At 70.4% G+C, this 57671-nt stretch carries 42 protein-coding genes and 1 pseudogene (2 of these 43 cut by a window edge); 22 read left to right on the top strand and 21 right to left on the bottom strand.

Annotated features, from left to right (window positions below):
* From WMF11_RS31710 to WMF11_RS31685, 6 genes are all read left to right on the top strand, one after another.
* On the top strand, nt 1-455 hold the 3' end of the coding sequence (locus tag WMF11_RS31710) for an ATP-binding cassette domain-containing protein (protein ID WP_437902971.1). It extends 481 nt beyond the left edge of the window; the window shows 455 of its 936 coding nt (coding positions 482-936); its start codon lies off the left edge, out of view; its stop codon occupies nt 453-455.
* Complete coding sequence (locus tag WMF11_RS31705) at nt 455-1513, top strand: ABC transporter permease (protein WP_437973412.1); 1059 nt, start codon at nt 455-457, stop codon at nt 1511-1513. Before WMF11_RS31710 ends, WMF11_RS31705 begins: the two co-directional genes overlap by 1 nt.
* Nucleotides 1514-1735: 222 nt before the next feature.
* Nucleotides 1736-4603 carry a response regulator gene (locus WMF11_RS31700; protein ID WP_437973411.1) on the top strand — a complete coding sequence of 956 codons (2868 nt, stop codon included), beginning with the start codon at nt 1736-1738 and terminating at the stop codon, nt 4601-4603.
* A gap of 90 nt (nt 4604-4693) precedes the next feature.
* Nucleotides 4694-5761: a response regulator gene (locus WMF11_RS31695; RefSeq protein WP_437973410.1), complete on the top strand. Its 1068-nt coding sequence runs from the start codon at nt 4694-4696 to the stop codon at nt 5759-5761.
* A gap of 240 nt (nt 5762-6001) precedes the next feature.
* On the top strand, nt 6002-8755 hold the full coding sequence (locus WMF11_RS31690; RefSeq protein WP_437973409.1) for a beta-propeller fold lactonase family protein: 2754 nt from the start codon (nt 6002-6004) through the stop codon (nt 8753-8755).
* 336 nt (nt 8756-9091) lie between these two features.
* Nucleotides 9092-10450: an LLM class flavin-dependent oxidoreductase gene (locus WMF11_RS31685; RefSeq protein WP_437973408.1), complete on the top strand. Its 1359-nt coding sequence runs from the start codon at nt 9092-9094 to the stop codon at nt 10448-10450.
* A gap of 55 nt (nt 10451-10505) precedes the next feature.
* On the opposite strand, the gene WMF11_RS31680 is transcribed toward WMF11_RS31685, so the two are convergent.
* A complete protein-coding gene (locus WMF11_RS31680) occupies nt 10506-11165 on the bottom strand; it encodes a TetR family transcriptional regulator (RefSeq protein WP_437973407.1) in 660 nt (219 codons plus the stop codon).
* A 47-nt stretch (nt 11166-11212) separates the two neighbouring features.
* Between WMF11_RS31680 and WMF11_RS31675 the strand changes: the two genes are divergently transcribed.
* Both WMF11_RS31675 and WMF11_RS31670 read left to right on the top strand, forming a co-directional pair.
* Complete coding sequence (locus WMF11_RS31675; RefSeq protein WP_437902964.1) at nt 11213-12094, top strand: CPBP family intramembrane glutamic endopeptidase; 882 nt, start codon at nt 11213-11215, stop codon at nt 12092-12094.
* A gap of 139 nt (nt 12095-12233) precedes the next feature.
* Nucleotides 12234-12656, top strand: coding sequence for an AAA family ATPase (locus tag WMF11_RS31670; protein WP_437973406.1), 423 nt, complete (start codon nt 12234-12236; stop codon nt 12654-12656).
* On the opposite strand, the gene WMF11_RS31665 is transcribed toward WMF11_RS31670, so the two are convergent.
* The 5 genes from WMF11_RS31665 to WMF11_RS31645 form a co-directional block, all read right to left on the bottom strand.
* On the bottom strand, nt 12578-13414 hold the full coding sequence (locus tag WMF11_RS31665) for a hypothetical protein (RefSeq protein WP_437973405.1): 837 nt from the start codon (nt 13412-13414) through the stop codon (nt 12578-12580). The two genes, WMF11_RS31670 and WMF11_RS31665, sit on opposite strands and share 79 nt — an antisense overlap.
* Before the next feature lie 343 nt (nt 13415-13757).
* Nucleotides 13758-15065 carry a diaminopimelate decarboxylase gene (lysA, locus tag WMF11_RS31660; protein WP_437973404.1) on the bottom strand — a complete coding sequence of 436 codons (1308 nt, stop codon included), beginning with the start codon at nt 15063-15065 and terminating at the stop codon, nt 13758-13760.
* Between the two features lie 193 nt (nt 15066-15258).
* Nucleotides 15259-16815: a phospholipase D-like domain-containing protein gene (locus WMF11_RS31655; protein WP_437973403.1), complete on the bottom strand. Its 1557-nt coding sequence runs from the start codon at nt 16813-16815 to the stop codon at nt 15259-15261.
* A gap of 13 nt (nt 16816-16828) precedes the next feature.
* Entirely contained in the window at nt 16829-17050 is a 222-nt protein-coding gene (locus WMF11_RS31650; protein ID WP_437542464.1) for a hypothetical protein, read from the bottom strand.
* A gap of 272 nt (nt 17051-17322) precedes the next feature.
* Entirely contained in the window at nt 17323-17865 is a 543-nt protein-coding gene (locus WMF11_RS31645; RefSeq protein ID WP_437973402.1) for a hypothetical protein, read from the bottom strand.
* Here WMF11_RS31645 and WMF11_RS31640 point away from each other — a divergent pair.
* On the top strand, nt 17864-18343 hold the full coding sequence (locus WMF11_RS31640) for a hypothetical protein (protein WP_437973401.1): 480 nt from the start codon (nt 17864-17866) through the stop codon (nt 18341-18343). The genes WMF11_RS31645 and WMF11_RS31640 overlap by 2 nt on opposite strands.
* 328 nt (nt 18344-18671) lie before the next feature.
* On the opposite strand, the gene WMF11_RS31635 is transcribed toward WMF11_RS31640, so the two are convergent.
* The 3 genes from WMF11_RS31635 to WMF11_RS31625 all read right to left on the bottom strand — a co-directional run bounded on the left by WMF11_RS31635 (nt 18672) and on the right by WMF11_RS31625 (nt 23428).
* Nucleotides 18672-19463 carry a hypothetical protein gene (locus WMF11_RS31635; protein ID WP_437973400.1) on the bottom strand — a complete coding sequence of 264 codons (792 nt, stop codon included), beginning with the start codon at nt 19461-19463 and terminating at the stop codon, nt 18672-18674.
* A 524-nt stretch (nt 19464-19987) separates the two neighbouring features.
* Nucleotides 19988-21193 carry a glycoside hydrolase family 11 protein gene (locus WMF11_RS31630; RefSeq protein ID WP_437973399.1) on the bottom strand — a complete coding sequence of 402 codons (1206 nt, stop codon included), beginning with the start codon at nt 21191-21193 and terminating at the stop codon, nt 19988-19990.
* Between the two features lie 858 nt (nt 21194-22051).
* The gene (locus WMF11_RS31625; RefSeq protein ID WP_437973398.1) at nt 22052-23428 is read right to left on the bottom strand and encodes a sigma-54 interaction domain-containing protein; all 1377 of its coding nucleotides are present in this window, start codon (nt 23426-23428) and stop codon (nt 22052-22054) included.
* 187 nt (nt 23429-23615) lie between these two features.
* Here WMF11_RS31625 and WMF11_RS31620 point away from each other — a divergent pair, with 187 nt between their 5' ends.
* The 7 genes from WMF11_RS31620 to WMF11_RS31590 all read left to right on the top strand — a co-directional run bounded on the left by WMF11_RS31620 (nt 23616) and on the right by WMF11_RS31590 (nt 27491).
* Nucleotides 23616-23939, top strand: a complete 324-nt coding sequence (locus WMF11_RS31620) for a 4Fe-4S dicluster domain-containing protein (RefSeq protein WP_437973397.1) — start codon at nt 23616-23618, stop codon at nt 23937-23939.
* A gap of 109 nt (nt 23940-24048) precedes the next feature.
* Nucleotides 24049-24744, top strand: coding sequence for a hypothetical protein (locus tag WMF11_RS31615; protein ID WP_437973396.1), 696 nt, complete (start codon nt 24049-24051; stop codon nt 24742-24744).
* Nucleotides 24741-25283, top strand: a complete 543-nt coding sequence (locus tag WMF11_RS31610; protein WP_437973395.1) for a hypothetical protein — start codon at nt 24741-24743, stop codon at nt 25281-25283. Before WMF11_RS31615 ends, WMF11_RS31610 begins: the two co-directional genes overlap by 4 nt.
* Before the next feature lie 70 nt (nt 25284-25353).
* The gene (locus tag WMF11_RS31605; protein WP_437973394.1) at nt 25354-26031 is read left to right on the top strand and encodes a hypothetical protein; all 678 of its coding nucleotides are present in this window, start codon (nt 25354-25356) and stop codon (nt 26029-26031) included.
* Nucleotides 26032-26196: 165 nt separating this feature from the next.
* Complete coding sequence (locus WMF11_RS31600) at nt 26197-26853, top strand: FMN-binding negative transcriptional regulator (protein WP_437973393.1); 657 nt, start codon at nt 26197-26199, stop codon at nt 26851-26853.
* A 211-nt stretch (nt 26854-27064) separates the two neighbouring features.
* Nucleotides 27065-27274, top strand: coding sequence for a hypothetical protein (locus WMF11_RS31595; RefSeq protein ID WP_437973392.1), 210 nt, complete (start codon nt 27065-27067; stop codon nt 27272-27274).
* 49 nt (nt 27275-27323) lie between these two features.
* Nucleotides 27324-27491: a hypothetical protein gene (locus WMF11_RS31590; RefSeq protein ID WP_437973391.1), complete on the top strand. Its 168-nt coding sequence runs from the start codon at nt 27324-27326 to the stop codon at nt 27489-27491.
* Between the two features lie 205 nt (nt 27492-27696).
* Here WMF11_RS31590 and WMF11_RS31585 read toward each other — a convergent pair whose 3' ends face one another.
* The 5 genes and pseudogenes from WMF11_RS31585 to WMF11_RS31565 form a co-directional block, all read right to left on the bottom strand.
* Entirely contained in the window at nt 27697-28038 is a 342-nt protein-coding gene (locus WMF11_RS31585) for a hypothetical protein (protein ID WP_437973390.1), read from the bottom strand.
* 2 nt (nt 28039-28040) lie between these two features.
* On the bottom strand, nt 28041-28388 hold the full coding sequence (locus WMF11_RS31580) for a hypothetical protein (RefSeq protein WP_437973389.1): 348 nt from the start codon (nt 28386-28388) through the stop codon (nt 28041-28043).
* A 361-nt stretch (nt 28389-28749) separates the two neighbouring features.
* Nucleotides 28750-29407: pseudogene (locus WMF11_RS31575) on the bottom strand (TIGR03619 family F420-dependent LLM class oxidoreductase); the annotation flags it as partial.
* Nucleotides 29408-29509: 102 nt separating this feature from the next.
* Nucleotides 29510-30142 (bottom strand): glutathione S-transferase family protein, encoded by a 633-nt coding sequence (locus WMF11_RS31570; protein ID WP_437973388.1) that lies wholly within the window; start codon nt 30140-30142, stop codon nt 29510-29512.
* A gap of 1127 nt (nt 30143-31269) precedes the next feature.
* Nucleotides 31270-37338 carry an AAA family ATPase gene (locus WMF11_RS31565; RefSeq protein WP_437973387.1) on the bottom strand — a complete coding sequence of 2023 codons (6069 nt, stop codon included), beginning with the start codon at nt 37336-37338 and terminating at the stop codon, nt 31270-31272.
* A 769-nt stretch (nt 37339-38107) separates the two neighbouring features.
* Between WMF11_RS31565 and WMF11_RS31560 the strand changes: the two genes are divergently transcribed.
* Nucleotides 38108-39676 carry an FAD-dependent monooxygenase gene (locus WMF11_RS31560; protein ID WP_437973386.1) on the top strand — a complete coding sequence of 523 codons (1569 nt, stop codon included), beginning with the start codon at nt 38108-38110 and terminating at the stop codon, nt 39674-39676.
* Nucleotides 39677-40173: 497 nt separating this feature from the next.
* On the opposite strand, the gene WMF11_RS31555 is transcribed toward WMF11_RS31560, so the two are convergent.
* Nucleotides 40174-41187, bottom strand: a complete 1014-nt coding sequence (locus WMF11_RS31555) for an RCC1 domain-containing protein (RefSeq protein WP_437973385.1) — start codon at nt 41185-41187, stop codon at nt 40174-40176.
* On the opposite strand from WMF11_RS31555, the gene WMF11_RS31550 reads away from it, so the two are divergent.
* Entirely contained in the window at nt 41179-41571 is a 393-nt protein-coding gene (locus tag WMF11_RS31550; RefSeq protein WP_437973384.1) for a hypothetical protein, read from the top strand. The genes WMF11_RS31555 and WMF11_RS31550 overlap by 9 nt on opposite strands.
* 163 nt (nt 41572-41734) lie before the next feature.
* Here the strand turns inward: WMF11_RS31550 and WMF11_RS31545 are convergent, their stop codons facing one another.
* A complete protein-coding gene (locus WMF11_RS31545) occupies nt 41735-43228 on the bottom strand; it encodes a serine/threonine-protein kinase (protein WP_437973383.1) in 1494 nt (497 codons plus the stop codon).
* A 138-nt stretch (nt 43229-43366) separates the two neighbouring features.
* Between WMF11_RS31545 and WMF11_RS31540 the strand changes: the two genes are divergently transcribed.
* Both WMF11_RS31540 and WMF11_RS31535 read left to right on the top strand, forming a co-directional pair.
* On the top strand, nt 43367-47356 hold the full coding sequence (locus tag WMF11_RS31540; protein ID WP_437973382.1) for a protein kinase domain-containing protein: 3990 nt from the start codon (nt 43367-43369) through the stop codon (nt 47354-47356).
* A 260-nt stretch (nt 47357-47616) separates the two neighbouring features.
* Nucleotides 47617-48426 (top strand): hypothetical protein, encoded by an 810-nt coding sequence (locus WMF11_RS31535; RefSeq protein ID WP_437973381.1) that lies wholly within the window; start codon nt 47617-47619, stop codon nt 48424-48426.
* Nucleotides 48427-48506: 80 nt separating this feature from the next.
* Here the strand turns inward: WMF11_RS31535 and WMF11_RS31530 are convergent, their stop codons facing one another.
* Nucleotides 48507-49877 (bottom strand): TolB family protein, encoded by a 1371-nt coding sequence (locus WMF11_RS31530; RefSeq protein ID WP_437973380.1) that lies wholly within the window; start codon nt 49875-49877, stop codon nt 48507-48509.
* A gap of 119 nt (nt 49878-49996) precedes the next feature.
* Here WMF11_RS31530 and WMF11_RS31525 point away from each other — a divergent pair, with 119 nt between their 5' ends.
* Nucleotides 49997-50629 carry a hypothetical protein gene (locus WMF11_RS31525; RefSeq protein WP_437973379.1) on the top strand — a complete coding sequence of 211 codons (633 nt, stop codon included), beginning with the start codon at nt 49997-49999 and terminating at the stop codon, nt 50627-50629.
* A gap of 140 nt (nt 50630-50769) precedes the next feature.
* Entirely contained in the window at nt 50770-52356 is a 1587-nt protein-coding gene (locus WMF11_RS31520; RefSeq protein ID WP_437973378.1) for an SNF2-related protein, read from the top strand.
* Between the two features lie 412 nt (nt 52357-52768).
* Here the strand turns inward: WMF11_RS31520 and WMF11_RS31515 are convergent, their stop codons facing one another.
* From WMF11_RS31515 to WMF11_RS31500, 4 genes are all read right to left on the bottom strand, one after another.
* Nucleotides 52769-53779 (bottom strand): hypothetical protein, encoded by a 1011-nt coding sequence (locus WMF11_RS31515; RefSeq protein ID WP_437973377.1) that lies wholly within the window; start codon nt 53777-53779, stop codon nt 52769-52771.
* 19 nt (nt 53780-53798) lie between these two features.
* On the bottom strand, nt 53799-55208 hold the full coding sequence (locus WMF11_RS31510; protein ID WP_437973376.1) for a DUF4150 domain-containing protein: 1410 nt from the start codon (nt 55206-55208) through the stop codon (nt 53799-53801).
* A complete protein-coding gene (locus tag WMF11_RS31505; protein ID WP_437973375.1) occupies nt 55205-56278 on the bottom strand; it encodes a DUF2169 family type VI secretion system accessory protein in 1074 nt (357 codons plus the stop codon). The genes WMF11_RS31510 and WMF11_RS31505 overlap by 4 nt, the downstream gene beginning before the upstream one ends.
* Nucleotides 56279-56502: 224 nt before the next feature.
* Nucleotides 56503-57671, bottom strand: the 3' portion of a protein-coding gene (locus WMF11_RS31500) for a type VI secretion system Vgr family protein (protein ID WP_437973374.1). It continues 742 nt past the right edge of the window; only the last 1169 of its 1911 coding nucleotides appear in the window; the start codon falls outside the window, past its right edge — the gene reads right to left on this strand; its stop codon occupies nt 56503-56505.

The following is a 57671-nucleotide window of genomic DNA, read 5'->3' as shown; positions in this document are numbered from 1 at the left end:
CCGGCCTCGACCCCGCGTCGCGCCGTCAGATATGGGCCATCGTCGAGGATCTGAAGGCCCGCGGCCGCACGATCCTCCTGACCACGCACTACATGGAGGAGGCCGCGCGCCTCTGCGACCGCGTGGGGATCGTCGATCGCGGGCGGCTGCTCGCGCTCGGCACGCCGGCGGCGCTCGTCGCCTCGCTCGGCGCCGAGCACGTCGTGGAGGTCGAGGTGGACGCGGAGATCGCCGAGGAGGAGCTCACGGGGCTGCCGGGCGTGGAGGCCGTGCGCTCCGCGCAGGGGGCGCTCCGGCTGACGGTGCGCGACGTCGCGCGCGTGCTCCCGCCGCTGCTCGCGCTCTGCGCGGCGCGCGGGGCCGCGCCGAAGCGGCTCGCGACGCACCACGCGAGCCTGGAGGACGTGTTCATGGCGCTCGCCGGGCGGACGCTCGCGGACGACGAGGCCGCGTGATGGCGCGCTGGCTCCGCTCCCTGCGCGCCTCGTCGCTCGCGCTCCTCATCCGGGCGCGGGTCGCCGAGTTCCTGCGCGAGCCCGAGGCGATCTTCTGGATGTTCGTGTTCCCGATCCTGCTCTCGTCGGCGCTGGCCGTCGCGTTCAGGGATCAGCCCGCGGAGCCGGTGCGGGTGAGCGTCGAGGAGGGCGCCGGGGCCGAGCCGCGGCGCGCGGCGCTCGAGGCGTCGGGGCAGGTCGTCCCGCGGGTGGTCCCGCGGGCGCAGGCGCAGCAGGAGCTCCGGACGGGCAAGGTCGCGCTGGTCGTGCTCGCCACCGATCCGCCCACGTACTGGTTCGATCCGGCGCGGCCGGAGAGCCGCCTCGCCCGGCTCGAGGTGGACCAGGCGCTCCAGCGCGCCGCGGGGCGCGCCGACGCCTTCCGCCCGGCCGCGCTCGAGGTGACCGAGGCCGAGAGGGGCTCCCGCTACGTCGACTTCCTGGTGCCCGGGCTGCTCGGCATGAACGTGATGTTGACCGGGATCTGGGGGATCGGGTTTGCGATCGTGCAGCAGCGCATGGGCAAGCTCCTGAAGCTGTTCGTCGCGTCGCCCATGCCGCGGTGGCAGCTCCTCGCGTCCCACCTCGGCGCGCGGCTCGTGTTCCTGGCGCTCGAGGTCGTGGCCCTGCTCCTGTTCGCGGTCCTCGTGCTCGGCGTGCCGATCGCCGGTTCGCTCGCGGCGCTCGCGCTGGTCGCCGTGGTCGGCGCGCTGTCGTTCGTCGGGGTCGGCCTGCTCATCGCGGCGCGGCCGCGGACCCTCGAGGGCATCTCGGGCCTTGGCAACCTCGTCACGTTCCCGATGTGGATCTGCTCCGGCGTCTTCTTCTCGGCCGATCGCTTCCCCGACGCGATCCAGCCTTTCGTCCAGGCCTTGCCCCTCACCGCCCTGAACGACGCGCTCCGCGGCGTGATGCTCGAGGGGGCGCCGCTCGCCGCGATCGCGCCCGAGCTCGCGCTGCTCGCCGTCTGGGGCGTCGCGACCTTCGCGCTCGCCCTCAAGCTCTTCCGCTGGGAGTAGCCCCCGCGCCGCGGCCAGCGCCGGAGCGCCAAGGTGCATGAGCTCACCGGCGCACGCTGTGCGCCAATCGATCCCTCGCTCCGCGAGCATGTCAGTCATCCTGCGTCGAGGTGGCGGCGCAGTCCTCGTGAGGCACGCATGATCCTACCGTGTGTCCCTATTTCTGTTCGGGACATTGACCTTCCAAAGTGGCGCGGTCCTGTAGTCGTGTACGATGACCGCATGAATGAACGGGGGGAGCGGAGCGGTCAACGCTCTCGCACCGCGCCGAGTCTGTCCTTCTGGGTCGCGGGGCCGCTGGCCGTCGCGCTGCTCGTCTTCGTGGGTCCGGGGCTGTGGATCGCGGCGTGGGCCATCGAGGGCGCGATCCTGAAGAACGAGCTGGGCGTCCTCGCGCGGACCCATGACGAGTGGACCCGCCGCATGAACGACCGGCTGATCCAGGCGGAGGCGAGCGTCGCGCGGTACGGCCGCATGCTCACCTCGGCATTGCATGAGGTCGAGGGAGAGACCCCGCAGAAGTTCGACGCGCTCGTCGGGCCGTCGCGCGACGGCGGCATGGTGTCGCGCAACGCGGGCTTCGAGCCCAGGCGAGACGCCGTCGTCTGGCTGCCCGCGGGGTACCCGCTCGACGACCGGGAGAAGGTCTTTCTCCTGCAGCTGAAGCGCATGACCGAGCTGTACTCGGCGGGGGCGCCGGGGGAGCCCATCAACACCTGGCTCATCCCCAGGCGGAACGGGCTCGTGATGTACTGGCCCAGCTACACGAGCTACATCGACCAGGTCGACACGACCGTCGATTTCGTCAACTCGGAGTGGACGACGCTCGTGCTCCCGGCGAACAACCCGGAAGGAAAGCCGCGCTGGACGCCGACGAGCTACGACCCGGGGGCGCGCGAGTGGATGGTGAGCGTCGTTGTGCCGTTCTTCCGCGACGGGGTGTTCGAGGGGAGCGCCGGGCACGATGTCACGGTCAACGCGGTGATGGACAGCTTCCGGGAGCTCTCGCTGTATCCGGGGACGGAGCACGCCCTCGTGAGGGGCGATGGGACGGTGCTCGTCTCGAGCGTTCACCAGGACAAGATCCACGGGAGCAAAGGCGCGCTGACGGTCGAGTCCATCGGCGACGACGATCTCAAGCGCGCGTTCGAGGCGGCGAAGCGCGACGACGCCGCGGCGGCGCGCGTGGTCGGCCGCACGGATCAGCGCGTGATCGTGGCGGCGCGCATCGCGGCGCCGGACTGGTACCTGCTCACCGACGTCCCTCGCGCGGCGCTGCTCTCGTCGGTGAAGGGGCTGTACTGGGACTACTGGCTGATCGCGGCGTTCTCGATCCTGGCGCTCGTGGCGCTGCCCGTGCTCGTGATCATGCGCGTGACCTTGCCGTCCGTGCGGCAGCTCGTCACGGCGGCCGAGCGGATCCGGGGCGGTGATCTCGATCAGCGCTTCGAGGCGTCAGGCACCCGGGAGTTCGTGCACATCGGCGACGCGCTGAACGGCATGGCCCAGCAGCTCCGCGAGACGTTCGCCGCGCTGGCGAAGACGAACGAGGAGCTCGAGCAGCGCGTCGAGCAGCGCACCGCCGAGCTCAAGGAGGCCACGGTCGCCGCGGACGCGGCCAACAGGGCGAAGAGCGACTTCCTCGCCAACATGAGCCACGAGCTGCGGACACCGCTCAACGGCATCCTCGGGTACGCCCAGATCCTGAGGCGCTCGAGGAGCCTGGGCGCGCAGGAGCTGCGCGGCGTCGAGGTCATCGCCGAGTCCGGCTCTCATCTGTTGACCCTCATCAACGACGTCCTCGATCTGGCGAAGATCGAGTCGCGGACGATGGAGATTCACCCCAACGATTTCCATTTCCCGTCGTTCTTGAACGCGACGGCCGAGATCTGCCGGATCCGCGCGGAGCAGAAGGGGATCGCGTTCGTGTTCAAGCCCGGCCCCGCGCTGCCCGAGGGGGTGCGCGTCGACCAGCGGCGCCTGCGTCAGATCCTGCTCAATCTGCTCGGCAACGCCATCAAGTTCACCGAGAACGGCAGCGTCACCTTCACGGTCGTCGAGGTGCCCGGCGGGTCACAGGGCGCGCGCAAGGACCTCCCGGAGGACGGCGCGAGCCCCGCATCGCGGACCAAGACGCACAGGATACGCTTCGAGATCGAGGACACGGGGACTGGCATCGGCGCCGAACACCTGGACCAGATATTCCTGCCCTTCAAGCAGGTCGGAGACAAGAGTCGCCACCGCGAGGGCACCGGGCTCGGGCTGGCGATCAGCCAGCGCATCGTCACGCTGATGGGCAGCTCCATCCAGGTCAGGAGCGAGCTCGGGAAGGGAAGCGTCTTCTGGATGGACCTGACGCTCGCCGAGGCGCCCGACTGGACGGACACCGTGAGGCGCACGGAGCAGGGGCAGATCGTCGGCTACAAGGGCTCGCGGCGGAGGCTCCTCGTGGTGGACGACAAGCCGGAGAACCGCGCCGTGGTCATCAGCATGCTCGCGACCCTCGGGTTCGAGCTGGCGGAGGCGAACGACGGCCAGGAGGGCCTGGACAGGACGGCGAGCGAGAGGTTCGATCTGGTCATCACCGATCTCGCGATGCCCGTGCTCGACGGCTGGGAGATGATGCGCCGCATACGAAAGGCGCCGGAGCTCGCAGGGACGGTCATCATCGCGTCCTCCGCCAGCGCGTTCATCACCGACCAGGACAAGAGCCTGGAAGCGGGCGCGGACGATTTCCTGGCCAAGCCGCTGCAGATGGATGAGCTGCTCGCGAAGCTGCAGCGACACCTCAAGCTGGAGTGGATCTACGAGCGGCAGGACGGCGCCGGCGAGGAGGCGGAGCCGAGCCCCAGCTCGGGTGTGACCAGCATCCGCGATGTCGTCCTGCCGCCGGACGAGGACCTCAAGGCCTTGCGCGATCTCGCGCGCAAGGGGCTCGTCAATCACATCCAGAAATACGCGGACAAGCTCGAGCTGGGCGACCCTCGGCTCGCGCCTTTCGCCAGGCACCTGCGCGAGCTCTCCGAGGACTTCCGGCTGGAGTCGATAGAAGAGCTCGTCGGCGGGCGTATCGACGGCGGCGCCCGATGAGGGCGTCGGGTTGAGATCTGTTGTGAGCGCAGTCATCCTCATGCAGCGTCGCTCGCGCGACGAGTGAGGTCATCCGCTGGAGAGGGCAGTGTGACGAACGTGAGTGATACCGGAACGGTCCTGATCGTCGACGACGAGCCGCGAAACCTGAGGTTGCTCCGCGACAACCTCTCGGGCTGGGGGTTCGAGATCGCGGCCGCGACGAACGGCCTGCGAGCCATCCAGCTCGCGAAGGAAGTGGCGCCGGATCTCATCTTGCTGGACGTGAAGATGGAAGGGATCGACGGCTTCGAGACGTGCCGGCGGCTCAAGACGGATCCGGTCACGAGCGACATCCCTGTCATCTTCATGACGGCGAGCACGGAGATGAACGCGGACAAGGTGAAGGGGCTGAACCTCGGCGCCGTGGAGTTCCTCCTCAAGCCGTTCCAGAGCGAGGAGCTGCTCGCGCGCGTCCGGGTGCAAACGAAGCTCAGGCAGCTGATGAAGGGCCTCGCGGCGCAGGTCGAGGAGCGCGTCGCCGCCGAGGCGGCGCTGCAGGAGCTCACGCACGAGCTGGAGCGGCGCGTGGCGGCGCGGACGGCCGAGCTCGAGCGGGCCCTTTCGGAGCTCACGCAGGCTCAAGCCGCCCTCCGCGCGTCGAACGAGCAGCTGGAGACCGAGGTCGCGCGCCAGACCGAGGAGCTCCGCAGGACGAACGAGCGGCTGACGCTGGAGCTCACCGAGCGCGAGCGCGCGGAGCTGGCGCGCGCGGCGCTGCAGGAGGAGATCATCCGGGCGCAGAAGGAGCGGCTGGCGGAGCTCTCCACGCCGCTCATTCCGATCACCGAGCGGATCATGGTCATGCCGCTGATCGGGACGATCGACGCCAGCCGGGCGCAGCAGGCGCTCGAAGCGGCGCTGAGCTGCGTGCACACGAACCGGACGGACGTCGTGATCATCGACGTCACGGGCGTGAGGCTCATCGACTCCGCGGTCGCGACCACGCTGATGGGCACGGCGGCGGCGCTCCGGCTGCTCGGCGCGACGACGGTGATCACGGGCCTGCGCCCCGAGCTGGCGCAAACGCTCGTCTCGCTCGAGATCGATCTCAGCACCGTGGTCACCCGGGGGACGCTCCGGAGCGGCATCGACTACGCGCTGCGACAGGTCCGCTGACGCCGTAATGCCAGCGCGCCTGCGGGGCCGTGCGGGTCAGGCGGCACACGGAGAATCGAACTCATGACAGTCGCTCTGTGCGACCACGTGGCCCAGAACACCGCCACCCGGTCGGCCGTGACGACGCGGCCGCTCGTCCGCTTTTTTGTTGTTAATCGTATTTATTTTACATAGCTTGAAAGCATGCTGCCATCATGCTGTCTGCACCGTTTTCTGGCTGTCAGCGTAGGTGCTACGGCCATGTCCCTCGCCGCCGCTCTCCCCGCGGCGGCCGCCACGCCGTTCACGACATTCGAATCGGGCCAGGTCCGCCCCCTGGCCCTGTCGGCGAACGGCAAGCTGCTCTTCGCGGTGAACACGCCCGACAACCGGCTGGAGATCTTCCGCGTCGAAGCCCATCGTCTGCAGCTCAAGGCGTCTGTGCCCGTGGGGCTCGAGCCGGTCGCCGTGGCTGCCCGGGGCGACGATGAAGTCTGGGTGGTGAACCACCTGTCCGACAGCGTGAGCGTTGTCGACGTTCGGGACCCCCAAAGGGCGCGCGTCGTCCGCACGCTGCTCGTGGGCGATGAGCCGCGCGACATCGTATTCGCCGGGCCGCAGCGCTCGCGGGCCTTCATCACCACGGCCCACCGCGGGCAGAACGCCCCCTTCGATCCGCAGCTCTTGACGCCCGGCATAGGGCGCGCGGACGTCTGGGTGTTCGACGCGAGGCGGCCCGGGACGTCGCTCGGCGGGACGCCGCTCTCCATCGTGACGCTCTTCAGCGACACGCCGCGCGCGCTCGCGGTGACGCCGGACGGCAGCCGTGTCTACGCCGCCGCCTTCCACTCGGGCAACCGCACGACCGTCATCGACGAGAGCCTCGTGCCCAACGGCGGGGAGGCCGCGGGCGGACTGCCCGGGCCCGACACCAACTTCGAGGGAGTCCCCCGGCCGGAGGTCGGGCTCATTCTCAAATTCGACGGGTCCCACTGGGTCGACGAGCTGGGACGCCCCTGGGACGACGCGGTGCGCCTCTCGCTGCCCGACAAGGACGTCTTCGTCATCGACGCGCTCGCCAACCCGCCGCGCCAGGTGGACGGGCCAGGCGGCTTCTTCACGGGCGTGGGGACCGTCCTGTTCAACATGGTCGTGAACCCGGTGAACGGGAAGGTCTATGTGTCCAACACCGACGCCCGGAACGAGGAGCGCTTCGAGGGGCCGGGCATCTTCGCCGGCCACAGCGTGCGCGGCCACCTGCACGAGAGCAGGATCACCGTGCTCGGTCCGGGCGGCGTCGCCCCGAGGCACCTCAACAAGCACATCGATTACAGCAGCTGCTGCGCGCCGGTGCCGAACGACGAGAGCGAGAAGAGCCTGGCGCAACCGCTGCAGATGGCCGTGACGCGCAACGGCGCGACCCTGTATGTCGCGGCGCTCGGCTCGGACAAGATCGGCGTCTTCGACACAGCGAAGCTCGAGAACGACACGTTCGTGCCCAGCGCCGCGAACCAGATCCGCGTCCCTGGAGGCGGGCCGACCGGCCTCGTCCTCGATGAAGACAGGCATCGGCTCTACGTGCTCGCGCGCTTCGACAACGCGATCTCGGTCATCGACACCCGGACCCGCCGCGAGGTCGCGCACGTGCCGATGCACAACCCGGAGCCTCCGAGCGTCGTCCGGGGGCGCCGCGTCCTCTATGACGCGTCGCGGAGCTCGAGCCACGGCGACTCGTCCTGCGCGAGCTGCCATATCTTCGGCGACTTCGACAGCCTCTCGTGGGACCTCGGGAACCCGGACGGCACCGCGGTGGAGAACCCGGGACCGTTCTGCACCGATCTCTTCGGCCAGGATACGAGCTTGCACCCGATGAAGGGGCCGATGACGACCCAGAGCCTGCGGGGCATGGCGAACCACGGGCCGATGCACTGGCGCGGCGACCGTACGGGCGGCCATGACGCGCCCACGTCGCAGCCGGACAGCGGGGTGTTCGACGAGCGGGCGGCGTTCAAGAAATTCAGCGTGGCGTTCGTCGATCTGCTCGGGCGGGACGAGACGATCCCGGAGGAGGAGATGGACGATTTCACGGACTTCATCCTCCAGGTCACGTATCCACCCAACCCGATCCGCGCGCTCGACGACTCGCTCACGCCCGATCAGAGCGCGGGGCGCGACTTCTTCGGGGGGCCCGTGTCGAGCATCCTCGGCGCCTCGTGCATCGGGTGCCACACCGTCGATCCCGACGCCAACCCCGACGACTTCGCGCCGGGCTTCTTCGGCAGCGACGGCGGATCGGCCAACGCCAACGAGACCCAGCTCTTCAAGGTCCCGCACCTGCGCAATCAGTACCAGAAGGTCGGGATGTTCGGTATGGCGGAGTCGTTCGTGTTCCCGTTCGGCGGCTCCAACGAGCACATGGGCGACCAGGTCCGCGGCTTTGGCTTCCTCCACGACGGCGCCGTCGATACGCTCGTCCGCTTCAATGCGTTCTCCGATTTCGTCCAGACGCCGGAGAACCCCGGCGGCTTCCCCGTCGACGCCGAGGGGGAGCTCCTGAAGCGCCAGGTGGCGGAGTACATGCTGGCGCTGGAGTCGAACCTGAAGCCCATCGTGGGCCAGCAGATCACGCTCACGCCGTCGAACGCGGCGGTGGCCGGCCCGCGCGTCGATCTGCTCGTGGCGCGCGCCGACGCCGGCGACTGCGATCTCGTGGTCAAGGGCTGGTCCCATGGGGACGAGCTGGGCTTTGTGTACGTCGGTAATGGCCGTTTCGACGCCGACCGCGCGCGCGCGCAGTGGCGATCGGACGGCGAGCTCCGCTGGCTGGCCACGAGAGGCGGCAGTGAGCTGACGTATACCTGCGTGCCGCCCGGGTCGGGCGAGCGCATCGGCGTCGACCGCGACGGCGATGGCTTCCTCGACGGCGACGAGCGGGACGCCGGCAGCGACCCGGCCGACCCGGAGAGCGTTCCGCGGCGGGGACCGCACGGACCGTTCCCGTGGCCGCATCACTGAGCGGAACGATCGCGCCTGCGCGCTCATCCGTCCATGGACCGGTGAGCTGCCGCGGACGGGTGCTTCCCTGACAGCAAGGCTTCCGCAGCGCTGGTGATCCGTTGCTGCCCTCGCAGCACGTCGCGGGGGCAGGGCAGGGGCGGCGCTTCGATCTCCGCCGCTGCGCCCGTGGCTCCGGCGCCGGGCACGGCGCTTGCGCTCTGCGCGTGGCGAGCGCGTGGCGAGCGCGTGGCGAGCGCGTGGCGAGCGCGTGGTGAGCGCGTGGTGAGCGCGTGCGGCGGTCGCGCGGCGACCTGCCCGCGCGCGCACGTGAAGGACCGAGACCGAGGACACCCCATGAGCGACAATCAGCGGAAGATCCGTTTGGGCGCCTTTTTGCCCGGCGCAGGCCACCACGTGGCGGCCTGGCGGCACCCGCAGGCGCAGGCGGACGGAGGCATCAACTTCGCGCATTACAAGCGCATTGCGCAGGCGGCGGAGCGGGCCAAGTTCGACGCCGTGTTCCTGGCGGACGGGCTCGCCTTGCAGAACCGGCCCGGAGCGCAGGGCCGCACCGCTTATGGGGCCAGCTTCGAGCCGGTCACCTTGTTCTCCGCGCTCGCGGTCGTCACCGAGCGCATCGGCTTCATCGCCACCGCGTCCACCACGTACGAGGAGCCTTACCTGCTGGCCCGCAAGTTCGCCTCGCTCGACCATATCAGCCAGGGGCGGGCAGGCTGGAACGTGGTCACCACCGGCGGGGGCGAGGCGGCGGGGAACTTCGGGCTCGACGCCCACCCCGACCACGCGCAGCGCTACGTCCGGGCGCGCGAGTTCGTCGATGTGGTCACCGGCCTCTGGGACAGCTGGGAGGACGACGCCTTCCTCCGCGACAAGGCGTCCGGGGCTTACTACGATCCGGCGAAGCTGCACACGCTCGATCACAAGGGGAAGTTCTTCTCCGTTCGAGGGCCGCTCAACATCCCGCGCCCGCCCCAGGGACACCCGGTGATCGTGCAGGCGGGATCGTCGGAGGCGGGCAGGGAGCTCGCGGCCGAGACCGCCGAGGTGATCTTCACCGCGCAGCAGACGCTGGAAGACGCGCAGGCCTTCTACGCCGACGTCAAAGGCCGGATGGCCAAGTACGGGCGGCACCCTGACCAGCTGAAGATCATGCCGGGGGTGTTCCCCGTGGTCGCAAGGACGGAGTCGGAGGCCAGGGCGAAGTACCAGCAGCTGCAGGACCTCATCTTGCCGGAGGTCGGTCTATCGCTGCTCTCGGGCCTGTCGGGCGGGGTCGATCTGTCCGCGTATCCGGTGGACGGGCCGCTCCCCGAGCTGCCCGAGACCAACAACAACAAGAGCCGGCAAGCGCTGATGTTCGACATCGCGCGCAAGCGCAACCTGTCCATCCGGGAGCTGTACCTCTGGGTGGCTGGAGCGCGCGGGCACTGGACGATCGTGGGCTCGGTGGAGCAGATCGCGGATCAGCTGGAGGCGTGGTTCACGCAGGGCGGCGCCGACGGGTTCAACGTGATGCCGCCGTGGCTCCCGGGCGGGCTGGACAACTTTATCGAGATGGTGATCCCGGAGCTGCGGCGGCGGGGGTTGTTCCGAACGGAGTACGAGGGGCGCACGCTGCGGGAGAACCTCGGGCTGGAGCGGCCGGCGAACCGCCACGCGGCCAGCGCAAAGCCGCAGGCGTCGGCGGCCTGACGCCAGCGCTCCGGTGCGGGGGGCGCCTGGCCGCGCGCGACATCGCGCCGGCGCGTCACGCGCTCTCCCCTGGCCGGCCCGCCGGCTCGATGTACGGCGCGAGGTAGCGACAGACCGCTTTCTTCGCCTCCTCGACGTAGAGCGCGCCCTGCTGCTCGTCCTGCTGTGCGGCGAGGGCGAGCAGCGTCGAGGCCATATACAGCGCGCTCTGCGCGACGACGCGCCGCTCGGCGGGCGCGAGCGCCGGCGTCAGCGGCGCGAGGAGCGCCTCGACGCGCGCCGAGAACTCGTCTCCCCACGCCGCGGCCGTCGAGAGCAGCGCGCCGGACAGCTGCACGCCGAACCATAGCTCCCGGTAGCCGGGCTCCGTCCGGTAGAACGCCGCGAGCGCGTCGATCCAGCGCTCGGTGAGCTCTCGCCAAGAGCCCGGCGGCGCCTCCGCGAGCGCCGCCTCGGTCCGCGCCCGCAGCCGCTCCAGGTAACGCCCCGTCAGGGCGTGGAGCACGGCCTCCTTGTTCGGGAAGAACTCGTAGACCGAGCCGATGGACGTCCGCGCCCGCGCCGCGATGGCGTTCGTGGTGACCGCGTCGAGCCCGCGCGACGCGAGCAGCGCCGCCGTCGCGTCGAGGATCCGCTCCTTGCGCCGCTGGCTCCTCGCCTGCAGCGGCACCCGGCGGGGCGCGGTCGACGGCGGTTTCTTGCGCTTCGTGGCCATGCGCCGAGCGTACTTGACAACCTGAGCAAAAGCTCGACTATATCCGAGTGAAAGCTCAACTTTCGGAGCGGCTCGGTCAGATGGGGCAGATCGAGCCGTCTGGCGCGGCGCCGGCCGGCGCCACGCCAGTCGGCGAGGCCGCCGGGCGGGTGGGGGCGCTCCGCCTTGGCTGGCCGGGGCTCTGCGCTGTCTCTGCCGCGACGCTCGCCTACGCCGCGTACCCGTCTGCCGCGGAGGATCGCGCCCTCGGCCTCGCCTGCTTCGGCGTCGCGCTCGCCTCCCTGCTCGCCGTGGCGCGCGCGCCGGACCGGGCGGCGCTATACGCGCCTCTCCTGGCGGTGCTCACGCTCGCGCCCGCGGCGGTGGGGCTCGTCGCGCCCTGGCCGCTCTCCCTGGCCGCGCCGCTCGTCGTGCTCGCGCTGCTCGCGCGCGCCGTGCCGGCGCTGCGGTCGTCGATGCCGCCGCTACGGCGCGGGGCGTTCGGGCCCGCGGTCCTCGGCTGGATCGCGGCGGTCGTCCTCGTCTCCGCGCTCGCGCTCGTGCTCTGGGTCCGGCTGATGCGGCCCGATCTGTCCCAGATGCGGGCCCTGCTCCCGCCCGTCTCGCTGCCGCTGTTGCTCCTCGGCGGCCTGGGGTTCGCGCTCTTCAACGCGCTCCTCGAGGAGGCGGTGTTCCGCCTGGTGTTCCTCGGCTCGCTGGACGCCGTGACGACCTCCGGCTGGACCGCGGTGCTCGTCCAGGCGGCCGCCTTCGGGCTCCTCCACCTGAGCGGCTTCCCGAGCGGGGCCGTCGGCGTCGGCCTGGCGGCGATCTACGCGGTGATGCTCGGCGTGCTCCGGCGCCGCGCGGGCGGCCTGCTCGCGCCGTACGTGGCGCACGTCGCCGCCGATCTCACCATCTTCGCGCTGCTGCTGACCTGGACGCGGTGACCCGCGGCTCCGCCGCTTCGCCGGCGGGTTCGGCGGAGAAGCAGGACGCCGGGCTGCCTGCTCAGACCGTTCGGAGCCCTTGCCGCTGACGGGCGGCGGAGTAGCGTCCGTGAGGGCACGCCGCCCCGCCCGAGGCACCATGAGCATCCAGGTCCCCATCGGCATCGACGATTTCCGCCGGCTCGGCGAGCTGGGGCTCGAATATGTCGACAAGTCGCACCTGATCCAGGAGCTCGTCGACAGGCCGGGCACCGAGGTCGTCCTGCTCCCGCGCCCGCGGCGCTTCGGCAAGACGCTCAACCTCTCGAGCGGAATGACTACACGGCCGAGCTGCGGGCGGCGGGCGCGGCGCCGATCCACGCGCTGGCGGCGGCGTTCGACGGGAAGGTGGTGCGGGCGGCGCGAGGGGCATCGTCGCGTGCGCCGCCGAGGCGGCGCGCATGTTCTCTCTGCACAACCCGGTTCAGGAACACGCGGGAGCCTTCACTTCTTCCCCTCCCAGGTGTGGATACGGAACTTGACTCCCTTGTACTCGATCACCGCATCGGTCTCGCTGCCGTAGGTGGTCTGCGATTTGATCGTGTCGTCGCCCCGGTACTTCTCCAGCACCTGCCCGTACAGGTAGTGGACGATCACATGTTGGACCTGCCCAATCTCGAGGACCAGCTGTACGAAGCGTAGGATTCGCCTCTTGCACCCGTCGCACGGGCCATAGGGGCCCAGGAGGATGAGCTGGACGACCGGCGGCGGATCCTGCCGTAGGATGGCGAGCGCCGACGAGAGCACGCCCACCTCGCCGTCGTCCTGCGAGACCACGATCTCGGCGTCGTCCCCGATGAGCGAGAACTTGGAGGAGAGCTCCTTGTTCTCTCCGAGCTTGTTCCCGAGCTCGCCGACCGTGCCGGAGAGCCAGCCGAACACCCATTTCGGGTTCCCGCCCTGCGTCCCCACCTTCGCCAGCTTGAGGATGTCGTTGGACAGCTTCACCGCGTTCGAGCTCGAGTGGTTGATGACCGGTTCGTTCCTCCCCTCGTTGACCACCTTCTTCTCGTACTGGTAGGTCCGACTGCTCAAGATCGAGCTGTACTCCCTCCAGAACGCGCTCTCCCCGCCTTGCTTGTACGCCGAGACGAGGCGCGACTTTTCTCCACCGGAGAGATCGTCGTAGGTGAGCACCTCCCGGATCAGCTCGTGGAGCGGGCGCTCCCGCTGCTCCATCCGCTGGAGCGACCGCCCTCCGGCCGGACCGGGCTTCGTCGGCGCACGCTGGGCCGGGTGCGGCGGAAGCGTGGCCGTTCCGGCCGGCGCGGCTCGGGGCATCGCGATCGTTGCCGCGTGCGGGGGTCGTGGGGCGATCCCGGGCATGGGCCGCCTGGGCTGCGCGACGGTGGCCGCGTGTGGAGGCGGCCTGGGAATGCCGGAGGGACGAGCGTTCTTGGGGAGCATCGGAGCGGGACGACGGGCACCGTCCCGATCCATGTTCCGGCGCTCGATCGCCCGTGGGCCAGTTTTCGTCGATCTGCCGGCGCCGAGCGCGCGACGGCCATCGCGTCCTCGGCCACCTCGGCGGCGAGCCGCTCGAGCCCCTCGACGCCAGTCCCGGAAGCTCACCGCACGCGGGACGCGCCTTGCCCGCGTCCGTGCGGTCACCCGGCGTCGCGGCTCAGCCGCAGCCGCTCGCGCCCGCCGGCTCTCCCGCCCCCGCGCGCAGGCGCTCCTTGATGTCGTCGGACAGGCACATCCGCGAGACCATGTCCTCGAACGTGTCGCGCCGCCGGATCAGCCGGCTCTTCCCGCCGTCGATGAGCACCTCGGCCGGCCGCAGCCGGCCGTTGTAGTCGTAGCTCATCACGTGGCCATACGCGCCCGCGTCCATCAGGACGACAACGTCCCCCTCGGCGACGTCCGCGGGGAACTCGCGCTCCGCGATCCACATATCCGTGTTCTCACAGACCTGGCCCGTCATCGCCATCGGCGCCGTCTGGCCGCGGCGGCCGTTGATCCGCACCTCGTGGTAAGCGCCGTACATCACCGGGCGCGCCATCGTGTTCATCGAGATGTCCGTGCCGATGATCGTCTTGTATCCCTGCTTGATCGAGATCACCCGCCCGAGCACGTAGCCCGCGTCCCCGACGAAGTAGCGCCCCGGCTCCATGACGAGGCGCGGCTCCTTCAGGCCGTGCTCCGCGCACTTCTTCCGGACCATCGCGGCGATCCCGCGGGCGACGGCCTCCACGTCGAGCGGCGGCTGCTCCCGCCGGTAGGGGATGCCGAGCCCGCCGCCGATGTCCACGAAGGCGAGGTCGAAGCCGAGCTTCCGGGCCACCGGGCCGATCAGGTCGAGCAGCTTGCCCGTGACGTGCGCGAAGTTCTCCGGCTTGTTCGCCTGCGAGTGAGGCATCATGTGCACCCCGAGCCGCTCGACCCCGTTCTCGAGCGCGGTGCGATAGGCCTCCTCCACGAAGCGCGGGTGGATCCCGAACTTCGCGGACGGGCCCGCGAACGGCTTCAGATCGGGGGTCGCGATGTCCTCGCCGCTCGGGTTGATCCGGAACGACAGACAGCGCGGCTTCCCGAGCGCGAACAGGCGCTTCAGGATGCCGTGATCATCGACGTTGAAGTTCACGCCGGCCCGCAGCCCCGCGGCCAGGTCCTCGTCCGACAGGCTGTTGCCCGTGTAGATGATCCGCTCGCCCGACAGCCCGAGCGCCTGCGCCAGGCGGATCTCGTTCGGGCTCGCGGCGTCCACGCCCGAGCCCTCGTCGACCAGGAGCTTCGCTATCTCCAGGTTGTTGCACGCCTTGATGGCATAGAAGACGGACACCTCCGGGTAGTTGCCGCGCAGCGCCCGCGTGAGTCGACGGAAGTTCTCCCGGATGCGCTCGGCATCGTAGGCATAGAGCGGTGTTCCGTATTGCTCCGCGAGGTCGCGGACCGAAATGCCCCCGATCTTGATCTCTGCCTCTTGCATACTCCTCGTGGCGTCAACGCTTCAACTTTGAGAGACAACCTGAAGAAACCGTTCGCAATTCCGCGGCACAGCCTACCATGCGCCCCTGGCGGCCGGAAGGGGCGCGCCCTGCCTCGAGGTCCAGGGAGGCCGCCGGTACCCGCGCCCGCGCCGCGCCTCCCAGGCGCGCTCGCCCGGAGCGCCTCGCGCGCGGCTACTTCGCGGGGTCCCGGCTGGTGAACAGGTGCCGCCAGAGCGCGCCGAGCCCGCCCACGAAGAGCGAGCCCTGGCGCTGGTCGATGTCCTCGGCCGCGGCGGGGTCGAACGGCAGCTGCTGCGGGTCGATCACCGCGAGCAGGGCGCGCTCGTCCGCCGTGGGCGAGGGGTGGAGCCGGAGCCGGCACGAGCTCCCGGGCGTGCGCGGCCCGGTCGCCGGGCTCGCCAGCCCGTCGAGGCAGGCGACGAGGTCGTCCACCCGATCGAAGTCGGTGTCCCCCAGGTGCTCGCCGATGAGCGACGCGCGCACCGCGCGGATCGAGCGGCCCAGCGCGTCGTCGGGGTCGTCGGTCTCGACCGAGGCGTTGATCTCCGTGTCGATCGACAGGCTGCGGTTCGTCATGTTGGCGGAGCCCACGGTGAGGAAGCGGTCGTCGACGATCATCACCTTCGAGTGGATGTACGTGGCGCGCTCGGCGGTCTCGTCCTCGCCGCACGCCGGCAGCGTGTAGTAGACGCCGAGGCGATGGCCTGTCTCGGCCGCCACGTCGCGCAGCCCGCCGAGCACCTTGGCCTGGGAGAGGCCGACGGCGATCTGCTCCTTCATCGTCTCGGCCTCCATGTTGAGGAGGAGCACCACGTCGAGGAGCGGCCGGCCTTCGGCGCGCATCCGCCGCGCGAGCGCCTCGGCGATGACGTGAGAGCTGAAGTACTGGGTCTCGATGTAGATGAAGCGCTCCGCGGCGTCGATGGCGTCGAGGAAGAGGTCGCGTATCTCCGTGCTGTGGGGGGCGCCGGTGGGCGCGCCGTGCGGATCGGTGCGGCTCAGCGTGACGCGCGCCGCCGCGAGCGGGATGCCGCCCTCGGGCCGGTAGTCGGGGAACGTCGGATCGGCCTCGTCGAGGTCCGGCAGCGTCATGTCCACGCCGCCGGCGCGCCGCCAGCGATCCGTGAAGATCTCGGTCAGCGCCCGCGCGACCGAGCGGCTGCGCAGGTAGGCCTGCACGTCGTGAAACGGCTTGTGCGGCTCTCCTCGGCTGACGCGGAGCGGGTTCTTGTTCGCGTGGCTGCGGTCGTCCCAGCGGTGATCGCAGAGGTCGAGGCCGCCGAGGAACGAGAGCTCGCCGTCCACCACCACGAACTTCTGGTGGTGCGAGGCGCGCTCGACGTGGGTGGCGTCGAAGAGGAAGCGCAGGCGATGGTTCGTCCACTCGAAGACGAGCTGCTGGAGCCACTCGCGCTCGAGCGCGAACACGAGGTGGAAGTCCCACGCGAGGATGAAGATCTGGAGATCGGGGCTCCTCTCGCAGAGGTGGTTCAGGAACTTGAGCAGCGTGATCGGGCTCGACACCTGCTCCTCCCTCCCGCCCCGGAGCAGGGCGACGTCGCTGTCGAACTGCCATCCGGCGAGGAGCAGGTACCGCCGCGCGCTGGACGCGACCCGGTAGAACTCGGGGTAATACTCGTCGGCGTCGACAAGCAGGCCGATGTCGTCCACCGGGGTGTCGCACCACGTGTGGCGGCGAGGATCGATGATCGTCCGTGCGCTCCTCATCGCGATCGCGCGCCTACGGCTTCAGGTGCTCCTCGATGAGCCGCTTCAGGCCCGCGACGTCGGGCCGGGTCCCGCTCGCTTCGCCGATGGCCGCGAGCCGCTCCGCCTCGTCGCGCGAGAGATCGGGGCATATCCACTCCAGCAACGCTGCCCAGTCCGGCGCGCCGTCGCAGCTATAGCAGTCATCGGGGATGGGTGTATTGTCGGGGAAATTCCGGAAAACCAGGTACGGCATCGCATCTACCTTCATGCCGGGATCGCGGTCACATGTCATTGCATCGTCACCGCGGCTCGCGCTCGCGCGCGTCCGCCGAGCGCTCGCCACCTCGGCTATGGCGCCGGCGGAGCCAGGGGGCAAGCGTGCCCGGGGCCGCTCCGCCGGCGGGCCGTGTCCGGAGCGGGGTCGGGCGCGTGTTCAGGGGAGGCGCAGGAAGGAGGTCGCGCGGCGCGCGCGATGGCGGTCAGGTCATCGCGCTGGCACGACCCACGCGCCGGCGCCCGGTCGTGTCAGGGGGCGCAGCCGATCCGCTCCGGCGCGACCGCCACATCGTCATACCACATCGTCCGCGCCGGGCCGTGGAAGCCGAGGTAGCCGAAGCTGAACGTCTTGTAGTTGAGCGTCTTCACGCCGGTCTTGTCGATGATCTTGGTGCCGTTGGCGTAGACCTGGACGCCGCCCTTGGCGCCGTCGAAGTAGGCCTCCATGCAGTGCCACTGGTCCTTGGGGAGCTTCACACCGTTGCTCCCGCACCGGGTCTCGCCGCCCGTGGACAGGGTGACCTCGTCGTGCAGGTTCAGCACGAGCTGGCAGTACTGCTCGGCGATCTCCATGTTGTCGCCCAGGTTCGGCTCGCCGTCGCCCGTCATGGCCTGGAAGTAGGCGTTGTGGTCGGACTGGCCGAGATCGATGCTGCCGCGCACGTAGAGCCGGACCCAGAACGTCGAGCCAGGCGACGGGACGGAGAGCATCCTCCAGTCGTAGCCGCTGCCCCCCGGGTTCACGCGCAGCGCGCGCGAGCCGGCGTGGAAGATCGAGGAGTCGATCGCCATGTTCTTCAGCGCATCTGCCGCCTGGTACGAGGGACGGTACGTCGCGCCGTCGGGGAGCCCGTCGCCCTCGAAGTCGGCGCAGAACGTTGCGCTCGCCGGGCACCCGCCGGTCGGCGTCCCGCTGCCGGTGCTCGCCGTGGCGCTCGTCTCCGGTGTCCCGGTGCTCGTGGTGCTGGTGCTGGTGCTGGTGTCGCCGCCGCCGCCGCTGCTGCTGCTGGTGGTGCTGCCGTTGCTGGTGGTGCTGCCGTTGCTGGTGCTGCCGTTGCTGCTGCTCGCGGCGGGATTGCCCGTGCCCGAGCTCACGCTCGAGGCGCCGCCGGTCCCCGCGCCGCTGCCGCCCGCGCCCCCGGTTTCCGAGGCGTCAATTGCGCCGCCTGAGCAGCCCGCCGCCGCGGCGGACAGGGCCAGACAGGAGATCCCAACCCAAGTGAAGCGTGCGATTTCGCGATCGAAAGTCATGTTGATGCCCGAAGGGTGATAGGCCCGTTCGCCGGAGCTGCGCGCTGCCGCAGCGCGGCACGTCTGCCGGTGATCTTAAGAAACTGCCGCTGCGCCGAGGCGCGACCAGCGCTCGACGCGGCTCACAGCTCTAGCAGAATTCGCCGCGCATCGGGAGGCGTTCTTCCGGGTCCAGATGGGCCGTAAACTTCTCAGCGGAGCGGCGGGCGCCGACGGCGCGGCGCGGACCGCGGGATCCTGGGCGTGACCGAGCTGCTCGGCCGCCAGCACCGCGGCGAGCGTCTCGCCGGCGCAGCCCTCGCGCACGGCGCTCGCGGCGATGGCGGCGCTCACCGCGACCGCGCCCGTCACAGCCGGCGACAACCTGGATGCACGGAGCGCACAAACTCGTCGGCGTCGCCGGTGATCTGAACGACGGCGCTCCCCGTCGGGCATTTGACCCCGAAACCCGTGCTGTGCACGTTGCCGATGCCGGGGCCGACATTGATGTTGCCGTCGCCCGTCTTCCACGCCTCGACCGTCTGGCACAGCAGCTCGACCCGGTAAACGTACGTGTCGACCCAGATGTTGATCCCGACCAGGACCTGGCTCGCAGGGCAGATCACGCTGCCCGGCCCGCCGCCGTTGCCGCCGGCGGTCACGGTCTGGAAGGCGGTGCCCAGGGTGCCGTCGCTGGCGAGCGGCGCGCAGATCAGGCCGATTTGATCGATCGAGCCGCCGCTCCGGCCGTGGACGCCGACAGCCACGTTGCCGTTCCCACAGGCGATCTCGTAAGAGATGTCGCTGCCCGTGCCGCCCGTGCCGCCGTCGCCGCCCGTGCCGCCGTCGCCGCCCGTGCCGCCGTCGCCGCCCGTGCCACCGGAGCCGCCGTCGCCGCCCGTGCCACCGGAGCCGCCCATGCCGCCAGCGCCGCCCGTGCTGCCAGCGCCGCCCATGCCGCCGCCGCCCGCGTCACCGCCGGCTGTACCACCGCCGCTGCCGCCAGCGCCGCCGCCCGTCGCGCCGGCGGCGCCCGAGAAGTCGAGATCGTCGACCCCGGAGATCGCGTTGCATGCCGCGCTCCAGCAGACGAAGGCGAGCGCCGCGGCCGCGACCGTCGCGAGAGGCTTCGTCGTCCGGACTGCTGCGTGTTCTCTCATCAGAAGCTCCCGTGGCGGATGAGGACGTCCGGCGTGACCATACCCGCGAGAATGGCCGGAAGGAACCTGAACCTCGCCTCGAAGGCCTTCGCGAAAGCGTTGCCGGCGAGCGGCAGACCGTTGCCGGGGAGGCAAGGGGCCGGGGCGTGCGCGGGCGACGCCCCTCTCGCCGCAGATGCATGGCAACGCCATGGCGGAGCTGCGACGCCGAGGGGAGGGCCCTCGCCTGCCTCCGCACCTCGCTCGGGCCAGACGGGGGGTCCGGCTCTCGCGGCCGCACAGCTCGCGCGGCGCGCCCGCGAGCCTCGCCGGGAGCGCGGTGTTCTCGTCGCGCCGCGGGATGCAGCCCGAGCGCCGGCTCGATCCGCGCCGGAAGCTGCCGGGCGCCCGCCCGCTGCTCGAGCGTGCGCCGCGTGTCTGTCAGATGGGTGGGGAGTCGTGCCTGGGGCTGAAGAAGCCCGGGCACGTGGCGCGCGGGATGGTCATCCCGCGCGCGTCATCATGCGATGCTCAAGGCCGAGCGCTCACTTCATCGACACGTTCACGCTGGCGCTCCCGCTGCTCTGATAGCCCTCCACGACCATCGAGACCTCGTACAGGTTCCCCAGCTTCATCCCCAGGCGATCCCAGGCGTTGAAGTGGTTGGCGACGGAGATGGTTCCGCTCGTGCGCTTCTGCTGCCGGACGCTCCAGAACTGATAGAAGGTCTTGGTGCCTTCGATGGACGGCTGGTTGACTCGCTCGGTCCGATAGATGTCATAGGTGCCTCCGTCGCTGGTGACGGTGCCCATGAACCCCTGGCCGCCCGGCGGACGCCAGGTGCCCCAGCTGTCGATGATGTAATACTCGATGAGCGGGCCCTTCGTCCACCCGTAGACGCCCAGGTACGAGTTGCCGTTCGGCCGGTAGTCGGCCGAGTAGGTCACGATCTGGTTCTTCGACCCGGGCCTCAGGCCTTTACGGCCCAGCAGGTTGTTGATGTTGCTCCACTCGACGTTGTAGCCAGTCGCCGTGTTGGTCTGGCATCCGCTCCCGTTGTCCTTCCAGTACTCGAAGGTGTAGCCGCAGTGGGTGCCCGTCTGGTTGGCGCAGACCTGCTGGTTGGGTGACGTGCACGTGCTGCCGCCGCCGGAGCCGCCCGACCCGCCGGAGCCGCCCGATCCGCCGGAGCCGCCCGACCCGCCGGCACCTCCCCCGCCCGAGCTGCTGCTCGACGTGCTCGAGCTGCTGCTGGCCGAGCTCGAGCTGCTGGCCGAGCTCGAGCTGCTGCTCGACGACGAGGCCGCGCCCGAGTTGATGATCGTGCCGCCGGAGCCGGTGACCGAGGCGATCGTGGGCCGCCCGCTGCCGCTCGCGCAGAAGCCCCACTGCGTCGAGGCGCCAATGCCGACCACGCCGTTGTGGTCCACGTTCGTGGCGCTGAACTGGCCGTTCGACTCCGTGTACTTCACGTTCCACGGGTTGGGCTTCGTCGAGCCGTTGAGCGCGACGACGACGTTCCAGCCGGTGGTCGCCTTGTCGCGGGTGTTGTTCTTCACTGTCACGTTCGCGCAGTAGCCGCTTCCCCAGTCCGAGGTGACGGCGACGCTCGCCGACATCGAGCGGTCCGCGCTGTCCAGCGCGCCCTCCTGAGCCTCGATGTCCTCGTCGACGATGTTCTCGACGCTGCACGCCAGAAGGCCGCACGCGATCGAAGCGGATAGGTAGCCAAGTAAGGGAACGATGCGCATTTAAGATTCTCCATGATCGGACCGGCGGAGTCGCGGGCCTCTGTTCGAGATGGATCTATGAACCATCGAGACAGACGCGAGCCCTCCGAGCCATTGGTTAAAGTTCAAAATTTCCGGCCAGCGTGCTCGTGATCCGGAGATCACGGATGCGCCCGCGGGCCTGCGCCGACCACATGCCTGGCAATCACGATGTTTGTCGGACAGATGCTCACATGCGAACACCCCGTGTGACGGGGCCGGGCATCAACTTGGAGAAAGCAAGAACAACTCGAACGTACAGCCGAAAGAAGCAAGTCGCAAGTAGCCCCGGCAGATTCACCCGGAGTAGGCCCCTGTACGATCCTGCAACCGACTGCGGCCCCCGGCCGAGAGCGGTCCGGATCGCCAAGGGAGATTGGCATATTCACACAAACAGGAGGACAAAGTCAAGACTCTTTTCTAAGTCGCGTTTGCTTTTGCGCGGCGCTGCTCGGCAGCGCCTTGGCGTGCTGTTTGTCTTCTCTTGTTCTGTTTGTTTGCTTTGTAAGAGCAAGATCCAGCCACGTTGCGCGTGGAGGTTCGAGGATAGAACCTTGATTTGTTCATCTCTCCTGGAAAAGCGACGAACTCTCGAGAAAGAACGGCCTACGGCCGAGCTTGGTCATCCGATCTTGCGGTGAAACTCCACGAGGAACGGTGCCTGACCGTCAGGGTCGAACTGATGCAGCGTCTCTGACACGACGTTCCCGGGCGCCCCCGATCAAGCGGCATCTCTCGATCGCCGGGCCTGTCGGTGCGACAGCGGAGCCGTCCGGAGACCATGTGGAACACGCCTCACACACCGGGGCTGGCCGCAGGGTTTGACGAGCCTCTCGGCCGTCAGCCCTTCTCTCCGTCCTTCCGGATCCCGAGCTTCCGCATCTTGCTTTGCAGCGTCGTCGGCTTCAGCCCCAGCGCCGCCGCGGCCCCGTCCTCGCCGTAGATCTTCCCGCCCGCTGCCCGCAGCGCGTCCTCGATGCAGCGCTGAGCCGCCTCTCGGTACGTCATCACACGCCCTGTCGCGCCGGGCGCGCCGGGCGCAGCGGAGAGCGGCGCTGACAGGATGAGCTCGTCTCCTGTCGACATCACCATCGACCGCTCGATGACGTTCTCCAGCTCCCGCACGTTGCCTGGCCAGCCGTGCGCCCGCAGCCGCGCCATCGACTCGGCGCTCACCCGCGGCGGCGTCCGGCCGAAGCTCGCCGCCACCTTCTCCACGATGACGCGCGTGAGCGGCTCCAGGTCCTCCGGGCGCTCCCGCAGCGGGGGGACGATGATCGGGAATACCTGCAGCCGATAATAGAGGTCCTCGCGGAACGCCCCGCTCGCCACCATGTCCTCGAGCGGCCGGTGCGTCGCGGCGATCACGCGCACCGAGACGCGCACCGCGCCCTCGCCGCCGACGCGCTCGATCTCGCCCTCCTGGAGCACGCGCAGGAGCTTCGCTTGCGCCGCCCTGGGCAGCTCGCCGACCTCGTCGAGCAGCAGCGTCCCGCCGCTCGCGCGCTCGAACAGCCCGAGGTGCCGGGCCGCGGCGCCCGTGAACGCGCCGCGCTCGTGGCCGAACAGGGCGCTCTCGACGAGCCCCTCGGGCAGCGCTCCGCAGTTGACCGCGAGGAACGGCCGCTCCGCGCGGCGCGACAGCGCGTGGATGCGGCGCGCGATCACCTCCTTGCCCGTGCCCGTCTCGCCGCGCACCAGCACGGTCGTGTCCTGCCGCGCGACGAGCGGCACCATCTGCTGGAAGATCGCCCGCATCGCCGGGCCCACCGCGACCACCTCCCTCGGCAGGGCGACGCGATCGAGCTCCTCCTTGAGCGTCCGCTTCTCCCCCTGCGCGCGGCGCGCGATGGCCGCGACGCGCCCGAGGACCTGCACCTGCCGCAGCGCCACGGCGAGCAGGCGACCTGTCGCCTCGAGCAGGGCGGGCGAGACGTCGAGCGCCGCGCCGCCGCCGAGCGCCATCGTGGCGCAGCCGACGGCGCCCTCCGCGTCGCGGAGCGCGAAGACGGCGATCGTCTCGCCGCCCGCGCCGCGCCGGACCTCCGGCGCGCCCGGCGCGGCCGCGCCGCGGCGCAGATCGAGCCGCAGCAGCGGGAGGTGGCGCGAGAGCGCGGCGCTCACCGCGGGGACGAGCGTCGCCTCGGTGTGCGCGCGGGCCGAGGCCTCGCCGAGGTCGGCGAGCAGGAGGAGGGCGTGATCGGCGGAGGCGGTCATCGTGCGCGGAGCGAGGCCGACGAAATGGCGTTGCGCGGCACCGTAGGGGCGTTGCCTGGACCGCACAAGGCCGGCGAAAGCCCGGGAAAAGCCGCTCGGGCCGCGGGCACGCGCCCTGCTCCCTGCCGAGGGAAGGAGAGGAGAGCGCGCGGACGACCGCGCGCCACGGAGAAGGAAAGGAACCCTCATGGCCTACGTCATCGCCGAGCCCTGCGTCGCCACGTGTGATGCCGCCTGTGTCCCTGTCTGCCCCGTGGACTGCATCCACGGCCCGCTCGCGGCGGACGAGATCTCGCGCATCCCCGAGGGAGAGCGGAAGACACGCCTCGCCGGTCTCCAGCTCTACATCGATCCCGAGTCGTGCATCTGCTGCGGCGCCTGCGAGAACGAGTGCCCGGTGGGCGCCATCTTCGATGAAGACGAGCTGCCGGCCGAGTGGCAGGGCTACCGGGAGATCAACGCGCGCTTCTTCGACGATCGCGCGAAGGAGCGCGCTCCGGAGGGGACCTGAGCGCGGCCCGGGAGCGGCCGATAGCGAGGATCGACCCAAGGAGAGGCGGAGGTGGCCGCGGGGCGTTGACAGCCCGGAGTCGCCGCGATGTCATGCGCCTCTCTTCCACGTGCTCCGCCCACCGGTCAGCTTCCAGGCGCGCGCGATGTGCATCGGGCTCTGCTGTGCGGCGCTCGCGTGCATGGCGCCGCCCGGGCCGAAGGGCGTGCTTCCCTTCCTCGCCTCTCCGGCGGGGCTGGGCGTCGCCGCGCTGGCGCTCATGGCCCTCGGGACGTCGATCGAGGACCTCGGCAGGATCCGGCGCATCCGCGGCGGCGTGGGCCTCTGTATCGCGGCCGCCGCGCTCGTCGCGGCCGGCGCGCTGTGGGGCGCTGCGCTGCCCGCGCTCAAGCCGTCGCTCGCCTGGTTCGCCTGGCTTCTCTATGGCGCCGGCGCGATCGGCGTCGCCCTCGCGCTCCGGCGTGACATCTCGGTCTTCCGCGATCCACGTCATGGTCAATCCGTCCGCCTGGAGTCGATCTCGGCCGACGCCGTTCGTCTCACCGCCAACGGGGCTCCGGTCACCGTCCCCGCCGCCCAGATCCGCAGCGTGAGTGTCGGCGCCAGCCTTGAAGGGCGGTGCGTCTTCGTCCTCGTTGGCAGCCGGGACAAGGTGATCGGCGACGCGCGCGCGCTGCCCTGGGTCGCCGCCCATCGGGACGGCGACACCTTCGTCTTGACCGAGCACCAGGCGGCGCTGGACGCGGAGGTCCTGGCCGTGCGGCTGCACGAGGCGGCTTCCGCCAGCGGAGGGGATTATCGATGAAGGCGAGCGAGCACGCGGCGGACGAAGCTCTCGAGATCCCGCTCCGCCGTCCCTACCTGGAGCTCCTCCTGAGCGCCCTCTTCTTTGCGGTCTGCGCGGCGGTCCTCACCCACCGGGCCCAGACGAACGACCGCGGCCTGATCCTGAACGGGATCCTCCATTTCGAGCCCGGAGGCGCCGCCGTCTTCTACGCGGTGCTGGCGACCCTGTCAGGGGCCTTCTGCGGGCTCGGCGTCCTCGTCGCCGCGCGGTTTGCGGCGCTCAAGGAGTTCCGGATCGTCCTTGGCCCTCGATCGATCACCTTGCCGTCGATGCATCCGCTCCGTGGCGCGCGGGAGGTGACCGTGCCGCTCGATCGTGTCGAGTCCGTGGAGCTGCAGCCGCCGGCCAAGCCGATCACGCTGGTGATCCGCGAGGACGATCGCTCCCATAACATCCCGCAGCGCTGGCTTCCCAGGGGCAGGTCGGCCGAGGAGGTCGCCGGCGCGATCATCGCGCGGGTGCGGGGGTCGCAAGCGGGGCAGCGCGCCCGCGGGTAGCGCGCTGCAGGTCGTGGGATCTCGGCCGCGAGGTGGTAGTAGGATGGCGCCCGATCACGAGGAGGCACCCATGAAGGCCGCGGCCGCGCTGGTGAAGGACATTCGCGAAGAGCTCCAGAGCATCGACGATCAGCTGAGGGCTCACCCCTATCCGGACGCCATCGAACGGGGGGAGGTCACGGCCCTTGGATTGAGGGCCTTCCCGGGCCACCAGCACCACGTGGTGCTCAGCGATCTGCGCTCGATGGCGATGATGCTCCAGCGCTTCGGGGACACGCCCTGGCGCGATTTCTGGAGTGGTGTCCTCCAGGGCGAGCTCGTGGCGCCGGACGGGATCGCTGCCATGGGCCGGAAGCTCGGCATGACGAAGGAGGACCTGGATCGGTACGAGGTCACCGCGGAGGGGTTCGCGTATGCCGTTCAGATGGCCTGGGCGGCGGCCAACGCCTCGGCGGCCGAGATCGCGTGCGCCCTGCTCATCAACTTCCCAGCCTGGGGGTTCAACTGCGGCAGGATGGGGAAGGCGCTCCGCGACCGGTACGGCTTCGGCCCGGAGCACACCGCCTTCCTGGACGCGTTCGCGGCCCTGCCATCGTTCGAGGACACCGCGGTCGCCATCGTGCAGGACGGGCTCGACCGCGGCGTGGAGCCCCGGGCGATCCGCCGCACGACCAGGCTATTTCAGGCGTATGAGAAGATGTTCTGGGACGCGATGATGGCGCTGGGAGCACAGAAGGCGCGCGGCTAGCTAGCGTCGCCCTTCCTCGCGCTCACACCCGTACTTCTCGCGGATCTCGGCCGCCATCCCATCAGACCCTCCGCGGACCAGTGCTTGATCGTGCCGGTGCTCACACCGACGGCGCGGTCGGGTCGACAAGGGCGGCCGGCGCGGGCGGTGGTACACATTGCCGTCATGACGACGACGGCCGCGCCGCGATCCATCTATCTCCCCAGAGCCTTCGAGGCACCCGACCTCGCCGACCTCCACGATCTCATCGACGCACACTCCTTCGGCATGCTCATCGCGCCCGGGGAGGACGGCGTGCCCATGATCGCGCACCTGCCGTTCCTTCTGGAGCGCGACAGCGGCCCTCACGGCACCTTGCTCGCGCACGTCGCGCGGGCCAACCCGATCCGGCGCGCGCTCGACGGGAGCACGCCGGTCCTGGCCGTCTTCCGCGGGTCGCACGGGTACATCTCGCCCCGGTGGTACGCCTCGCGCGACGACGTGCCGACCTGGAACTACGCCGTCGTCCACGCGCACGGCGCGCCGCGGGCCATCGAGGACCACGACGCGCTCCTCGCGCTGCTCGCGCGCCTCTCCGACGTGAACGAGCGCGGGCAGCCCGAGCCCTGGAGCGTCGCGGAGCTCTCGCGGGAAAAGCGATCCGCGCTGCTCCCCGCGATCGTCGGCTTCTCGATGGAGATCACGCGGATCGAGGCGAAGCTCAAGCTCTCGCAGAACCGCCGCCCCGAGGATCGCGACGGCGCCATCGCCGGGCTGCGCGCGCAGGGCACGCCCGACGACCTCGCGCTCGCGGAGGCGATGGAGCGCGCCCGCCCCCGCTGAGCGGTCAGCCTTCGCGCGCTTGCGACCTCCTCGCGGGGGCCCTTCCAGCCCGCCGCGCTCACGGCGGAGCGGCGCTCGACGTGAGGCGGCGCTTCCTCGAAGCGCGCCCGGGCAGCCCCCACGCCGGCCGCATCGAAGCGGGCGCCGGGATCTACGCGCGACGAATTTGTGATCGCGGGGACGGAACCCGGAGATCGTACGGCGGGAGGCCTTGCTTGGGCCGAACGTCGAATGCGCGGGGTCGGTCAGGTCATCCGCGGCGAGGGAGGCGCTGCTGCGTTGCGTGCTGCAACCCCCGATCGCAAACGAGCGCGTCGAGCCGCAGCAGGACGTCCTGGTGCGGCTGTCGCTCAAGCGCGCCTTCGCTGACGGGACTGTCGCGGTGGACATGGATCCGTTCTCGCTGTTGTGCCGCCGATGACGCCGCTCCGAAAAGCAAGCGTGGGGGCTATCGACCGTAAGCCGAGATCTTGCGCCGCACATTTGCGATCGATGTCCTCGAGTGCCCAGCTTGCAAGGGGCGGATGAAGTTCGTCGCCATGGTGACCGAGCCAAGGAACATCGCCCGCTTCCTCTCCGCGCTCGGCGAGCCGACCGATGTTCCAGCACGCTCTCCCAACCGAGGACCGCCGTACTGAAAGAGCACCGTTCTGCGCCGCAAGGCGCCCGGTGACGCCGCATAGCGTCTCGCGACTCGCCTCCCGGGCCAGACCAACGCCCGGACGGACACGTGTGCCCACGGCACGCCGATGCGCCCCTTAGCGCGCTCGGCGCCGCCCGCACCACGCGAGATCGTAAATAGAGTGCGGGTTGGCTTGAAGCGTAGCCCGCCCTGCAAAGCTGCTATATTTTTCTTCGAAGCTCCAGCTCTTTCAGCTCTGCTTGGATCTGGACAGTAATCTTTTCAGAATAACAATATCTTTCGTCTGATAGTATTTTATGAGTGGCCTTTATGGCTAACTCTAAATCACTATCAAGATGTTCAATGGGCCAGATGTAGACGCGGCAAAACTGCAAAACACAATAAACCGCAGCCCTCAGCAAGGCAGTGTTTTCGCCGCAAGCGTCTTCCTGTTCACAAAGAAGCAGGGTTGCTCTTATTTGGTCGGGAAAGCGCGTGAGATGCATTAGATTGGCGAACCAATCTGCTGCCCTGTCGTTATCCCAGGGATTCGTGTCCCACATCGTTAGGCTGCGAGACTTTCAATGTTTTTGAAAAGATCGTCCGCGGAAAGCTTGATTTCTTCCCTGAATTGCTTTGGGATCTTTTTGTGGCAGCGTTCATACCAATCGTAAAAAGTAGTTTTGATGTCGGGTATATTTAAGCTGAGTACACGGAGCTCTGCCATGTCTGGGTACTTCTTGGCAAGGTAGAGGAATATGTCCAGGTGCACCAGCAGCGGCTGAGCTGCTCTGTCAGCCGTTTTCATCCACTCCGTGATCTCCTTGATTTGTTCAATTGCTAAATTAAAATAACGTGCGGGCTCCAGGTCTGCCGACTCATTGCCATTAGGTGCTGCGCTGAAAATTCTCATAATAAAATTTCTTTAACTATGATTTACATGTAGGGACAGCTTTCGGAGCGTCCAGCTTGGGCCCGTGTATTGGCGGATTTTGTGATTCTACATCTCGATGCCTCTGCCTTCGTTTTTTTTTTTGTCAATCAGGACCGATTTGTCAATTGATCCTCAATGGAATAAGTCGCTTTGAGCTTACTAACACTTTCTTCTAGAAATGCCAATCGGGTTAGCACGCCGATGCGCCCCCGTGGCGCGCTCGGCGCCGCCCGGACCACGCTCTTTCGACCCAGGACCGAGCCATCACGACGCTCGCGGTCCCACCCTTTCGGTTTGCTGCGCTACCCTTCCTCGCGCTGCGATCCGGCTTGATTTGCCTACGCACGGCGCGCTCGAAGGCGCGGTGGAGGTCCGGCACCGCCGCTGCCACGCCCGCGCCCCCGATGGGCAGCCAGCCGTCGGCGTACTCGGCGATGTGCTCGAAGAGGCGCGGCGGCGGGGCGCCGCCGATAAGGATGGGGGGGACGCGGGCGCTGCACCGGCTTGGGCCAGGCCCACGAGGGCGGGAGGTGGACGAGCTCGCCCTCGAAGGAGGCGACCTCGTCGCTCCACAGGCGCTGCATGGCGAGGATTTGCTCGCGCACCAGCGCCCGGCGGCGGCGGAAGTCGACGCCGCGGTTGGTCGCCTCGTCCTCGTTCCAGCCGGCGCCGATGCCGAAGTCGAAGCGACCGCCCGAGACGAAATCGAGCGTGGCGACCTCCTTCGCCGTGACGATCGGGTCGCGCTGGGCGACGAGGCAGATGCCGGTGCCGAGGCGGATGCGCGCGGTCACGGCGGCCGCCGCCGGGAGCGCGACGAAGGGATCGAGCGTGCGCCTGTATTCATCGGGGAGCTCGCCACCGGCGGGGTAAGGCGTGCGTCGGCTCACCGGGATGTGGGTGTGCTCGGGGAGATAGAGCGAGTCGAAGCCGCGCGCCTCTACGGCGCGCGCCAGCTCTACGATGCCGATACCGCGATCGATGACGAAGTGGGTAATGCGCGCAGCGCATAGGCTCTCTTACCACGTCGCCGTAGCGCACAGCGCAGGAAGAGGAAGCGGCGCTCGCCGAGGCGCTCCGCTTCAATCCTTCAGGGCGCGCTAAGCCCCAGGCATCTTGAGGCCGCGCTCGTCCATCACGGCTTTGTTGCGCGCCTCGCTCTTCGCGTACGCCGGGCGGGCTTTGACCCGCTCGGCATATCCGGTGAAGCTCGGGCGCGGCTCGAGCATCTTGAAGTCGAGCATGTACGCGATGGTGCCGCCGAAGATGACGTCGGCCATCGAGAACTCCTTGCCGAGGACGAAGTCACGGCCAGAGATGGCCGATTCCATCGTCGCGATCATGTCGTCGTAGTTGCCCCAACCGGCGGAGCCGGCGCGGAACTCCCAGTTGCCGGCCCTGGCCATCGAGCCGGGCTCGATGACCGAGGGGGCGAAGAGCGACCAGCGAAAATACGTGCCGCGCGCCGCGTCGTCGAGCTTCGGCGCGAGGCGGCCCGGGGCATAACGATCCGCGAGATAGAGGCCGATCGCCGCGGATTCGGTGACGACGGTGTCGCCGTCGACGAGCAAGGGCAGCTTGCCCATCGGATTGAGCTTCGTGACGTCCTCCTTCTTCTGGTCGCCGGCCATGATGTCGACGAACTTGAGCTCGTACTCGACGCCGACTTCCTCGAGCATCCACACAGTGTTGGCGGCGCGCGAAAACGGGTGGTGGTAAAGAACGATGGCCATGGTGGTGTCTCTTTCTCCGTTCGTCTCCGCCTGTCGGTCGGCGGCGCGGCGGAGGCTACCAGAGGCCGGCCCCGTTGGGCGCGGTGCCAGGTACAGCAGATTTGAATTCCTCTGCCCGCCGCGTTCATGGCTCCCGCCTCGCTTCGTTCAGGCGGCCCCCTGGATGGGATGAGGCAGCCCAAGCGGCGCCTGGACCCATGATGCCAACCACACCGGTGATGCTGCGGGCCCTTGACCACGGGCGACGCGGCGGCGGAGGGCGCCCCGATGGGCGGCTCCGGAGCCTCCCTCGGCGGCGAAACAGGCGGAAGCTACGAGAATCGCTGCTGTTTTCGGCGGACGCTCGTCATCGGCCGTTTTTCCTGGCGGGACGATCTCGCGGGGGCGAACCGTTGCGATCGGTCGCTTTCCCCGAGATTTCAAGGGAGCGTGACGACGGATCGCCCCCCTTCGGAAGCCATCGTCCCAACGCGGGCCCAACGAATAGGCGTTTGCAGGACCGCGCCCGAGCAGCTCCCGCCGACCGACCCGTCGCCTCGGGCCGCCGTGGTCGCCTCACTCGGCAGCACGCTGAGCCGCGTCGTCGCCCTCGGGGATGAGGAGGCGGCCCGGATCATTCACGAGGCGATTGGTCGGCTGCTCGGCCTGCCGCCAGCACCGGGGAGGTGAGCAAGCTTGCGCCGATAGTCGCGCCGGCCGCTAGCCTGGAATTGCCGCCGAGGTCTTACAGCTCGCCGGTGCCCGCAGGCATCGCTGGGGAGGGAGCGTGCTCTCGGCGCCACCCTCCTCGGCAGTGGCGCGGGCGCGGAGGTCAAGGAGCACGGCTGCAGTGTCCAGGGCCACGAGGAACTCGTGCGAGCGCGGCGGCTCCCGGGGCGTACAAATGTAGAAAGTAGGGCTTGAGCACCGAACAGGTTGAAAGTTGTTTGGATTCAATGAGTTGCGATGCCCAGCCGAGCTGCCAGGAAGCAAGCTCCAAGGGCAAGGAATGCGGACAGAGAGAAACCGCAAGGGGCGCAAGGGGCGCAAGGGACCAGAGACGAAATATTCATTTTCCTTCCCCTTGCGCCCCTTGCGGTTTCTCTTCCATTCTGTTGATTCCTCGGGACTCCAGCGTGATCGGTGCGCTAGGCCGGCGCGACACCGCGCTCCTCCGCCTCCGGCGGGTTCAGCGGGAGCTCCACCACGAACGCCGCGCCGGCACCCGGCTTACTCTCCACCCGGATGGATCCGCCGTGCGACGCCACGATCGAGCGTGCGATGTAGAGCCCGAGGCCGAGGCCGCCGAAGTTGCGCACCGACACCGCGCGCTCGAAGCGCTCGAAGATCCTGCCCTGATCGGCCGCCCCGATCCCGATCCCTTCATCCCGGATGATGAGCAGCGCGCGATCGGCCTGCCGCCGCGCGCCGACGAGAATAGGCCTGCCTGCGCCGTACTTCATCGCGTTCGATAGGAGATTGATAATGACCTGCTCTATGCGAGACGGATCCCAGCACCCGACCACGGGCTCCTCCAGCTCGAGCTGCGTCCGGCAGTGGGACGCCGCGAGCTGCGGGCGCATCCGCTCGACGACCTCGCGCGCCAGCGCCGCCAGATCGACCGGCGCCCGCGCGAGCGTCAGCCGCCCGGCGTTCAGCCGCGTGACGTCGAGCAGCTCGTCGACCAGGCGCCCGAGCCTCGACGTCTGGCGACCGAGGATCTGGAACATCGCCTCGATCCGCTCCGGGGGGACGTCCGCGAACGAGCGGCGGCGCAGCAGGCGCTCGCCCCTCTGCACCTGCATCTGCAGCGTGGTCAGCGGGGTCTTGAGCTCGTGGGAGGCGACGACGAGGAACTCGTCCCGCCGCTGGATCGCCTCCTGGGCCTCGGTGTACAGGCGGGCGTTGTCGAGCACGAGCGCCGCGCGGCACCCCAGCTCCTCGGCCAGCCGCAGCTCAATGGGGCCATAAGGGCGCTCGGGCGCGGTCGCCAGCAGGGTCATGACGCCGAAGTACCGGTCGCGCGCGGCCAGCGGAACCCGCAGGAACTCATGAACGCCGAGCTGCTCCCAGAGAGGCCTGACCCGCGGGTCGAGCGAACGCACCTGCTGCAGCAGCGGCGTGACGCGGCCCTCTTCGCCCTCGGATCCGGCCGGCGACGCCTCCGCCAGAACGCGCAGCGCGTTCTGCAGCGCTTCCAGCTGCTCGCCGGGCACCCCGGCAGCGACCGTCCAGCCCGGCGTCCTGCCCTCGAAGAGCACCTCGATGACGCACTGATCCGAGAGCTCCGGCACCGGGAGCTGCGCCACGCTCTCGAACGTCGCGCCGTAGCCCAGCGTCATCAGCTTGCAGCTCGCCTCGGCCAGGAAGCGCACGGCCTGCTCGGTCCGCTTGCGCTCGGTGATGTCGGTGGAGATGCCGCCGAGCGCGCGGGGCGCGGGCCCCTCGCCGAGAGGGAATTTGACCGACAGGAACGTGTGCGGCCCGTCCTCCAGCGGCACTTCCTCCTCCCACTCCATCGGCGCGCCCGCCTCGAGCACCTTCCGGTCGTGCTCGCGGATCATCTCGGCGACGGGAGCGGGAAAGAGCTCGGCATCGGTCCTGCCAAGGAGCTGCTCGCTCGGCACGCCCAGGAGGGTGCCTACCTGCCGGTTGGCAAGCAGGAACCGGCCCTCGCGATCTTTGAGATAGATGCCCGCCGCCGAGTTGTCGACGACGGCCTGGAGCATCTCCTGGTTGGCCTTGAGCGCCTGTTCCGCTCGCCGCCGCTCGGCGTTCTCCTGCTCCAGCTCGGCGTAGAGCAGGGCGTTCTCCAGCGAGATGGCCGACTGCGAGGCGAGCAGCTCGATGACGCTGAGCCGCCCGGGGGTGAAGGCGCCGGAGACGAGGTTGTTCTCCAAGTAGAGCAGGCCGAGCAGCCGGGCCTCGCGCAGGATCGGGAGGCACAGCACCGATTTCGGGCGCTTGCGCCGGAAATACTCGTCCTCCATGAAGGGGTGCCGGGCGGCGGCGTCGTCGAGCAGCACGCGCTCGTGGCTCCGGCGAACGTAGTTGAGGACGGCCTCTGGCAGCGCGGCCGACTGCGCCTCGTCCGCATCGAGCAGCCGCACCGCGCCCCCTGGCGTCTCGATCGCCGCAGCCCACAGGCGATTTTCCCGGACCAGGAGGACACAGCCTTCCTCGGCGCCCGCGTGCTCGACCACGAGGCGAAGCAGCGTCTCGAGCAGGCGCGGGATCTTGAGCTCGCCGGAGATGCTCTGCGAGGCCTTGACCACCGGCAGGACGTCGAACTGCTCGGCCCGTACGGCGAAGGTGACGGTGGGGGCGATCGGCTTGCGCGGGGCGAGGTGGGGGTAGCGCTGATCGAGCTGCTCCACCTTGGCGTGGGCGCCCCACGTGACGTAGGCGGCGCGGGCCTCTCGCAGGTGGGCGCCTTCGGACGTGGAGAGGCCGCGCGCGCGGTAGAACCGAGCGGCGAGCTCGCAGGCGATGGCCTCGTGCTGGACGAAGCCGCCCTGCCGCGTCGCCGCGATGGCCTGCTCGTAGAGCCCGATGGCCTCCAGGTCCTGCCCACGGAGCCGGGCGATCTCGGCGCGGACCAAGGCGTGCTTGTGGAGGAAGTTGTCGGGGCCGCTCCTGGCCCACTCGCCGAGCTGCCGCTCGCATTCGAGGAGCCGCTCAGGGAGCGCCTGCGGCGGGGAGGCCTCGTGCGGCTCGTTGAAGAGGGCCGCGAGCGCGAGCGCGAGATAGTAGAAGTTCTCGGCGATGAGCGGGTACGGCGCGATCCTGAAGGGGTGCTCGACCATCACGCGGGTCGCCGCCGCGGACGCCTCTCTGGGAGAGCCGAGGACGGAGAGCGCCTGCGCCTTCAAGCTGTAATAGAGAGCGCGAACGCCCTGCAGATCCCCCTCCTCCAGCTGCGCCTCGAAGGCCGGCGGATCCAGATCGGACCCGTCCAGCATCGAGAAGCGGACCGGTCTCCCGCGCAGCGTCTGGATCATGGCGTGGTCGCTGAGGAGGGCGATGTGCGCGAACGCGTAACCGGCCCTGCGCACGAAGCCGAGGCGCTCGTCGACCTCGCGGAGCACGTCCTCCAGCGGCTCGCCAGAGAGCAGCCGGAACACCGCGGCCCAGAGGCAGCTGAAGCACGCGTTGTTCAGATCGCCGGACTCGACCGCGGCGCTGAAGCCGGCGCGCGTGTACGGATACGTCTCTCTGTAGTGGCGTGTCCAGAAGACGACATGCTGTCCGAAGAGGTTGAACACCACCGATTTCGTGGTGAGGAGGCCGCTCCTATCCGCCAGGTCGTGGCCGAGCTTGCCGAACCGATAGGCCTCCTGGTATCGCCCGAACCTCGGGCCGATCACCCTCGCGAAGGCAGTGTACGCATACGCGGAGCTCTCGGCGCTGCCGTGGCGCAGGCTGAGCTTGACCATGCGCAGGACGACGAGGACGTGCAGGTCCGGGTCCACGAAGACCGCTGGGAGGACCATACGCTGCAGCACGTCCATCGTGATCTCGATCTCCGGGTCCGTCATGGGGGGCAGATGGATCAGGTCCTCGATGACGCGGTCGCCCAGGGCCTGCCAGACGCTCTCGGTCTCCCTGTCAATCTGTGCGCCGGCGGGGTGGAGCGGCAGATCGATGTCGCAGGCGCGGAGCCACGCGAGGCCAATCTCCACCGCGCGGGCGTATTGCCCGCGGGTCTGGTAGAAGGCAACGGCGAGCTCGACGGCGGCGGCCGTCTCGCGCCGGGTCCTCGCGCGCTCCATGAGCTCTTTCAGGAGCCGCTCGGCCTCGTCGAAGCCGCCGGTGATGTACGCGGAGTGCGCGCGCTCGAAGGTCAGCTCGAAGGTCAGCTCGTGCTGCGTCTCCCAGGAGCCCAGCGCGAGCAGCGAGAGGCCCGCGGCGAAGAGCGCGGCGGCGGTCTGGAAGGCCGCCGCCGCCTTGGCCTTCCTGCCGGCGCGGAGGTTCAGCGCCGCGACCTCGTCCCGCTCCGCCTGGGAATGCATGAGCGCGGCGCCGCGGTTGAGGTGGCCGACGAGATCGAAGAGCGCCTCGTCGCGCTCCTCCGCGCGCTGCGCCCTGAGGAGCAGCCGCCCGATCCCCAGGTGCATCTCGGCGAGCTGTCCCGCCGAGATGAGGGAGGTTGCGGCCTGCTGTACCCGGTCATGGAGGAATCGATAGGCCGAGCCCCGGCGGAGCAGCAGCCCCTCCCGCACGGCCTCCTCGAGCGCGTCGCGGAGCTCCGCCGCCGGACGGCCCGCGACCACCGCGAGGGTGTCGAGGTCCAGGCTGCTGCCGAGGCACGCGGCGAGCGTGAGCGCGTCCCGCGTCGGGGCCGAGAGCCGCCTGAGCTTGCCCGCCATCAGCTCGCCGACGTTGTCGGTGAACCCCTTGTCGCGGATCGCGGCGATGTCCCACCGCCACCTGCCCTGCTCCGCGTCGAAGGCGATGAGCCCCTCCTGGTGCAGCGCGATCAGGAACTGGAGCACGAAGAACGGGTTGCCGCCGGTCTTCTCGTAGACCAGCCGCGCGAGCGGCTCGACCTGCTCTGCGGGCGCGTGCGGCGCGTGGACAGTCTCGGCGACGAGCGCCCCGACGTGGGCCGCGGAGAGCGGATCGAGGACGAGCTCGGAGACGGTGGCGCCGCGCTTCCGCGCCTCCGCCAGCGTGAGCCGCAGCGGGTGTGCGGGGCCGACCTCGTTGTCGCGGTATGCGCCGATCAGCAGCAGGTGCGCGGGCCCGGCGTAGGTGGCGAGCTGCTCGAGCAGCTGGAGGCTGGCCGCGTCGGCCCACTGCAGATCGTCGAGGAAGAGCGCCACGGGGTGCTCCTTCTGGGCGCACGCCGCGACGACGCGCTGAAGCGTCGCGAGCAGCCGGCTCTGCGCCTCGGCGGGCGGCAGCTCGGGCACGGGCGGCTGCGGGCCAAGGAGCAGCCCGAGCTCGGGGAGCACGTCAACGAGCAGCCTGCCGTGCGAGCCAAGGGCCTCCCGGAAGCGCTGTCTCCAGCGCTCGACCTGCTCCTCGCTCGCGCAGAGGATCTCCTGCAAAAGCGCCCGGAACGCCTGATGGAAAGCGCGGTAGGGGACGTCCCTCGCGGTTTGATCGAACTTGCCGGCGAGGAAGAACCCCCGCTCCCTCACGATCGGCCGGTGCAGCTCGGCGACCAGCGACGACTTCCCGATGCCCGAGTAGCCCGACACCAGCACCAGCTCTGGCCGGCCCTGCGCCACCACCCGCTCGAACACGGCGAGGAGCGCCTCCACCTCGCGCTCGCGCCCGTATAGCCGCTGCGGCACCTGGAACCGGTCGGAGACGTCGCGCTCCCCGAGCGCGAAGGGCGGAATGGCGCCGCTCGTCCGCCACCTCGCGAAGCACTCGTCCAGATCGTGCCGCAGGCCGGCCGCGCTCTGGTAACGCTCCTCGGCGGCCTTGGAGAGCAGCTTGAGCACGACCTCCGACAGGAGCGGGGGAATCGACGAGACGAGCGCGTGCGGCGGGACCGGCTTCTGGGCGATGTGGCAATAGACCCACTCGACGGGATCACTGGCCCGGAACGGCAGAGCGCCCGTCAGCATCTCGTAGAAGACGACGCCGAGGGAGTAGAGATCGGTCCGCTCGTCGATCCAGCGGTTCATCCGGCCTGTCTGCTCCGGGGCCATGTAGGCCAGGGTCCCCTCGATGAGTCCGACGTGCTCGAGATGCTGGAGCTCGCGGGGTATCCGGGACGCAATCCCCAGGTCGGTGATCTTCACCTCGCCGGTGGCGGGGTTGAGGAGCACGTTCTGAGGCTTGATGTCCTTGTGGACGACGCCGTGTCGATGCAGCGCGCGGAGCGCCTCGGCCAAGCGGACGGCGACGGGAAAGAAGCGCTCGAGAGGTAGAGGTATCGGCCAGTCCTGGAGCCGATCGAGCGACACGCCGCCGAAATCCTCCAGGACGAGCGCCGGCTGATCGCCGAGCGTTCCGAGCGCATAGGGCTTGACGATGGCCGTGGTCTCGAGCGCCCGGGCGACCTCGTACTCGTGGCGCAGCCGCTCGAGGGCGCGAGGGCTCGCGTGATCGCGCCGGAGGACCTTGAGCACCACGGGAAGGCCGTCGTCTTCGCGCACACCCCGGTAAAGAAGGGTGTCTGAACCCTCGTAGAGGACCTCGATAATGGCGTAACGGGACGAAGCCCCTGGATCGGAGTAGACGGGAATGGTGGTGTCCACAGGAGCCCTACTACGGGAATGTGCGATGGATGCTGCCATAGTCGGCGCGCGTCGCCATCGCTTTGAGCGGGCGAGGCGCCGAACATCGTCCATTTCCCCATCTTACGCCCGCGGATCCCCAGCGCACACGCCGCCACCCACACCGCGGCCCCCTGTCTATGGCATCGCGGCAGGATCTGCCCCGCACGCTGGCTCGCAAACGCCGTCGCCGTCCACCACTCGACCGAGCTCTCATGCAGCAGCGCGCGGAAGCGCTCGATCGTCGCCTTCGTGGACGGTGCCCAATGCATGGCCCGGAGGATCAACGACAAGGTCAAGAACGCGGGCGGCGGAACCTCAATCCACCCATTGGGAACACGGAGTGGGGAGCTTGATGATGCATAGTGAGCGGACCGGGTTGTGTCCGGCAACGTCCCGATGAGGCAGCCGCGCCGTGTCACCCAGGCACGAGGCGGCGCGACACCTCCGGCTGTGCGCCCGCCGCGCCCCTCCAGGCGCCCCCGCCCCCCCCGGGAAGGCGGCGACTGCCGCCGGAGTTGGACGGCTCTACCCTACGGCGCTGGACAGCATCGGGGCCTGGCGGCGCAGAGCCGATCCGTGAGACTTTCCGTGGGGGAGGTCACAAGAGGCGACGAGCTAGATAGACCTGGTCCGGCGGCCTCGGCTGACCAATCGACGGATAGCTGGACAGACTCACATCTTCTCAGTGCCTTCTGTGTCCCGATAGCTGATCGGTGTTTGTACGTGGTACTCGATGGATTCATAGCCGATGGACAAGCAGGTCGATGTCGTGGTTGTAGGCGCCGGGCCGGTCGGGCTCCTGCTCGCGATCGAGCTCAAGCTGGGCGGCGCCGGTGTGATGGTGCTCGAGCGGCTCACTGCGCCAAGCGTCGCCCTGAAGGGGACTGCAGTCGGACCGCTCGGCGTGGAGGCGCTCCAGCGCCGGAGCATGGGCCCAGCGCTCGCCGAGGCGGAGGATCGCCACTTCGCGGCCATGGGACCGGTGGGCGTAGAGAGGCGGGCGCAGGCACACAGGTCCAGGGGGCATTTCGCCCTTCTCCCTCTCCGATCAGAAGCAGCGGGCGAGCCCGAACGCCGCATGCTCTGGGGGAACCAGCAGGGCGTGGAGGCGATCCTGGGCGCGCGGGCGGCCGCGCTCGGCATAGAGGTACGGCGCGGGTGCGAGGTCACGGGCTTGGACCAGCATGACGATGGCGTCGCGCTCCACTGGGCTTGCCCGGACGGGTCGGAGCATGCGCGCTGCGCTTGGCTGGTCGGATGTGACGGAGGGCGCAGTTCGATCCGCAAGATGGCCGGATTTGCCTTCCCCGGTACGCCGCCGAGCCAATTCATGTACCAGGCCGTGCTCGACCTCGACCACCCCGAGCGCCTGCCGCGCGGGTCGACCCGCACGCCGGAGGGCGTCGTCATGAACGGACCTCGGCCTCGCTGGCTTGCGATGCACGACTTCAGCGGTCCGCCGGCTGATCGCAATGCGCCCGTGACGCGCGAGGAGATCGAAGGCGTGCTGCGCCGAATCAGCGGCGCGGATGTCCGCGTGACGGCGATGGAGCAGGCGAATCGCTTCACGGACAGCGCACGTCTGGTCGACACGTACCGCCGGGATCGCGTCCTGCTCGCGGGTGATGCGGCGCACATCCATTCGCCTTTGGGCGGCCAGGGGCTGAGCCTTGGGCTGGTCGACGCGGCCAACCTCGGCTGGAAGCTCGCCGCCGTCGTTCGCGGCGACAAGCCGGACAGCCTGCTCGACAGCTACACGTCCGAGCGGCGACCGGTGGCCGAGGCCGTGCTGGCCAACACGCTCGCCCAGGTCGCGCTCACGCGGTCCGACCCGCAGTCGAACGCAATGCGGCAGATCTTCGCGAAGCTGATGGAGATCGACGCCGTGAATGGCCATCTCGACGGACTGACGAGCGGTCTGGCCACGCGCTACGACCTCGGCGCCGAGCGAGACCTGGTCGGACGCCTCACCGGCGATCGCCCGGTCGGCCGCGCCGACGCTCGAACATCGCTGTTCGCGGAGATGGCGGAAGGCGAAGGCATATTGCTCGACGCGTCTCCTGACGGGCACGCGGCCGGTCTCGCCGCTGGGTTCACGCGGGTGCGCTGCTTACCGGCCGACCCAGGCCCGTCGATGCTGATCCGCCCCGACGGGTGCATTGCTTGGGCCGGCGACGTGGGAGAGGTCGAGGGGTTAGTGGACGCGCTTGAGCGCTGGTTCGCGTCCGCCGCTCCCCGGCCAGGCGGCTTCCAGGAACGGCCATGCTTGGCCGGGCCATCGTCCTCCGCGCCGTCGCGATCGGAGCAGCGAACGTAGCCGACGACGATGTCACCATTGACGGTCAGAACGTCACTGGCCGTCTGCCGGTCTCGGTCGTCGCGCGCTCGCTGCCCTCGTTCTCGATCGCTCGCCGCTGCCCAACGGATCGTTGCAGCTGACGTGGGCGCGCAACGCTCCGCGACCGGGGAAGCCCCATCCGTGCGCCCACGCAGCTGAACTCCAGCGTTGGGCCGGCAGAGTGCGGGGACGCAGGCACGAGCCCGACACAGGCGGCAGCGCATCGAAGGGCCCGGCCACGGAGCGGCGAGCGAAGGAGACTCGTTCGGCGCTCTGCCGCCAGGCCAGGCGCCGACCCCGATCGGTGATGCCGCAGGCCCTTCACCGCGGGCGATGCGGCGGCGGAGGGCGCTCCGTTGGGCCACACCGGAGCCGCCTTCGGCGGCGAAACAGGCGGAAGCTACGAAAATCGCACCTGTTCCCGGCCGCCGCTCGTCATCGACCGATATTTCTGGCGGGATTTCTGACGCGCGGAATCAGTCCCTCGGTTCCCACGGGATCTGGATGCGCACTGGAGTCGCCTCGAACGACGCACCCGGGCCGCGGCCGAGCTGGCCGTGCGTGTCGAGCCCCCAGCAGTAGACGTCGTTCGCGCCGGTGAGCGCGCACGCGTGGCCGTTGCCGAGGGCGACCGAGGCCGCGTTCACCACGCCGGAGACCAACCGCGGTATGGGCGCGCAATCTGGAGACCCCGGCCAGCACTCCCCGGCGCTCGCCGGGCTCGTGCGCGACGGGGTTCCCCAGCAGTACACGACGCCGGGCGGCGCCACCGCGCACGCATGCTCGTAGTACGCCGCGACGTGCTTCGCATAGGGGATCTCCACCCGCACTGGCTGCGTGGCGCAACGCCCGTTTCCTGGGCACCACTCGGGGGAATCCTTGCCATCGACGCCCCAGCCGAGGCCGCCGAACTGGTTCTGGCCCCAGCAGAACAGCTGCTGGATGCTGTCGATGCCGCAGGTGAAGTCGTGGCCCGCGGCGAGCTGCACGAAGCCGACCAGGGCGTCGTCGCGCGTGATCGGCCGGGACGCGACGACGTCCAGGCTCGTGCCCAGCCCGAGCTGACCCACGCCGTTGTCGCCATAACAAGCGACGTTGCTCACCGGATCCTGCCCGCGCGCGGGCGCGAACAGGACGCACGCATGGCCGTACCCCGTCGCCACGGAGAGCGCATGGAACCCCGCGGCGTCCACCCGCGGCGCCGCACCCCAGCACTGGACGTCTCCGTCCGGCGCCAGCACGGCGCAGGCGTGGTGCCGGCCCGCGGCGAGGCCGACGGCCCCCGTGACCGGCGCCTGCACCGGGACGGCGCTGCAAGGATAGCCGAGGCCAGGACAGTCGGCGGTCGGCACGCCGAGCTGGCCATGGTAGTTCATGCCCCAGCACCAGACGGTGCCGTCCAGCCGCCGCGCGCACATCGCGAGGTCGCCGATGGCGAGCTCCACCACGCCGTCGAGGTCGGGGATCCAGGTCGGGGTCGAGTGATCCACGAAGCTCCCCAGCCCGAGCTGCCCCGTTTCGGCGCTGCCCCAGCATGCGACGTGACCGTGAATGCCCACGACGCAGGTGTTGTCGCCACCGGCCACGAGACGCATTTCTTGCGGGGGAAACGGGGCGGTCTCACCGTCCGGCTCGGGTTCTGGCTCTGGCTCTGGCTCGGGTTCTGGCTCTGGCTCTGGCTCGGGTTCTGGCTCTGGCTCGGTGACCGTAGCGCCGGCATCACCGGGATCGGCGACGGGCGAGGATCCACCATCGCCGGTGGGGGGCGATCCGCCGTCGATCAGCGGCGGATCGCCGGGCCCGATCTCGACCGTGGTGCCACACGAGGCCGCGCTCAGGGCGAGCGCGGTAGCGACCGTAATCAAGGCGAATGACGAGGTGCTCATCCTCGCGAGGATGCTGCTCGATCTGCGCGCTGGACCTTAATCCTGCCTTAATCCGGGTGCGCCAGCGCTTCGCTGCCTCCCGCGCCGCCGCCCGCCGGGGAGCGCCGCGTCGGGGCCGCCTCGGCGCGGGCGCCGAAGGTTGCGCCCGCTGTTAAGAGTCCAGCACCCGGAGCAGCGCGCTCGACCCCGGCGAGACGGGCGCGGGGTGCGCGGTGACGCCGAGCCCGTCGAGCAGGGCGGGCGACGCGAAGAGCCCCTCCGCCGCTCCCTCGGGCACCCACCCGGAGAGCTCCAGCAAGTCGCCGCCCGTCAGCGTGCCTTCGCCGCTCGCCTGGAGCTCGCCGACGTGCACGCAGAGGCGGACGTGCACCCGCCGGTCGCGCCCCGCGCGCACCTCGAGCCGCCGCTTCAGCGACAGCGCCGCGCCGAGCGCATCGCGGCGCGCGGCCTGGTCGCGCGCCGGATCGAGGGGCCGGTCGGCCGTGACCAGCGCGGTCGTGCCCGTCTCGACCGCGGTCGAGAACCCCGCGTTCGTGAGCTCGGAGAGCGCGAAGGGCAGGACGGACTCGAAGTCGTCGAGCAGCTCCGGCGTCGGCTCATCGAGCGCGCCCGGGTCGGCCTGCACCTCCACGTGGATGCCGATGGCCGATCGCCGCGGCGCCGCGGCCGCCCCGCCCGCCGCCCGCGGCGCCGCGACGGCCGCGCGCAGCTCGGTGAGCAGCTGCCCCGCCGACGGCTGGCGCTCGGCCGGGTCCTTGCTGAGCGCCCGCAGCACCACGTCGTCGAGCGACGGGCTCACGCGCGCCTGCGCGCTCGGGCGGGGCGGGCTCGCGAAGAGGTGGAGCTGGCGCAGCACCGGGAACGACGCGCCGGCGAACGGCGGCTCTCCTGTGAGCATCGCGTACGCCAGCGCGCCGAGCGCGTAGACGTCCGTCCGCGCGTCGACGGGGCGGCCCGTGAGCTGCTCGGGCGACATGCTGGAGGGCGAGCCCAGGACGTGCCGCGACGTGGTCAGCGCGGGCCCGGGCGCGTCGAGCAGCTTCGCCACGCCGAAATCGAGCAGGACCACGCGGGGGCCGCGCTTCTGCATGTCGCCCGAGCACAGGAAGACGTTGGACGGCTTCACGTCGCGGTGCACGATCGCCTGCGCGTGGGCCGCGTCGAGCGCGCTGCAGAGCGGCCCGAGGAGGGCGAGCGCCTCCTCCAGCGGGAGCCGGCCGCGGGCCTCGAGGTGCCTCTCCAGGCTGACGCCGTCGAGCAGCTCCATGACGAAGTAGGGGCGGCCATCCTCGAGCCTGCCGACGTCGAGCACCTCGACCACGTTCGGGTGCCGCACCCGCTGCATCACCACCACCTCGCGCTCGAAGCGGAGGCACACGTCAGGGTGCAGCGCGAGCTCGGCGTGCAGGACCTTGATCGCCGCACTCGTGCCGCGCGTCGCGTGCTCGCCGCGGTAGACGACGCCGAAGCCGCCCTCGCCGAGGACGCTCTGGAGCACATAGTCTCCGGCGCGCGAGGGCACCTCGGCGCTGCGCCGGCCACCCGCGGTGGATTCCTCCCCGGCCGAGAGGGTGACCGTCTCGTCGGTGGGGCTCACCACCCCGCGCGGCGCGCTGGGGATGGTGTCGTCATCGACGTGTACCATGCTAGTCCGCGACGATAGCATAGGCATGGTGCGCGCTCGCGGGCGCGCCTGCGCGCCTTGCGTCAGCGCGCCCGCGCGCCTGCGTCAGAGAGAGGCCGAGTGCATCGCTGTCCTTTGTGTCACCGGCGTCGCGAGGGCGTGGCGCCGTGCCCCTTCGACGGATGGACGCCGCCGCCCGGCGAGCCCTCCGCGCCCGCTCCGCCGAGCGTCCCCGGTGTCTCGCTCGGCGAGCGCCTGGGGCAGGGCGGTTTCGCCATCGTGTGGGCGGGGGTCTCGGACGAGGACGGCGCCCCGGTCGCCGTCAAGGTCGGCATGTCCACCACGCCGATGCTGGACGAGCGCTTCCGCCGGGAGGCCGACGCGCTCGAGCGCATCGGCCCGCCGCACGTGGCGCGATTCCACAGGTGCGGTCGGCTCGACGATGGTCGCCCCTACCTCGTGATGGAGCGGCTGTTCGGCCGCACCCTCGCCTCGGAGCTCGCCGGCCTCGCCGCCCCGCCCGATCCGGGCTGGGTCGCGGCGCGGGCCGACGCCGTGCTCGCCGCGCTCGAGGCCGCTCACAGCAGGGGCGCGATCCACAGGGATCTGAAGCCGGAGAACCTCTTCATCGAGCGCCGCTCCGCGGCGGCGGACGAGCGGGTCGTGCTGCTCGACTTCGGGCTCACGAAGCGCGCCGAGCGCACGCCTGGCGACGCGGCGCGCGAGGAGCTGCTCACCCGCAGCGGCGTGGTCCTGGGGACGCCCGAGTACATGGCGCCGGAGCAGTTCCGCGGCGAGGCGGTCGACGTGCGCGCCGACGTCTACGCGTTCGGCGTCATCCTCTTCGAGCTGCTCACCCTGCGGCCGCCCTTCGCCGGCGACGGCGCCTCGCTCGAGCATGCGCACCTCACGCTGCGCCCCGAGCGCCCGGGCGCGCTGGCGCCGGTGCCCGCCGCGCTCGAGGAGCTCACGCTGGCGTGCCTCGCCAAGGATCGCGAGCGCCGCCCGGCGGACGCGCCCTCGCTGCGGCGCGCCCTCGCCGCGGCGCGCGCCTCCTTCGCGCCGACCGGGGCGCCGGCCGAGCCGGGCGCGCCGCCCGCGCGCGCCGCGGCGCCGGCGGACTCGACGAGCGCCAGGCTGATCGCCGGGGGGCGGAGCTCGGTCGTGCTGCTCGTCGCCGACACGACGGCCGCGGCGTCGCCCGTCATCGCCTCCGTGACCGGCCGCAAGGGGTTCATCACGCGGCAGCGCGGCAGCCGCTACGTGGCGGTCTTCTCCGGCAAGGACGCCGATCACCCGGCGCAGGCCGCGCTCGCCGCCGCGCGCGAGCTCGCCGGGAAGCACGGGGCGCGCGCGGCGCTGCACCTCGCGTCGGTCACCCTCCGCCGCAGGGCGCGCGGCGCCGTCTCGGCGTACGGCGCCGCCGTCGAGCGACCCGAGACCTGGCTGCCGCCAGAGCCGTGGTCGGGCGTCGCCCTCTCCGCCGAGATCGAGCGCGTCCTGCCGGCGCGCGAGGACAGCGACGGCCGGCCCGCCTCGGCCGAGGCCGAGCCGTCCGTCGAGATCGAGGTCCCGCTCGCAGGCCGCGACGACGTCCTCGCGGCGATCGCGGAGAGCGCGCGCGCGGCCTTCGACGGCACGTGCCCGGCGCTGTTCACGCTGATCGGCGATACCGGGCTCGGGAAGAGCCGACTCGCGGCGGAGGCCGCCTCGGCGGCGCTCCGCTGCGACGCCGGGGCGCTCGTGGTCTCGCTCCGCGCGGCGCAGCCGCTGCTCGGCGACGCGGCGCGCGACGCGGCGGAGCTCCTCGGCCGCGTCCTCGACGCGCCCGCGGAGGCGCCGCCGGACGTCGCCGCGTTCTGCCGCGAGCGGCTCGGCGCCGCGCTCGGCGAGGCGACGTGGCCGTCGGTCGCGGCGGCGCTCGGCTGGTCGCCGCTGCCCGCGCGCGGCGCGCCCGCTTCGCTCCACCACGGCGTGGTCCAGGCGCTCGGCGAGGCGCTGCGCCGGCGCGCCCAGCGCGGGCCGGTCGCGGTGATCGTCGACGACGCGCACTGGGCGGACGACGCGCTTGTCGACGCGCTCGAGTACGCCACGCTCGACGGCTCCGGCGTCGCGCTGTGGGTGCTCGTCGCCGCGCACCCCCGCTTCGAGCAGGTCCGCCGCGCCTGGGGCGCGCGCACCCAGCGGCACGACCGCGCGGCGCTCGCGCCGCTCGACGACGCGGCGGCGATGGCGCTCGCCGCCGAGCTGCTGCGGCCGGCGGAGTACCCCCCTGCCGAGACGCGGAGCCTGCTCGCGCGCTGGGCGGGCAACAACCCGGCGTGCCTCGTGGAGCTCGTGCGCTCGCTCAAGCGGGCCGGCCTCGTGAAGCGCCGCGTGAACGCCGGCAGCCACTACGTCGCCACGGCCGAGCTCGACAACCTCCCCCCGTCGCCCGCGTGGCAATGGCTCGCGGAGCGGCGGCTCGACGCGCTCTCGCCGGAGCTCGCGGCGTGCGTCCGGCTCTGCGCGGTGCTCGGCGACTCGTTCGCCCGCGCGGAGCTCGAGCAGATCCTGGACTCGATCGCCCGGGCGGGGGAGGCCGGCACGCCCATCGACGCGGGCTACGGCCTGGGCGCCCTCGTCGAGCACAGGATCCTGGAGCGCGGCGCGGGCGAGCGATATTCGTTCCAGAGCGCCGTCTTCCAGGACGCGGTGGTCGAGCTGCTCGACCCGGCGGAGCGCGCGCAGATCCACCGGCGCGCGCTCGCGTACTTCACGGCCAGGGTGGAGGCGGAGGGGCCTCGCCCGGAGCTCCTCGCGCCGCTCGCGCGGCACGCCGGCGGGTGCGGGGCGCGGGAGGCGGCGGCGGACGCGTGCCTCACGCTCGCCGATCTCGCGTTCGCGCGGCACCGCCACGTCGAGGCGGACCGCCACTACACGGCGGCGCTCTCGTTCGCGGCGCCGGGCGACGCCCGCCGGCGGGCGCGCGCGCTGGCGGGGCGGGGCAAGAGCCGCTACCGCGTCGACCGGACGCGCGAGGCCACGGACGACCTCGCGGCCGCGCGGGCGCTGGCCGCGGAGCTCGGCGACGACGCCTCCCTCGCGGACGTGCTGCTCGAGGAGGCGGCCGCGCTCGACTGGGCGGGCGAGTTCGATCGCTCGGCCGAGCGCGTCGGGGAGGCGCGCGCGCTCGTCGACGGGTTCGGCGCGCGCTCGCGCGCGCTCGTCGACGGGTTCGGCGCGCGCTCGCGCGCGCTCGAGGGCCGCGTGCTCGTCGCCGAGGGGCGCACCTGCTTCCGGCGCGGCCGGGTCGCCGAGGCCGTCGAGCTGCTCACGCGAGGCGCCGCCGGCGCGGAGGCCGAGGGCGATTACGGGACCAGGATCGTCGCGCTCCTCCTGCTGTCGCCGGCCTTGATGTGGCTGGGAGAGCTCGACCTCTCGAACGCCCGCTTCGACGAGACGTTCGCCCTGGCGTCGTCCGCCGAGGACTGGCCTCACCTCTGCGCCGCCTGCACCTGCCGCATCCCGCTGAGGGCCATGCGGCGCGAGCTCGACCTCGCCATGGCGGACATGCGCCACGCCATCGCGCTGGCGCGCGAGCTCGGAAACCCCGTCCTGGAGCGCCACGTGACGCTGAACGCGGCGGAGCTGCTCCACGCGAGCGACCACGGGGACGAGGCGCTGGAGCTGGCCCGCCGCGCGCACGTGCTCGAGCGGCGGTTCTTCGAGCACGCCGCGCCCGAGTGCTCCCTGCTCCTTGCGCGCATCCTCGTCTCGAGGCGCTGCCACGACGAGGCGAGCCGCCACCTCTCGTGGATCGAGCGGAGCTGCCCGCCCGACCCCTCGGCGCCCTCGCTGTGGGCGTTCTACCGCGCGCTCCACCTGGTGCTCTGCGAGCAGGGCCTCCGCGCGCGCGAGCCGTCCGCGAGCGCCGATCCATGGGAGGACGTGCTGTCGCGGTGCCGTGGCGGGCTCCTGGCCATCGAGCTCGTCGAGCTGCTCTCGATGCGCGCCGAGATGGCGATCGCCGGCGGGCGGCCACGGGAGGCGGCCTGCGCTCTCCAGGAAGCGGCGGCGCGGCTCGACGAGGCGCCGGGCTTCCGCACGCGGCTCGCGCGGCTCGCGGCTCAGCTGGATCGGATGGCGGCTCCGGGCCTCAGCGGGTGAGGGGCAGCGCCTCCATCCGATGCCCCCTGGCGCCCGCCTTCGCGCCGGATCCAGATTGTAAGTATCGGATATGATTTGAAATTTTTCGTGAACGGGCGCGCCGGCGTCCCGTGCGGGAGGGGGCCGGCCGCCTGGCACGAAACCTGGAGATAGCCGGTCAGAACGCGTCGCACGCGTCGCCTCAGGAGAAAATTATGTCGAGCTTTGGAGCCCCGGTTACAGCGCTTCTCGGTACGTGCCTGTTCGCGCTTGGATGCGTGGTGACGCCGGCGCCGGCCGACGACAACGAGGGGGACATCGCGGCCGAGGACGATGTGGCGTCGGTCGAGCAGGCGTATGTCTTTCCCAACGGCGATGATCCGGAGTTCTTCTGGGAGCCGCGGACGATACAGATGCTCCAGCGGCTCGCCCTGGCGCCGCTCGCGGACGGCGCTGGCAAGCTCGCGAGCACGCCGCTCCTGGAGACAGCGCAGGGCCGCAAGCTCCTCCACTATGTCGTGGGCTGCGCGCTCCGCCCGGACATGACGGTGACGGGCGTGGTGGGCGCCTCCTCCTACGTGTACAAGGGGGCGCTCGGCCTCGCGGCGCCGTGGCGGAGTCAGGCGCTGTCCCTCTCCTCCCCGCAGCGCTGGGTGACGGCGTGTCTCCTCCAGACCTTGAACGCCTTCCAGGAGGAGGTGCCGATCCGCATGGTGGGCAAGCACCCGGGCCTCGCGGACGCGCCGTGGATGAACCCGGCGCAGTACACGTTCCCGGACGCGACGATGTTCGGCAACATCTTCGTCCCGGGTCACGAAGTCGCTTATGCCTGCGCGGATGAGGGCGCGCAGCTCGCGTGCGGCGATGTGTGGAGCACGTTCGCGAAGCTGCGGATCTGCGACTCGTCGCCGACGTGCAAGCTCACCCCCCTCGGACCGTGCAAGGGCTCGCTCCCGAACGAGACGGACTGCGTAACGAACGCCGCTGGTCATCCGACGTGCCACGCGGACGGTGTGTCGTACCTGGAGTCGATCTCGTCGAAGCTCGACGCGGAGGGTGTCTTCAACCTCTACCCGAGCTGCCAGCCATGAGGCCCGGCGCCCCTCGTCGACCAAGGGCATCGCCGCGGCCCGAGCCGCCGGTGCAGCGCTGTCGACGCAGGGGCGTCTCTCTAGGGAACGGGGCTCCACGACGCGCTGCCGCCGTAGGCGATGAACGCGGGCACGGCCTTGGCGTCCCGGGTGTCGACGACGACGACACTTCGAATCGTCGGCTCGCAGCCGTAATAAGGGCATAACGAGAGCGTGAAGGCGAGGTGGTGATCGTCGGGCGCCCAGGCAGGCCCGTAGGCGCTGTAGAAGGGGCGTGGAAACGCGCTGGTGAGCGGGCGATCGGCGCCGCCGTTCGCGTCGAGCAGCGTGATCTCGTTCCAGGTATCCGCGCCGAACCCTCCCACGCGGACCGACCACGCGACGGCGATCTTCGAGCCCTTCGGCGAGACCTCCGGGTGCATCGAGCCCGAGACCCAGAACGAGCCGAGCCCCTTGATCCCGGTGCCGTCGAGGGCCGTCGTGTAGAGCTGCGACCGCTGGCAGCACAAGGCCTCCGTCTCGCTCGCCGAGAAGAGCAGGCGATCGCCGAGAAAGCGGGCGGCGCTGAACATGTGGTTGCCCGCGTCCGGCAAGCGCCTGACGCGCCTCGTGGCGATGTCCACCGAGAGGAGGTGCTCCGCGTCGAACTCGCCTGCGACGCAATGAATCGCGTCGCCGCCCGGCGAGAACGTGCATTCGCCCAGCGCCGCCGGCTGGCCGATGCGCTGGTCGTCGCCGCTCGCGACCTCGACGAGGTGGAGCTCTTCCAGGCCTTCGTCCGCAGGCGGTCGCGCCCCGGCGACGTAGGCGACGCGGGCGCCGTCCTGCGAGACGGCGAACGACGGCTCGCCATTCCACGCAGCGAATTTGCCGGTGATCGGCCGCTGCTCCGTGCCGTCCGCGTTCATGAGAAAGACGCGCCAGGCCATCCCGTCGCGGTTGCTGAGAAAGGCGATCCGCCGGCCATCGCCGAGGAAGGTGGGCGCGATGTTGCGCTGCGTCTTTCGCGTGAGCTGCGCCTCGACGCCCGTCGCGAGGTCCATCGTGAAGACGTCGCCCGAGCGCACGAAGACGATGCGCCCGGACGCCAGGGCGAGCTCCCTGGCGAGGCGGAGCCGCGGAGGCCTCTTCTCCGCCTCGGGCACGCCGAGCCCCTCGTACGCCTTCACCCAGTCGTCGAAGGTGCCGATCGTCTTGCGCGGGGCAGGGTCCGTCGATTCCGCGGTTGGGTCGGGGGGCGGCTGGTAGGGAGCCGTCGGAGGCTCCGCGCTCGGCGCCGGCGACGCCGCGAGGGCAGGGGGGGCGGGCGGAGGCGTGTCGTCGCACTGGAGCGGGGCCGCCGCGCTCGAGGCGCTGGGCGGGGGAGGGGGCTCGCCGTCGCCCGCCGGTCTGGGCGTGCAGGCGGCGAGCAGGAGCCACGCGATCGCGGTGCGCGGCGTTCGTTCGTGCATGATCATGGGAGAACGCCGCGGCAGGGGGGGCTCATCCCGTTCTCGGAGCGCTGCGCCGCGCGCCGCTCGAAGGGCAGGGCTCCTTCTGGCGCCCGCGCGAGCGGTGATAGGCTCGCGCGATGAGCGCCGCCGCGCCGCCCACCCTGGACGAGGCCCTCCCGCGCCCCCTCGTCCGCGCGCGCTCGCCTGCGGGGCGCGCGCTTGGCGCCGCGACCATGGCCGCCGCGCTCGCGTCTCCGGCCGCGGCGGGCGCCTCGGACTCCGCGCCCGCGTTCACCGGCATGGGCTCCGCCGTCGTCGAGGCGCTCAATGAGCTCCGCTTCTGGGGCCAGGCCCAGATAGGCGCCACTGGCGCGATCAGCGATTGGGAGGAGCCGGGCGGGGTGAGCCTGCGCGCCTCGATGAGCGTGCGCGGAATCGGGCTCGCCGGCGCGCTCCGCTACGAGCAGGTGGAGGGCCGCGGCGGCGGCGTGCTCGCGCTCGGCGGCCAGCTCCGGCCGCTCGCCTTCGCCCAGATGACGGCCTACGAGCGGATCGACCCCTTTCTGAGCGTGGGCGGTGAGGTCGGCGGCGAGCGAGACGCGCTTCGCGCCGACCTCTACGCGGGCGCTGGCCTCGATTTCGTGCTCTTCCCCGAGGAGGACGCGCAGCCCGCGCTCGTCCTCGAATACCAGCTCCGCCCCCTCCGCACGCCCTCGGACACGCCGCTCCAGATCCTGCACCTCGGCGCCGCCATGCGCGGCGTCTTCTAGCGCGGGCGCGCGTCCGCGCTGGTATCAGGGGCGTCATGACGACGATGCGTGCCAAGCGAACGGTGTCGGCCCCGCGCAGAGCTCCCAGAGCGGCCCCTCCAGCGGCCCCCGCTCCGCGTGCGGCGCCGGAGCGAGCCCATGTGCTCGACGTCCCGTTCGCGATGCGCGCGGTCGCGTCCGCGAGCGGCGCGCGCTGGGACGCGGAGCACGGCGTGTTCGTCGTTCGCGCAGAGACGCTCCCGCCGGCCCTCGCGCCGTTCCGCGCCGCGCCGTACTCGTGGGAGCGACGCATCGAGCACGAGCTCAACGACGACCCCGCGCCCGCGCCGGCCGCCCCCGCCGGGGCGATCCTCCTCCGCCCGCACCAGCTGGACGGCGTGCGGGCCATCGCCGCCGCGAAGGCCGCCGGGCGCGCCGGGTTCCTCCTCGCCGACGACGTCGGCCTCGGCAAGACGATCACCGCCTGGGCAGCGGTCCTCCAGATGCCGGACGTCACGACGGTGCTCATCGTCTGTCCGCTCGCCGTCGTCGCGCACTGGCGCCGCACGGTCCAGGCCATGGGCGACGCAGGCAAAGAGATCGTGATCATCAACTATGATCGGCTGGGCAAGCTCTTCGAGGTGACCCCGGAGGCGCGGCGAAGGATCCGATCGAAGAAGGGCCTCGCGCGCGCCGGCAGCGCCGCGGAGTTCGACGTGGTGATCTGGGACGAGAGCCATCGCTGCAAGAACCCGGCGGCGGCGCGCTCCAAGCTCGCGGTCAAGCTCAACGCACGCGCACGGTTCGCGCTGTGGCTCTCGGCCACCGCCGGGCAGAACCCGCTGGAGCTGTCGTATCTCGCGCCGCTCCTGGCGAGCGCGACCGGGAGCCGCTCCGCGGATCTGAAGGACTTCGAGCAGTGGTGCGAAGGCCAGGGGCTCGGGGTCGCGCGCGGCGCGTTCGGCAGGTGGGACTGGCGCGGCGATCCGGCGGACTGCGAGAAGGTGCGTGCCCTCCTGTTCGACGGCCGTCCCGCGGTCGGGATGCGGCGTCGCCCGGAGGACGTGGCCGGCTGGCCCGAGATCAACCGCATCCTCACCCCGCTCGAGCTCGACGCCTCCGCGCGCGAGCTCTACGCGCAGGCGTGGACCGCGTTCCGCCGGGAGATGGATCTCCTGCCCAAGGGCGCGAACCCGAGGTCGGCGCTCGCCGCGATGCTGCGCCTGCGACAGAAGAGCTCGCTCATCCGCGTGGGCAGCACCGTGGAGCTGGTGCGTGAGCTGCTCGACAACGGGCATCAGGTCGCGGTCTCCGTCGCCTTCATGGAGACGCTCGAGGCCGTGCAGGCCGCGCTGGCCCGGGAGCGCGTCCCGTGCGCGCTGATCCACGGCGCGCTGCCGGTCGGCGAGAAGGAGGCCGAGCGCCTCCGCTTCCAGCGCGGCGAGCCGCGCGTGGTGCTCTTCACCGTGGAAGAGGGGATCTCGCTCCACCAGGGCGAGCACAACGAGGTGCCGCGCTCGGCGGTGATCCACGATCTGCGGTGGTCGGCGATCCAGATGGCGCAGATCGAGGGCCGCTGCCACCGCGATGGACGCTTTGCGCAGGTCTACTGGGCGTATGCCGACGATACCGTCGAAGACAAGATCGCCGCGATCGTGAGCCGCAGGATCCGGTCGATGAAGGCGATGGTCGGCGACGACGTCGAGACGATGCACGAGATCGAGCGCTTGCTCGCCGGAGCCGCGTGAGAGACGCGGGGGTGCACGAGGCCGAGCGTCATGCCGACGCTCGAGCACAACGCCCTCGTCGAGATGTTCCGCGAGGACCTCTCCGGCGCCGAGGCAGCCAGTGCCAATAGCCGATGGATGACGATCGCAATAGTCCGGCGCGATCCGGGCTCCAGGTGCGCTGGCAGCCGAGACATCGCGTGGTCGGCATGGTCGAGTGTGAGGCGCACGAGGGGCGCGTGCGCGTGCGGATGCGGCGGCTCGATGACGTCGGCCGCAGGGTACGGATCCGAGGTGATCGCCTCCACGCCGGGCCTGGGCGGTGTCATGCGTGTAGGCGCGACAAGAAGATTCGCATCCTCACCTCGCACCACGCGCGGGGCATCCCGCGCTAACCCCGCGCACATCATCCGATGACGATGACCGTCAAGTGTCAACGGATGGGAGCGTTGTCGACGTGGTCGATCCGCTCCCAGCGGCTGCCCTCGAGGCGCACGATGTCCTTCGAGCCGACGACCCAGAGCGCGCCGCCGACGCTGTCGACCGTGTGCGCGTCCTCGATCTCGGGCACGAGCCCGGTCGAGACTCGCCGGAGGCTGCCGCGCTCGTAGGTGAAGAGGCCGCGCGGATTGGCGCCGCTTGCCAGGTAGATCCGGCCGTCGTGCCTGGTGATCGACGTGAACATCTGGCGCCGGCCCGAGACCGCGACCGCGCGGAAGCCTTCGCGCCGGTTGCCGCGGAGGAGCGTGCCTTCGCGCCCGCAGATCCAGATGCGCTTCTCGTCCTCGACGAAGATGCTCACCAGCGCCGCGGCCGTGACGGGCGGGAGAGCGGTGAACGTGGCGCCGTCCCAGACGAGGATCGTGCCGCGCGTCCCGGTGACGTAGATCTCGTCCTCGCGTGGACCGTCGACGCAGTAAAAGACCTTGTGCTCCGCGGCCGGCGAGCTCGGCGCGTGCAGGAGCGCCCGGGCCCGCTCCTCGGGATCTTGCAAGAGCGAGCGATCGAGGTGCTCCCAGCGGCCGGCGCCGAAGTCTCCGCCGACACGGCGATAGACCTGCCCCCCGTCGCCGCAGGCGTAGAGGTGGTCGCCGACAGGGCGGAGGCGCGCGAGGCGCCCCCAGCGCTCGGCGTCGGGCGAGGTGATGCCGGCGCCGGGGATCTTCTCGCGCGGGAACGGTGGCCGCATGAGCACGACGTCTCCCTCGGCGGAGAGCACGCAGAACGCGGTCGGCGCGCCGGGCGCGGGGGTGAAGCGGGCGATCGAGGTGACCGCGACCTGGAGGTCGTCGTAGAACCACTTCACCGGCCCCGCATCGCCGGCATCGTAACGGCAGAGCCGGGTGAACGGCGTGAAGGGCTCCTGGCCGTCTGGCACGCCGGCGACACAGAGGAAGTCCGCGGCAGCGGCCTTGGCGCGGGTAAAGGTGAGCGGCGTCGTCATGGTGATGTCTCCCTCGACCTCAGTAGCGACCGCCCGGGCGCATGCCGGTGCTGAGCGCCTCGTACTGCGGACTACCGGCCACGGTCGGCATGAGGGTGGTGCGGCCGAGCTGCGCGCGGTCAACCCCGGCGAAGCCCGCCTGCACCGCGGCGCGGATCTGCGCCTCGCACTCCCGGCGGAGGTTGACGACCTGATTCTCCGAGAGGTCGATGATGCTGCCGATGGCGGTCGTCCCCGGCGGCGTGCCGTTCACGCCCAGCTGGGCGACGCTCGCGTCCACGCCGTGCGCCTCCCAGTGCTCCGAGCCGTCGTCACCGGCGTTGCCCTGGAGGCAGATGGCGGGCCCGTCGCCGAATGACGGGAAGTTGGGGATGCGCTTCATCCCCGCCTCACCCTCGGCCCTCGTGCCATAACGAAGGGTGTAGTCGGGCACGATGTGGTGCGCCTGGTAGCCGGGTTCGCACGTGCCGCGGATAGTCCTGTAGGGGCCGACGTTGCAAGGCCGGTCTCGCTCGCGCGTCACGCGCACGTTGCCCGCTGCGGCGGCGAGCCGCGCATTTTCCTCCTGTCGCGCGCGCTGCGCCCGCAGGCGCTCGGCGTTCTGCCGGATCTTCTCGGCCGAGGGCCACGGCTGCCTCACGAGCTGCTCGAGCTGCTCGGGCGTCATCTGGCGGAAGTCGACGAGGGTGCCTGCCTTGAGCGAGAGCTGATTGTTGGTGCTATCTACCTGGTTCCAGTACCAGCCGCTCGATCCATACGCGGCACTCCGCTGGTCGGCGCTCATCTGGCCATAAAGGTGCTGATCGATGCTCCGGGCGAACATGCCTTCATTGCCGATGTAATACTGACCGGCCATCTCCCCGAGGCCTGCTCCCAGCGCACCGAGGCCGAGCAGCGTGTTGAGCCTGGCGGCCGCCCCCATGGGCCCCGCGGCGGGCGCGCTCCCCGGCGTCGTGGCCGTGCCCGTGCCCGTGTAGGCCCCCGTCGTGTCGAGAAAGGCGACCTGGACCGGGCGGTCGCTGGCGCTCATCACCCGCGTGTCCCGCACGAAGATGAGCTTCCCCTCGGTGTTGCGGTCGTTCATCCACCAGGCGTCGTCGTGGCGGATCGCGTTCCTGCCCTCGATGCGCACGGTGGGCGAGTAGGTCTTGGGCTCGCAGACGCTGCCCACCGTGCCCGATTTGACCCCGAGCCCGCTGCCCGGCTCATCACCCTGGCACGTCGTCACCTTCGATCCCATGTTGTGCGACCGATCGCCGGTCTGCAGCACGGTGGTCGCGGTGTCCACGGCCGCCTGGTTCTGCCTTGCGTAGATCGAATAAGGGATGGGGACGAGCGCCGGGCCGACCGGCGTCTTGCAGACATCCGGGCAGGTCGAGACGATGATGCCTTCGCCTATGTCGCGGCTGCCCTCGCGCGGGATGCTCATGCGTCGCTCCCCGGGCTCACGAGCCCTCGCTCGTCACACCACGGCAGCGCCGCGGCCTCTTCGAGGCTCGCGGCAGCGAGATCGATACGATCGAAGCCCTGCGACATGGCCGCCCAGGCGCGCCAGGTGAGCTGGACAGACCAAGGCGGCTCGCCGCGGACATCGATGTGCATGCCATCGAGGTGGAGGCGCACCGGGACGCGGCGCCCCCGCTCCCACTTGAACCAGGCCCAGAGCGAGTGGCCGGGCAGCGTGAACGCGAGCGCGCCGCCCCCCGGCGTGAGGCCCTGGAGCTCGACGCGCTCGTCGCCGCGGAGATGGCCGGGCAAGACCAGGCCGGGGTGCGCGGTCTGGTAGAAGCGATAGTCGAAATCGGCGGGGAGCTGAGGGTGGCGAGTCGCCAGCCAGGCGTCGTCGTAGGTGCCGGCGAAGCGGCTGCGAAACTGCCACCAGGGCGGCACGGGCCCGAAGCCCTGCGGTTCTGGCCGCGCCGCCGGGTCGCCCACAGGCTCGGCCTCGCTGTCGATGGTGGGCGCGGGGTAGGCGCGATCGGCCGGCGTGTGGCGGCGATCGAGGACGCCCCGGCCGATGGGGTTGCGCGCGTCGACGTTGCCCTCGGGATCGCCGATGACGACGCCGCCGGCGGCCGATCGGTAGTCGATGGACGCGCGGGCCGCCGGCTCTCCCGTGGAAAGCCGAAACCCGCCGGCGTCCGGCTCGAACGCGCGCGGCGCATACGCCCTCAGGAAGCGCGTGTATTCCCCGACGCGCGCGCTCACCTGCCAGACGTGCGCGGCCACGCCCCCGGGGGCGTGGCCATCCGCGAGGAGGGTGACGTCGGCCGCGGGCTTGAAAGGGATGAGCAGGCCGACCCGGAGCATCGGTGTCGCATGCGGATCACCCTCGTACTCGTCGGCGAGGATCAAGGATTGATCGGGGGCGATCGACAGCCGGCCTTCGGGCGAGAGTAGAAGCGTGCCCCTCGCCGCGACGACGGCCATGGCTGCGCCGTCACGGTGCTTCTGCTCGAACCCTAGCGCGGCGAAGGGGGTCGCGTTGGCGGCCAACATGGCTAGCGGCGGTGGACGGCGACGCGGGTGCCGTCGATGAGGTGCGTCGCAGCAAAGGCGGTTCGATTCACGGCCAGCATGGCACTGCTCAGGTAGGATCGATGACGAGCTCGATCTTGGTCCCTGCATGGACACCAAGAAGGACGACACCGGACGGGACGCCGCGGGATATGGCTCGGCATGAAGCTCCGGGCTCGAACCGCCTTCTGCGACCGCATTCAGGGCTAGTTGAGATCGATCGGATCGCCGAAGACCTGGACATGCTCGCTCCCATCGACCAGGATCCTAACGCCCTTGAGCGTGATGTTGCCGTCCTTGTCCATCACGAACTTCGATTTGCCGCACGTGATTTCGATCTTCTCCCCGACGTCGATGGTCTGATTCCGGCCAATCTGCACTACCTCGTCGACACCCACGGCGCGGGCGCGGATCATCCCCACCGCTTCGCGCAGGCTATTCAGCACGCTCTTCGTGGCGTTGTTGCCGACCGTGACGTCCTCGTCGTGGCCGATCCCCGTCGTCCGGTCGCGGCCGATCGTCGTCTCCTGATCGTTCTTGACCAGCTTGTGGAGGTCCTTCTCGGCTTGCATCCTGACGAGCTCGCTACCGGCCTTGTCCTCGAACATGATCTCGTTGTAGCCGTACGTGGACGGGCTCGAGTTGCTCTTCCAGCCGCTCTGCGTCTTGTTCATGGGCAGCGAGTAGGGCGTCTTCTGGAGGTTGGTGTACACGCGGCCGACGATGATGGGCCGGTCGGGATCGCCGCCGAGGAAGTCCACGATGACCTCCTGTCCGATGCGCGGCAGGTTGGTCCCGCCGAAGCCGGCGCCGCCCCAGGGCTGGCTGACGTGGATCCAGCACGACGAGTCGTTGTTCATCTTGCTCTCGCGGTCCCAGTGGAAGTGGGCGCGCACGCGGCCGAACTCGTCGACGTGGATCTCCTCGCCGGGCGGACCGACCACCGTGGCGCTCTCGACGCCCTGCGCGCGGGGTTTGCGCGTGCGCAGCGGCGGTCGGTAGGGCGCGTCGGCGCTCACGGCGACGCAGGAGTGCTCCCACTCGGCCGGTACCTCGCCGGAGAGCTGGGACTCGAGGACGAGCAGCTTCTTGTCGGGACCGAGCTCGCTCTTCGGGTGCTCGAGGAACGAGAGGACGGCGCCCGGTGCGGGATCGATGACGTTGGTCTTGAACACGATCTCCCGTGCCGAGGCGCGCTTCGCCTCCAGCCGACGCTGAGCGAGCGCCTCGCCCTCGGACTCGTCCGCGCGGTACTTGCCCTGATCGTCGGCTGTCGGCGAGCTCTCGCCCTTTTGACTTTCGAACAGGAACGCGCCAGGCACATAATGGAAGCGCTCCAGCTGATCTTCCACGGGGCCGGCGCCGGAGGCGGTGG

The sequence above is a fragment of the Sorangium sp. So ce295 genome, assembly GCF_051527405.1.
Taxonomy (GTDB): Bacteria; Myxococcota_A; Polyangia; order Polyangiales; family Polyangiaceae; genus Sorangium; species Sorangium cellulosum_B.
This window is presented reverse-complemented; position numbering and strand designations above follow the sequence as displayed.

Excerpts from the sequence above, each read along its gene's own strand:
- WMF11_RS31690 (WP_437973409.1), top strand. The coding sequence starts at position 6,002 with ATGTCCCTCGCCGCCGCTCTCCCCGCGGCGGCCGCCACGCCGTTCACG.
- WMF11_RS31545 (WP_437973383.1), bottom strand. The coding sequence starts at position 43,228 with ATGGTACACGTCGATGACGACACCATCCCCAGCGCGCCGCGCGGGGTG.
- WMF11_RS31510 (WP_437973376.1), bottom strand. The coding sequence starts at position 55,208 with ATGAGCATCCCGCGCGAGGGCAGCCGCGACATAGGCGAAGGCATCATC.
- WMF11_RS31625 (WP_437973398.1), bottom strand. The coding sequence starts at position 23,428 with ATGACCGCCTCCGCCGATCACGCCCTCCTCCTGCTCGCCGACCTCGGC.
- WMF11_RS31585 (WP_437973390.1), bottom strand. The coding sequence starts at position 28,038 with ATGTGGGACACGAATCCCTGGGATAACGACAGGGCAGCAGATTGGTTC.
- WMF11_RS31685 (WP_437973408.1), top strand. The coding sequence starts at position 9,092 with ATGAGCGACAATCAGCGGAAGATCCGTTTGGGCGCCTTTTTGCCCGGC.
- WMF11_RS31620 (WP_437973397.1), top strand. The coding sequence starts at position 23,616 with ATGGCCTACGTCATCGCCGAGCCCTGCGTCGCCACGTGTGATGCCGCC.
- WMF11_RS31665 (WP_437973405.1), bottom strand. The coding sequence starts at position 13,414 with ATGCCCCGAGCCGCGCCGGCCGGAACGGCCACGCTTCCGCCGCACCCG.
- WMF11_RS31645 (WP_437973402.1), bottom strand. The coding sequence starts at position 17,865 with ATGGCGATCGACTCCTCGATCTTCCACGCCGGCTCGCGCGCGCTGCGC.
- WMF11_RS31670 (WP_437973406.1), top strand. The coding sequence starts at position 12,234 with ATGAGCATCCAGGTCCCCATCGGCATCGACGATTTCCGCCGGCTCGGC.
- WMF11_RS31515 (WP_437973377.1), bottom strand. The coding sequence starts at position 53,779 with ATGACGACGCCGCTCACCTTTACCCGCGCCAAGGCCGCTGCCGCGGAC.
- WMF11_RS31655 (WP_437973403.1), bottom strand. The coding sequence starts at position 16,815 with ATGAGGAGCGCACGGACGATCATCGATCCTCGCCGCCACACGTGGTGC.
- WMF11_RS31580 (WP_437973389.1), bottom strand. The coding sequence starts at position 28,388 with ATGAGAATTTTCAGCGCAGCACCTAATGGCAATGAGTCGGCAGACCTG.
- WMF11_RS31505 (WP_437973375.1), bottom strand. The coding sequence starts at position 56,278 with ATGTTGGCCGCCAACGCGACCCCCTTCGCCGCGCTAGGGTTCGAGCAG.
- lysA (WP_437973404.1), bottom strand. The coding sequence starts at position 15,065 with ATGCAAGAGGCAGAGATCAAGATCGGGGGCATTTCGGTCCGCGACCTC.
- WMF11_RS31605 (WP_437973394.1), top strand. The coding sequence starts at position 25,354 with ATGAAGGCCGCGGCCGCGCTGGTGAAGGACATTCGCGAAGAGCTCCAG.
- WMF11_RS31630 (WP_437973399.1), bottom strand. The coding sequence starts at position 21,193 with ATGCGCATCGTTCCCTTACTTGGCTACCTATCCGCTTCGATCGCGTGC.
- WMF11_RS31640 (WP_437973401.1), top strand. The coding sequence starts at position 17,864 with ATGTTCTTCAGCGCATCTGCCGCCTGGTACGAGGGACGGTACGTCGCG.
- WMF11_RS31700 (WP_437973411.1), top strand. The coding sequence starts at position 1,736 with ATGAATGAACGGGGGGAGCGGAGCGGTCAACGCTCTCGCACCGCGCCG.
- WMF11_RS31530 (WP_437973380.1), bottom strand. The coding sequence starts at position 49,877 with ATGCACGAACGAACGCCGCGCACCGCGATCGCGTGGCTCCTGCTCGCC.
- WMF11_RS31705 (WP_437973412.1), top strand. The coding sequence starts at position 455 with ATGGCGCGCTGGCTCCGCTCCCTGCGCGCCTCGTCGCTCGCGCTCCTC.
- WMF11_RS31525 (WP_437973379.1), top strand. The coding sequence starts at position 49,997 with ATGAGCGCCGCCGCGCCGCCCACCCTGGACGAGGCCCTCCCGCGCCCC.
- WMF11_RS31570 (WP_437973388.1), bottom strand. The coding sequence starts at position 30,142 with ATGGCCATCGTTCTTTACCACCACCCGTTTTCGCGCGCCGCCAACACT.
- WMF11_RS31635 (WP_437973400.1), bottom strand. The coding sequence starts at position 19,463 with ATGAGAGAACACGCAGCAGTCCGGACGACGAAGCCTCTCGCGACGGTC.
- WMF11_RS31650 (WP_437542464.1), bottom strand. The coding sequence starts at position 17,050 with ATGCCGTACCTGGTTTTCCGGAATTTCCCCGACAATACACCCATCCCC.
- WMF11_RS31560 (WP_437973386.1), top strand. The coding sequence starts at position 38,108 with ATGGACAAGCAGGTCGATGTCGTGGTTGTAGGCGCCGGGCCGGTCGGG.
- WMF11_RS31600 (WP_437973393.1), top strand. The coding sequence starts at position 26,197 with ATGACGACGACGGCCGCGCCGCGATCCATCTATCTCCCCAGAGCCTTC.
- WMF11_RS31610 (WP_437973395.1), top strand. The coding sequence starts at position 24,741 with ATGAAGGCGAGCGAGCACGCGGCGGACGAAGCTCTCGAGATCCCGCTC.
- WMF11_RS31680 (WP_437973407.1), bottom strand. The coding sequence starts at position 11,165 with ATGGCCACGAAGCGCAAGAAACCGCCGTCGACCGCGCCCCGCCGGGTG.